The following is a 55932-nucleotide window of genomic DNA, read 5'->3' as shown; positions in this document are numbered from 1 at the left end:
GGTGTCGTACCCCTCGAAGGCGACGAACGAGGGCGCCCGGCCCAGTCGTTCGCGCAGCGCGGCCTCGACGCGTGCCCCAATTGGGCCGAGACGCTCGGGCAGGTAGCGCAGGAACGGGATCCCGGCACCGTCCTCGCCCAGTAGCGCCGCCCATTCGGCGAACTCCGGCTGCCCGGCCGGAGCACCCATCATGATGTCGCCGAGGCGCTCGTCGCCGCGGACGGACTTGACGATCGACACGGCCGGCTCGGGGAGGCCGGTCAGCAGCAGGAGGGCCGTCGCGCGATGGTCGACGAGTGCGTCGCACACGGCCGACGGGGTGAGCGCGCCCATGTCGAAATCGATGACGGTGCCGCCGCGCGGGGCAAGGTGGTCCCGCAGAATGCGGGCCCCGGATTCCCAGTAGACACTCGGCTGTGCCGCCACGGCGATCCGGCGGTGGCCTGCGTCGAGCAGGAACTCCCCATAGACCCGCCAGCCGTGGGACTGCGCCGGAGCCACACGCGCGACCCACTCCGTCGGCTGGTCGGTGAGCGCGTCGAGCACCGCCGAGGAACAGAGGAACGGCAGCCCGAGGGCATCAGCCTTGGTGGCAGCGGCGCGAGCGACGACGCTGTGATACTCCCCGGCCAAGGCGGCCACACCCAGACCGGCCAGCTCCTCCACGGCCGCGACGGCCCGCTGCGGATCAGCCGCCGTGTCCCGCACCACCAGCTCGAGCGGCCGCCCGAGCACCCCGCCGGATTCATTGACATCAAGAACACCCGACTCCAGCCCGGCGAGCAGCTGTTGGCCCGCCTCCACCCAGCCTGGCCGGGTCAGCGGAACAAGGGTGCCGATGGGAACGGACCAGCTGTCGGTCCGCTGAGGAACAGGGTGCGATGCCGGCGTATTGACCATGGCGGACATTGCATCCATGGCCATGGCCGACAGGCAACCCATTACCGGGACATCGATGTCAGTGGCTCTTGTTATAAACGGGGGTGCAGGCACTCAGTGGGAGTGTCCTGCACCGAGGAGGGGAATGTGACAGTGCACAGACGCGCAGGTTCACTGCGGTCGCTGCTGGGCGCGTTATTGGGCCTCGCGGTGGCGGCCGGTCTCAGTGTCGGTGTGGCCGGGACGGCATCGGCTGCCACCGGCGCACCGGCGGCCGTGACCAAATACAGCTTCACCAGCCAGGCCGGTGACTACATCGGCCAAGGCGGCAGCGCCGCGTACACGCCGTCCACGGCGACCGTCAGCGTCGGCGGTGACGCGGGGTACGTGCGGTTCAGAGTGAGCACCGCCGACGAGTGGTGGGACGTCGACCTCGCGGCGCCCAGCGGCGAGCAACTCCGGCCGGGCATCTACCGCAACGCTGAGCGCGCCGCGTTCCGGACCGGGCGGTCACCCGGACTCGACGTCTCGGGAGACGGACGCGGCTGCAACGAGGTCTACGGGCAGTTCTCGGTCAACCAGATCGAGACCGACGCGTCCGGAGCGATCACGGTCCTGGACGCCACCTACACCCAGCACTGCGAGAACGCCGACGCCCCCGCCCTCAAGGGTGTCCTCAAGTACCGCGCCTACCCTCTGTCCTACGCCTACACGAGCGACCCCGGGGACTACATAGGCCAGGGAACGTCCCAGACGCATCAGGGCGCCACCAGCACCTTCTCGCTCAGGCCGTACGGCCAAGGCGTCCAGTACGACGTTTCCGGCAAGCGGGAGTACTGGACCGCGATACTCACCCCGCCCGACGGCGAACAGTTCGCGGCCGGGCACACCTACCAGGCCCAGCGCAGCCAGAGTGCCGGAGTTGCGGGACTGGACGTGTTCGGCGACGGACGCGGCTGCAACACCGTGACGGGAGAGCTCACGGTGACCAAGCTGGCCCGCGGTGACGACGGCGCCATCAAGGCGTTCGCCGCCACCTTCGTGCAGCATTGCGAGGGCGGCGGACCCGCTCTGCACGGCACGATCCACTACTACGCCTGACACCTTGGCGGCCTCGACCCCCTGAACCAGGTCGAACCCCTGCCGGGACCCGAGATGTGGGGCCCGGCAGGGGTCAGCTGTTCACGACCTGGTCCGTCCCGTCGGTCACGGGAACGACGTCAGTTTCGACGGCACGGTGTCCGTTCCCGATGTCGGTGCACCGGTGCTGTTGACCACGTGGGCGTACTGGCCCTTGCCGCCGAGAGAGATCACCAGGACGTCGTGCAGCTTCACCCCGGCGGTGACCGGGACCTGGAAGCCGTGTGCCTGGACGATCGTCGGATCGGAGGTGTAGTTGCAGTAACTGCCCAGCCCCCACGCCTCGTGCTGGGTCACGGTGTCGGCGACCTTGTAGGCGGCGTAGCCGACGATGCCGTCATGGGTGATGGCGGCCGCGTTCGGGGCGTCGTAGGCCTTCTCGTTCTGGAAGAAGATCGTGCGGCCGCGCTCGCCGCTCCACAGGACGTCGTACTTGTTGAAGTGCTCCACGAACAGCCCGGTGGCCAGGACGTCGTCGCCGTTGACGCGCAGACCGTAGTCGGCCCGGTTGGAGTCCCAGCCGACGCCGTCGCCGTGGTCGGCGCGCCAGAGCCAGGTGTGGTCGATGACGACGTCGTCGCTGTTGACGACGACGGAGTTGGTGGCGAGTCCGGGGCCCGCACCGCCGATTCGGACGAACACGTCCTGCATGGTGGTCGGGTCGGCCGAGTGGTCGGCGCTCGCGCCGGGCTGCCCGATCCGCAGCAGCGTGTCGGAGTTGGCGGCGCCCGCGTCGATGAGGAAGCCGGCGAGCCGCACGCCGTCGACATCGGCCACGTGCATGGCGTCGATGCCGTTCTCGGGCACGATCGTGGCGAGGCCCAGTCCGAGCACCACGGTGTCGGGGCGCGTCACGTCGATGGTCTGGTCGAGGTGGTAGACCCCGGGCGTGAACAGCAGGTTGAGCCCCTGGGCGAGCGCCTGGTTGATCGTGGCGGCGGTGGCGCCCGGCTTGACGACGTAGAACTGGTCCAGGGGGAGCGAGGTGCCCGCGTTCGCCGGCCAGGACACGCCGCGCGCGTTGGTGCGCTTGGCGGGCACGAACACCTTGTAGGTGCTGCCGTCAAGGTAGAGGAAGGGCTTCTCGCGCGAGACGGGCGTCGTGTCGAGCGTGGTGTACGGGCCCGAGTCGAAGTTGGTGGCCGGGGCGCCCTGCACACCGGTGAACGTCATGTTCCACACGCCGTTGGTCCAGCCGCCGACCGAACTGTCGCGGGTGTACCACTGCTGCTGGGAGTAGGGGCCGACGGTGCCGTCGATCTTCGAGTCCGCGATGTAGCCGCCGGAGGCCCAACCGTAGCCGTTCGGGGCCAGGTTGAGGCCGCCCTTGACGTGGATACGGCGGAAGGGTGCCGCCTGCGCCACGGCCCAGCGGTCGGTGCCGTTCGAGGGCGTGATGGCGAGGTTCTCCGCCGAACGCCAGAAGTTCTGCGTCGCGTTGCCGTTGAACCAGCCCGCGTCGACGGTGACGTCACCGTTGATCTGGGTGTCGTCGGGGTTGAGGCCGAGCCCGGAGATCGAGGTGTAGAAGCCGATCTGGGCGTTGATTCCGTTGTAGGTGCCAGGCTTGAGCAGGAACTGGTAGCGGCCGGTGCCGAACTGGGCCGACTCCTGCTTGGCGAAGACGTCGTCGAACTTCTGCTGCAGGTTGGCAGTGCTGGGGTCGACGACGATGACGTTCGGCCCGAGGTCGCCGCCGCCCTGGACCGGCGGAGTGCTGCCGCCCGAGCCGGTGTGCACGGCCGCCTCCCACAGCGAGTAGCCGTAACCCGTCGCGCGGACCGTGCCGTTGATGCGGACGTACCGTCCTGAGCCGCTGACGTCGTAGGAGGCCGTGCCCCCGCTCGCGCCCGTGACGCTCTTGAGGGTGGTCCAGCTCTGGCCGTCGGAGGACGCCTGGATCTGGAACTCCTTGGCGTAGGCCGCCTCCCAGGTCAGGTCGACCTTGCACAGGTTCTTGGCCGAGCCGAGGTCCACCTGCACCCACTGCGGGTCGGCGGCCTGGCTGGACCAGCGGGTGCCGGCGTCGCCGTCGAAGGCCGTGGAGGCGGGGGTGCCGGCGTTCTCCGTGGAGGAGGCCGAGGCGGGCCTGCCCTGCGCGGCGTTCGCCGAGTCGCAGGAGGACGTACCGGTGCCGGAGGTGCCGAAGACCTGGAACTCCCAGAGGGAGTAGCCCCATTGGGTGGCGCGGTGGATTCCGTACATCCTGACGTAGCGGCCCTGTCCCGAGACGTCGAGGGTGTCGGTGCCGCCGTCGCCGCCGGTGACGGAGGTGAGGTCGGTCCAGGTGCTGCCGTCGGCGGAGGACTGGATCTTGTAGTCCTTGCCGTAGGCGGTCTCCCAGTTGAGCACGACCTTCGAGATCGAGGCCGTGGCGCCGAGGTCGACCTGGAGCCACTGCGCGTCGCTCGCGGCGGAGGACCAGCGGGTGCCGGTGTCTCCGTCGACCGCGGCGGCGGCCGGTGTACCGGCGTTCTCGTCGGAGGAGGACGTCGCCGTTCTGCCCTGGGACAGCGGGAGTTCGGCCGCGGCGGCCGGTCTGGGAACGGGTAGGGCGAGCAGCGCCGCCATGGCGGCGAGCGCGACGCCCACGGATCTGAGTCTCATGGAGGTCCCTGCGGGTGCGATGGGAAAGAGCAGGAGAAGGCTTCGTGCGCAGACGGGAATGGCGCCAAGGCGACCGCCACGGCGCTTAGTTCACGCCTTGATTTAACTGATGACGTCCAAGTCTCGGCAAGTCTTCGGAAGTTGAAATCTTTCCCGGTCCACTTCTGCGGGATCCCTTGACATCTTGATGACATGCCCTCAACACTCCTCGGCGGGAGAGCGCTCTCCCACGCTCCCCCGGCACCTCATGACGTGGCCTCACCTGACGCCTTGTCATGCCGCGGCCGGGCGCGGCCTCTCACACCCCCACCGTTCAGGAGGAGGTCTCCATGTCACGGAGATCGAAAGGCCTGTCAGCGTCGCTGATCACCGGCGCGCTCCTGCTGACCTCGATCGGCCTGGGCGGCGTCGCCCTCAGCGCCGGGCCGCCCACCCCGCACAGCTCCGCGGCGCGGGCGTTCGCGGCCACCCACTCCGGTCACACGATGGCGGCGTCCGTCGCCAACTCTCCGGAGGACCCGGACGGCGACGGCTACGTCCCCGCCGTCCCGCCGGTGACCGGCGTGACCCCGTCCACGCAGGACCCGCCCCACCGCTACTTCCACGAGTTCCAGGCCAACTGCTCGGTCACCCACACCAGGCCGGACGACCCCATCGTCTATCCGCAGCAGCCCGGCAAATCCCACGACCACACGTTCATGGGCAACACGTCGACCGACGCCTACAGCACGACGGCCTCGCTGGCGGCCGGCGGCACCACCTGCAAGGCACCCGGCGACCTGTCCGGCTACTGGATGCCCACCCTCTACAACGGCGACCGGCAGATCCTGCCCGTGGGCCCGCAGGTCATCTACTACAAGGCGGGCGTCACCGACTACACCAGCGTCCGGCCGTTCCCCAAGGGGCTGCGGTTCGTCGTCGGCAGTCCGATGCAGAGCGCCGACGAGTTCCGCCACCACCCCGGCTTCGTCGAGGGCTGGGAGTGCGGGGACAGCTACTTCAACACCGAGTTCCCCGCGACCTGCCCCGACCGCGCCGACGTCCAGCTCAACATCCGCTTCCAGGCGCCCAGTTGCTGGGACGGCAAGTACCTCGACACCCCCGACCACAAGAGCCACATGGCCTACCCCGTGGTCAAGCCCGGCACGAACGACAACATCTGCCCGGCCGACCACCCGGTCGCGCTGCCGATGATCGAGTTCAAGATGGCCTTCCCCGTCCACGGCGACATGTCGAAGGTGCGGCTCGCCAGCGGCACGGGCCACAGCTTCCACTACGACTTCTTCAACGCCTGGGACGACCCCACGCTCAAGGCGCTGGTCGACCACTGCATCGTCGGCGGGCTGCAGTGCGACGCGCGCGGCTACGACGAGACCCACCCCGAGGCGGGCGCGGCACTGGACGAGAACTATGAACTCCCCTGAGGAGCAGCAGCGATGACCCCACGACCCGCTACCCGCACCCGCACTCGCCGCGTCGCGGCACCCCTCACTGCCGGTGTGCTGGCCGCCGGCGCCCTCATCGCCCTGCCGGCCGTCCAGGCGCACGCGGCCGGCAGCGTCGTCAAGGTCACCGGCAGTCAGGGCTCCTGGCAGCTGACGGTGGACGGGCGTCCGTACCAGATGAAGGGCCTGACCTGGGGCCCGAGCGTCGCGGACGCCGAGAAGTACATGCCGGACCTGCAGTCCATGGGCGTCAACACGATCCGCACCTGGGGCACCGACGCCACCAGCAAGCCGCTGTTCGACTCCGCGGCCGCGCACGGCATCAAGGTCGTCGCCGGCTTCTGGCTCCAGCCCGGCGGCGGTCCCGGCAGCGGCGGCTGCGTCAACTACGTGACCGACACCGCGTACAAGAACCAAATGCTCGACGAGTTCCCCAAGTGGGTCCAGACGTACAAGGACAACCCCGGCGTGCTCATGTGGGACGTCGGCAACGAGTCGGTCCTCGGCCTGCAGAACTGCTACAGCGGCGACGAGTTGGAGAGGCAGCGCGACGCCTACACCACCCTGGTGAACGACATCACCAAGAAGATCCACGCCGTCGACCCCGACCACCCGGTCACCTCCACCGACGCCTGGGTCGGGGCCTGGCCGTACTACAAGAAGAACGCGCCGGATCTCGACCTGTACGCGGTGAATTCCTACAACGCGGTCTGCGACATCAAGTCCGCCTGGGAGAAGGGCGGTTACACCAAGCCGTACATCGTGACCGAGACCGGCCCGGCCGGCGAGTGGGAGGTTCCCGACGACGCCGACGGCGTACCGCTCGAACCCTCCGACCAGGCCAAGGCCGACGGCTACACGCGCGCGTGGGGCTGCGTCACCGGCCACAAGGGCGTCGCGCTCGGCGCCACGATGTTCCACTACGGCACCGAGTACGACTTCGGCGGCATCTGGTTCAACCTGCTGCCCGCGGGCCAGAAACGCCTGTCCTACTACGCCGTGAAGAAGGCCTACGGCGGCGACACCGCGCACGACAACACCCCGCCCGTCATCTCCGGCCTGAGCGTGGAGGGCGACGCGGGCAAGGTGCAGGCGGGACGTGACCTCGTCCTGGACGTCAAGGCCAACGACCCCGACGGCGACCGGATCTCGTACGAGATACTCGACAACAGCATGTACATCGACCAGAGCAAGAACCTGAACACGCAGCCCTTCACCGACCTCGGCGGCGGCCGTCTGAAGGTCACCGCACCCGACCGCCCGGGCGTCTGGAAGGTCTACGTCAAGGCGGCCGACGGCCGGGGCAACGTCGGCGTCGAGTCCCGCTCGATCCGCGTCGTCCCACCCGTGCCGTCCGGCACGAACCTGGCACGGGGCAAACCCGCCACCGCCTCGTCCTACCAGGCGAGTTACGGCGATTGCCCCTGCACCGCCGCCAACGCGGTCGACGGAAATCCCGCGACCCGCTGGGCCAGTGACTGGAGCGACCCCCAGTGGCTCCAGGTCGACCTCGGCACCCGCACCACGTTCCGGCACGTCCAGCTGTTCTGGGAGGCCTCGTACGCGAAGGCGTACACCATCCAGACCTCCGACGACGGCCAGAACTGGCAGACCGCGCACACCGTCTCCGACGGCAACGGCGGCATCGACGACTTCGACGTCACCGGATCAGGCCGCTACGTGCGGGTCAACGGCACGGCGCGGGGGACCGGTTGGGGGTATTCGCTGTACGAGTTCGGCGTCTACTCCTGACGCGCATGACGACCGCTCCGCCGCCGGAGAGCGCTCTACTGCGTGATCCGCAGGTCCGTTAGGGTGCCTGCATGCGCAGACGGGCCCCGACGCTTGAGGACGTCGCCCGGGAGGCCGGTGTCTCCCGGGCGACCGTGTCCCGGGTCGTCAACGGCATCCGCAACGTGGATCCGGAGATACAGGAACTGGTCCGCCGCGCCATCGAGCGGACGGGCTACGCGCCCAACCGGGCCGCCCGTTCCCTGGTGACCCGGCGGGCCGAGACCGTCGCCCTGGTGGTGTCCGGCGCGGGTGACACCACCGACGCCGGGCAGAACGCCTTCGCCACAAGGGTGTTCGCGGACCCCTTCTTCGGACGCGTGGTCGGCGGCATCGTCGGCTTCCTGCGCCCACGCTCCATGCACCCGGTGCTGATGTTCGCCGAGTCCGCCGAGGCCCGGGAAGAGGTGCTGACCTACCTGCGGCAGGGACGAGCCGACGGAGCCCTCGTCGTGTCCACCCATGCCGACGACCCGCTGCCCGCCCTCCTCGCCGACGCCCGGCTCCCCGCGGTGCTCTTCGCCCGGCCCTCGCGTCCGGTCCCGCTCAGCTACGTCGACCTGGCCCACCGGGACGGAGCGCGCCTGGCCGCCGAGCACCTGCTCGCCCGGGGGTGCCGCCGACTCGCCACCGTCTGCGGCCCCTTGGGCGTCGCGGCGAGCCAGGAGCGCCTGGCCGGCTTCCGCGACACGCTCGCCCGCCACGGCCACCCCTACGTCCCGGTCGCCGAGGGCGGCTTCACGCTCGACAGCGGCGTCGCGGCCATGGCGGACCTGCTGGAGCGCCACCCCGACACGGACGGTGTGTTCGCGGCGAACGACCTCATGGCCCAGGGCGCCTGCCAGGTACTGCGCGAGCGCGGCCGGCGGGTGCCCGAGGACGTCGCGGTCGTCGGCTTCGACGACTCCAGCATCGCCGTCACCTGCCACCCCCGGCTCACCACCGTGCGCCAGCCGGTCGAGGAGATGGCGGCGGAGATGGCCCGCCTCCTCGACGAGCACATCCACGGTGCACGCACGGACGCGACGTCGGTCGTCTTCGACCCGGAACTCGTGGTGCGCGAGTCGGCGTGACGGCGCGGGCAGGTCCGTACCGGATGCGTCAAAGGATGTAGGAACAGGACGCAACCCGTTTGGTTTCGGCTTCAGTTGTTGACGCCGGACGCCGGCGGGACTACAACCCCAGAGAGCGCTCTCTCGTCTGCTGTTGCTCCACCCCCACGCACGCCGAACCGGCTTGAGGAGACCTCGCATGCAGAGTTCCGTCAGCGCCCCACCCACCCGCAGACCACCGGCCGGCGTCGCACGCTCACGTGCGGCCCTCGGCCTGGTCGTCGTCCTGATCGCCGCCTTCTTCGCGGCCCTGGCGCCGTCTCCCGCGCACGCGGCCGACACGTTGCTGTCCCAGGGCAGGCCCGCCACCGCTTCCTCGACCGAGAACGGAACCTTCCCCGCGAGCGCGGCAGTTGACGGCAACACCGGCACCCGCTGGTCCTCGGCCTTCGCCGACCCGCAGTGGATACGGGTCGACCTCGGGTCCGTCCAGCAGCTCAGCCGCGTCACGCTCAACTGGGAGGCCGCCTATGCGACCGCCTTCCAGATCCAGACCTCCACCGACGCCAACGCCTGGACCACCGTCTACTCCACGACCACCGCCATCGGCGGAACCCAGAACCTGACCATCTCCGGCAGCGGCCGCTACGTCCGTCTCTACGGCACCGCGCGGGCCACGCCGTACGGTTACTCCCTGTGGGAGTTCCAGGTCTACGGCCCCGGCGGCACCACGACCCCGCCGGACGACTTCTGGGGCAGCACCGGCGACATCCCCCCGGCGAGCAACGCCGTCGAAGTGAAGATCCTCAACCGCACCAACGGCAAGTACCCCGACAGCCAGGTGTACTGGACCTTCAACGGCCAGACGCACTCCATCGCCGAGCAGCCCTACCTCGACATGCCAGCCAACTCCGCGGGCCGCATGTACTTCTACCTGGGCTCACCGAACGGTCCCTACTACGACTTCATCGAGTTCACGGTCGGCAACAACGTCTTCAACGGCAACACCACCCGGGTCGACGCCTTCGGCCTGAAGCTGGCCATGCGCCTGCACTCCAAGGACGGCTACGACGTCGAGGTCGGCGAGAACCGGCAGACCTTCGCCGAGGACCGCGCCACCACCTTCCAGCGCTTCACCGCGGCCGTTCCGGACCAGTTCAAGGTGCTGGCCCAGACGCAGGCGCCGTACCGGATCATCGCGCCCGGCAGCGACCCGAGCTTCCGCGCGGGCGGCGCCAACGCGAACTACTTCACCGCGTACGCCCAGTCCGTCGGCGTGAACGCGGCCACCTCCGACATCTTCGGCTGCGCCGCCTCCCTGGCGGGCAACCCCGACATGTGCGCGGCCCTCAACCGTCACGTCGCCACGCTGCCGTCCTCGCAGCAGTCCGACCCGGCCCAGTTCTACAAGGCGGCACCGGCGAACTACTACGCCAAGTTCTGGCACGACAACGCCATCAACCAACTCGCCTACGGGTTCCCGTACGACGATGTGGCGGGGCAGTCGTCGTTCATCTCGCATGCCGGTCCGCAGTGGCTGCTGGTGGCTGTCGGCTGGTAGCCCATACGGCGCAGTCGACGTCGAACGTACGCCGACTGCGCGACTGGCGGGTCCGGCCGGTTCGCACCACACGGTCGGACCCGCCGGACGCCCGCAATGGGCCTTGGCATGACCGAGGTCAGGAAAGCCAGTCGGTGTACCGGGTGGGCGCGAGGTGGGCGTCCTTGTCGGTGAGGACGTCGCCGCTGACGGCGGCGAACATGCCGGCGGTGGGGTCGGTGACGACCGTGCGGTTGTCGCCCTTGTGGGACAGGGTGATGCGGCCCAGCTCGTCCAGCGTGAAGATCTCGGGGCCGGCGATGTTGCGGATGCCGTTGAGCGGGGCCCCGGCGGCGACCTGTGCCACCGCGTCCGCCACGTCCTTGGCGGCGATGGGCTGAATCGGTGTGGCGGGCAGCCGGACGGTGTCGCCGTCGGCGGTCCAGGACAGGACGGCGTCCATGAACTCCATGAACTGGGTGGCCCGCACGATCGAATAGGGGACCGGTCCGCCCATGAGCAGCTTCTCCTGGAGGACCTTGGCCTGGTAGTAGTCCAGCGCCGGCACCTTTTCCGCGCCGACGATGGAAAGGATGACGAAGTGTCCGACGCCGGCCTTGTGGGCGGCGGTCAGCAGGTTGTCCATCGAGGTCTGGAAGAAGGCCGGGGAGGCTTCGTCGAAGGTGGGGGAGTTGGTCAGGTTGACGACGACGTCGGCTCCAGCGACCGCCGTGTCCAGCCCCTCGCCGCTGATGACGTCGATGCCGGTGGACTTCGCGTGGGGTACCGCCTGGTGCCCGGCGGCGTTGAGGTTCTTGACGACCTGCGATCCGATGAGTCCGGTACCGCCGATGACTGCGATCTTCATGACATGCCTTTCGTCGTTTTTTGCGCAATATGGCACAGGAACCGCTGGGTGGCGCGGCAAGGAGCGGCCGTCCTGACCCGTCGGGTGACGGGCTGCGTCAGCAACGGTCGAGGAACGTGACCGTCTCCTGGAGCGGCGCCCTGCCTGTGCGGGCGGGGTCGACCGTGGTGTCCTCGAATCCGATCGACATGCCGCAGAAGAGCATGAGCTCGTCCGGGGGTGACAGGACACCCGCGACGCTGCCGTGAAACTTCGCCCATGCCATCTGGGGGCAGCTGTGCAAGCCCTCGGCGCGCAGCAGGAGCATCACGCTCTGCAGGTACATGCCGACGTCCGCCCACTGGGGCATGCCCATGTCACGGTCGATGTAGCAGAACAGCGCGGCGGGCGCGCCGAAGCAGTCCCAGTTGGCGGAGGCGGCCCGCTGGCGAGCCTCCAGATCCTCGCGCGGAATGCCGAGAGCGCCGTAGCGCTGCTCGCCGAAGGCGGATCGGCGTTCGCGGTAGGGGGACTTGAGTACGGGCGGGTACTGCTCGTATTCGGCCTCGTCCCACGGGTCACCCGCGGCCAGGCGCTCCCCGGCGCGCTTCTTGACCTCGGCGAGCGCCTCGCCGGTCACCACGTAGGCCTGCCACGGCTGGATGTTCGATCCGGACGGCGACCAGACCGCGGCGGACATGACGCGCTCCAGGGTCTCTGTCGGGACCGGCCGGTCGCTGAACCCTCGCACGGCCCGGCGGCTGGTGACCGCCTCATAGACGTCCAAGATCACTCACCTTCACTGTGCTCGACGCACTCGTCTCCGTCACAGCCGAGATAGTATCACGTGATACCTTCTCGTGCTTAACTGATGCGGAGAACGAAACCTCAGCCCCCGGCTTCCGCCTCGGGCACTGCACTTGGGAGAACGGCCATGGCCACACTGCTGCACATCGACTCGTCGGTATTTCCGGGCGAGGCTTCCTCGTCCAGGTCGGTCACGGCCGCCTTCCGCGCGGCCTGGGAGGAGCAGCACTCCGAGGGCACGGTGCTCTACCGCGACCTGGCCGCCGACCCCGTCCCGCACATCACCGCCGACGCCTGGTCGGCCGGCTACGCCGAACCGTCCGAACGCACTCCGCAGCAGGCCGCCGCGTTCGCCGCGCGCGTACGGCTCATGGAGGAGCTGGAGCAGGCGGACGCCGTCCTCATCGGCGCGCCCATGTACAACTTCTCCATCCCCTCGACCCTGAAGGCCTGGCTGGACAACGTGCTGCTGCTGGGCCGCACGGCGGGCGAGGAGCCCTCCGCCCAGGGCACTCCGACGATCGTGGTCGCCAGCCGAGGCGGCTCGTACGCGCCCGGCACCCCGCGTGAGGGCTTCGAGTACGTGCAGAACTATCTGGAGGCCGTCCTCGTGCGCACCCTGGGGCTGGACGTCGACTTCATCGTCCCTGAACTCACCATGGCCCTGCGCAACCCGGCCATGGCTCAACTGGTGCCGCTCTACGAGGCCTCCCGCGCGCGTGCCTTCGAGGATGCGACCGCCAAGGCCAAGGAACTCGCGGGGCGTTTCGCCGCGTAACTGCCGGGGTGCAGGACGGGGAGTCGTGCGGCGCCGGGGAGCGGAACGTTGCGTGGCGCTCCCCCGCGCGTGCCGGCCGGGCGCCCCGTGTGAGAGGCGGCCGGTGCGCAGGTGTGTCTACGCCTTGTCGTCCGTGGGATGGGCGAACCGGGTCAGTAGATTCGTCAGCGACTCCGCCTCGCCGGGGCTCAGTTCGCCGACCAGGCTTCCCGCCAGCGGTTCGGCCGCCGCATGCGCGGCATCGTAGAGCTCGAGCCCCTTGGGCGTGATCTCCACCGCCCGTGCCCGTCGGTCTCCCGGAACCGCCTTGCGTACGGCCAGCCCCTTGCGTTCCAGGTCGTCCACGACCCGCATGATTCCCGCCTTGTCGGTGCCGGTCGCCTCCGCCAGGTCCCGCTGCACCGTGGGTCCTTGGTTGACCAGCACGATCAGCACGGCGAAGTGCCGCAATTCGATGCCGAGCGGTCGGAGGGCCTCACTCATCACCGCGGCGGCGCGCCAGTGCGCCCGGCGCAGCAGCAGGCCGAGCGCGAAAGGCGACTCGTCCCCGGGGCGGTCGGTCGCGCGCGGGGAGGTGGCGGGGTCGGGGACGTCGGCAGCCATGTGCCCAGCTTACAGCCGTCCGCTCATTCGATATCGTTTCATCTGAAACCATGCAGATGGTGTCAATCGTGGGTTCGGTGCTGGGTGAGTTTGCCCAGTGCGCTGTTGATACGGCTGATTTCCCAGAGCAGGTAAACGCTGGCTGCGGCAAATGCGATCCAAGTTCCCCAATCGAAGATGCGCACCACGAGGTACAGCAGGCCGGCCAGGACAAGGAACTTGACGACAATCTCGCTTGTTTCGTCGCGCTCGAGGACAACACGCTGTCCGTGATCGTGTATCCGCTGCAGGCGCGCGTTCATGAGATCCCCCTTGTGCTCTGACTGGGCATCATGCCTCCTCCGGTATTCAGTGTCCCTCCCGCTCACGCCGAACAGCTCACCTACGGTCGAACGTCCTGGTAGGAAGATCCTGTGGAAGATGTCTACGCCGCGGCGATCCGGCGGTTTCGGTTACGTGCGGGGCTGACCCAGGAAGCCCTGGCCGAGCGTTCCGGTGTTTCGGTCAGCACGATCCGCGGCATGGAGACCGGCAAACGGCGCAACCCGCAGCTTGCGTCGGTGCGCCGGCTGGCTGCCGCTCTCGACCTGGGACCGACCGAGCTGGATGGACTGCTGGCTGCGGCGACTGGCGCGGCCGCGCCTTCGGCGGCACCGGTCCCTCGCCAACTGCCCGCTCCACCCGCGCCGTTCGTTGGCCGCCACCATGAACTCGACCGGCTGGACGCCGCGTTGCGCTCCGGTTCGGGCGCCGCGAGCACAGTCGTCATCTCCGCGATCGCCGGCGCCGGCGGGGTCGGCAAGTCGTGGCTGGCGTTGCACTGGGCCCACCGCAACGCCGACCGGTTCCCGGACGGGCAACTCTTCGTGGACCTGAGGGGATTCAGCCCCGACAGCGATCCGATGGACCCGGCCGTGGCGGTGCGCGGATTCCTCGACGCGCTGGGTGTCGAGCCCGGCCGTATCCCGGTCGCCCCGCACGCGCAGGCGGCCCTGTTCCGCAGCCTGGTCGCGGACAAGCGAATGCTGCTGGTCCTCGACAACGCTGTCGACACCGCTCAGGTCGCCTCCCTGCTGCCGGGCGGCGACACCTGCACCGTGGCCGTCACCAGCCGCAACCGGCTGCCGGGTCTGATCACCGGCCACGGCGCCCACCACCTGTCCGTCGACAGGCTCACCGACACCGAGGCCCGCGGACTGCTCGTCGCCCGGCTCGGTCCCGCACGCATCGACGCCGAAGCCGCGGCGGCGGACGAACTCGTCAGGCTGTGCGGCGGGTTCCCGCTGGCGCTGAGCATCATCGCCAGCCGCGCCCACACCCACCCGCATCTGCCCTTGGCCGATCTCGCCGACGAACTGCGCGACGGCGCACTCGACGTCCTCGACGACGCCGACCCCGCCGCGAGCCTGCCCGCGGTGCTCTCGCTGTCCCACCATGCTTTGACCGACGAAGAAGCCGAGGTGTTCGGGCTGCTCGCGATCGCGCCCGGCCCCGACATCGGTTCCGCCGCGGCCGCCAGCCTCACCGGCCGCGGCCGAAGCCGGACCAGGGCGCTGCTGCGCAGGCTGGAACAAGCTTCGCTCATCGGCCAGGACGCCGCCGGCCGCTACCGCATGCACGACCTGATCCGCCGTTACGCCTCCACCGCCCACAACCTGACCGACGACACTCGGCGGGCCGCCCTGCAACGGGTGCTCGACTTCTACACGCACACGGCCAGCGCCGGCGCCCGTCTTCTGGACACCCACCGCGAGTCCATCGAGCTCGCCCCGCCGGCGCCTGCCTGCCACCCGCAGAACCTGCCGGACATCCCTGCGGCGATGGAGTGGTTCGCCTCCGAGCATCAGAACCTGCTCGCCGCTCAGTGCACCGCCGTCGCACACGCCTTGCACCGCACGGCCTGGCAACTGGCCTGGACGCTGAACGACTTCCACTACCGGCGCGGACACCGTCATGATCAGCTCGCCGTGTGGCGGATCGCGGTCGACGCAGCGAGCCGACTGCCCGACCCTGACGCCCAGATCCTCAGTTACCGGCTCCTCGGCCGCGCCCACGTGGTGCTCGGACATCATGAGGAAGCCATCGAAGCCCTGAACCAGGCACTCGCCCTGAGCGAGCAGCAGAACGACCGCGCGCTCCAGGCCCACGCGCACTACACGCTCGCGTCCATCTGGCCGGACGGCCGGCGGGCGCTGGAGCACGCCAGACTCGCACTCGACCTGTACCGCGGCCTCGATCAGCCGATCCGGGAAGGCAACGCGCTCAACGCCGTGGGCTGGTACGCCGCGCGCCTCGGCGAGTACGACTCCGCCCGCGAGCACTGCCAGGCCGCCCTCGCCCTCTACCGGCTCCACCAGGACGTGAACGGCCAGGCGCAGACCCTGGACAGCCTCGGCTACATCGACCACCACAGCGGCCACCACCACGACGCCGTCCAGCACTACCGCCAGGCCATGAGCCTGTACCGCGACCTCGACAACACCTACGAGACCACCGAAACCCTCGAGCGGCTCGGCCACGCGCACGCCGCCCTGGGCCACCACGACCAGGCCCTCGCGGTGTGGCAGGAAGCCCGGGACCTGTTCCGGCAACAAGGACGCGACGAGGAAGCCGACCAGGTGGAGCGGCAGCTCGACGGCCTCGGTGCGGAGGACGGCCCGGACAGCGCGCATTGACCTCCCGAACCGGTCACAGGTGAGCGGTTGGTGAGCTGTTCCCCGGTCAGGGCACGCAAGCACGATGGTGCCCGTAGCAGCACGGCCCACGGTTCAAGGCGGGCCGCCACGGACCTCACCGGCGATGTGGCTCGGTGAGCTTCCACCGGGCCGAACAGGCGCTGCCGCAACCTGTCACGGGGAACGGAGATTTCACAGATGCGCACCACTGACGGACAAGCCTCTCCCGAGTCCGAAGTCCGCTGGATGCTGGCATTCGACGCGTCGTGCTCGACGTGCCGTGCCGTGTCCTCGATCGTGTTCAACGCCTGTGAAGCACGGCTGGAAGTGGTCGCGCTCGGCCGGGCCGATGTCCGCGCCTGGCGTTCGAGCGCACTGGGGCCCGACGCGCCCTGGGCACCGACTCTCATGAAGGTCACCACCGGTACAAAGGTGACCGCCGGTACAGGCGACGACGCTGCCGCAGCGAAGCGATCCGTATCCCGTCGTGAGTCCGTCCGCGCATGGACGGGCCCGGCGATGACGCTCCAGCTGCTGCGACGCCTGGGCCCGCGGGCCACGGTCCGCGTCCTGCGGGCGCTGGGGGAGGCGCGAGAGGAGAACCGCTCACAAGCCGGCGCGGGCTCCAGCCGCGCGCAGTTCCTCCGCGTCGCCGGAGGGCTCGCGGTCGCCTCGACCATCTTGTTCAAGGGCGGTGCGCCCGCGTTCGCCGAAGGCCAGGACGCCGTGGCGGCCAACGCATGGGTCGAAGCGAACGCCAAGCGTCTGCCCACCACGTACGCCGATGTCACCGCCCTGCCACTGGCCCACCGCCGCGCCGTGCATGCGGCGCTGCCCCCGGCTGCCCGCAGCCGCCTGTGGGTGGAGCACATCGACCGCTTCCGCGCCGCGCACACGCCTCTCACCCCGAGGCAGAGCACGGTAATCGCGCGGGCCCGCGACGCCGCCTCCGACCCGGCGACCTTCCATCGCCGCCCACTCGCACGCCCCCAGCACAGCGACCTGACCGAGTCCGCGATCGCCGCATTCGGCATGGAAGAGGCTGTACAACTGCTGGCCGCGCTCGGACCGTCGGAGACCCTGGCACAGGACTGCGCATGCAGCTCGTTCTCGGACGCGTGCCTCTTCAGCGACTGCATCGGAGGCGGATGCGCCATCTCCGACGGTGGCTGCGGCGAGTTCTGGATCTGGGACTGCGACGGGACGTGCCGCTGACCTGGAGTCCCAACCGGCCGCGAGGGCTTGGCGATTCACCGGGTCCGTACCGACTCCCGGGCCCGGTGCCCCTCATGGCTTCATCGTGAATTCAACCAATGGACGAAAGATGCGAAGTACAGTGCTACAGCGGCGCCTTGACCCCACTCTGCCCATTTAGGCAGGTTTCGGCCAGTTCAGGCCGTCAAGGTTCGCCGGGAAAGGGGCGGATTGTGGACGCCTATCTGTGTCCTCCCGCTGTAGTGCACGGTGAACATGCTGTGAAGACCGACGAGATCCTGGCCGAGGTGCGAAGCCGGCATCCGGAGGTGCCGTGGCTGCCGCGCATCGACGGCATCGCGGCGAGCACGGGGATCACGTCACGGGGGTGGATGCTGCCGCTGGAGACGGCCACCGCGCCCAGCAGCGGGAGCGGACTGCGAACTCCGGGCGCCGGTCCGGCCCGTGAAGCACTGACCCGTAGCGGGTTCGGCGACGCGGAGGTGGACCGGGCGATCGCCGCACTGGAGGCGATACCGGCGCCGCAGACCATCCAGGAGCGCACCGCCCCGGCCTGGGCTGCCGTGCAGACGTACGCGGAGCGCGCAGCGCGCGAGGCCCTTGAGATCGCCGGTCTGGGGACCGCCGACGTCGACTGCCTGATCACCAGTCACTCCACCACTCCGGCCCTGCCGGGACTGGACCTGTCGCTGCTCAACCGGCTCCCCCTGCGTAGCGACGTACTGCTGCTGCCGGCCAGCCAATGGGCGTGCATCGCCGGGACCCGATCGCTGGCGTTGGCGGCTGACCTGGTCGCGGCGGACCCCGACCGGGTCGTACTGGTAGTGATATCGGAGGCGTTGAGCACCACCTACCAGCCCACCGACGACACGCTGGAATCCCTCATCGTCCGCCTGCTGTTCGCGGACACCGCCGTCGCCGCGGTGATCACCGGCCGCCCCAGGACCGAGTCGGTCCTGCGGTTGGACGCCGCCTGGCACCACACCCTCGCCGGAACCTCGAACCTGCACTGGCTGGACACCCGGGCCGACGGCACACACTTCGTGATGGACCGCCGCGGACCGCGCGCCGTGCAGGAGACGGTCACCGAGATGTGGGAGTGGCTGCGCACGCGCCACGAGAACGACGAGCACCCGTGGCATCCTGATCTGCTGCTTGCCCATCCCGGCGGGACCCGGGTGATGGAGTACATGGAGCAGACGATGCCCGACGGGTGGCCGAAGGGGCTTCTGGACTACAGCCGGGACAGCTACACCACCGGCAACCGGGGCGGAGCGGCCGTACTGGACATCCTGCGGCGCGCGCACGACGCCGGCCAGAAGGCAGGCAGCCGCACAGTCCTGTACGCGGCCGCGCCCGGTCTGACGGCCACGGCCGTTGAGGGGGAGTGGCTCTGACGTCCGCCTCACCTTGAGGGGCGGTCACCACCGTCGGCGGGCCGGACGTCCAGTTCCGCCCACACCGCCTTGCCGGTGCTCGTCCAGCGCACACCCCAGCGCGTGGTGAGTTTGTGGATGACGTGCAGGCCACGCCCGCTGTCGTCGAGCACGTCACCGCGGTGCAGGCGCGGGCGGCCGTTGCCGGTGTCGCCGACCTCGCAGGTCAGCCGGCCTCCGGCTTTCACGAGCCGCACGGTCACGGGCTCGGCGCCGAACAGGACGGCGTTGGTGACCAGTTCGCTGATCACCAGGAGTGCGCTGTCGTGGGCCTGGTCTCCGGCGTGCCATTGCCGTAGGAGAGCAGAGGCCAGGGTGCGGGCGCGGGCGGCGGTGTCGTCGCGGGCGGGCAGATGCCAGGTCGCGGTGTCCCTGTTGCGGCGGCCGGTCATCCGGGCGAGCAGCAGGGTCACGTCGTCGCGCAGGCGGCCCTGCGGGGCGAGATCGGCGACCACGCGGCGCGCGGTCTGCTGCAGATCGTCCCAGGGATGGATCCGACGCACCTCGTGCCTGAGCCGGGCGATGCCGTCGTCGATGGAGGCCGCCGGATCCTCCACCAGGCCGTCGGTGTACAGGGCGAGGAGCGAGCCGGGCGGCGCGGCGTACTCCTGCACGTCGAAGGGTTCCCGTACGGCGAACTCGGCTCCCAGGCCCGGGTGCGGTTGCGCGGCGACCGTCGTGGCGGACCCGTCGGGGTGGACGAGGATCGGGGGCAGGTGGCCCGCGTTGGACATCACGACCCGGTGGTCGACCGGGTCGTAGACCGCGATGCAGCAGGTCGAACCGAGCGCGCTGTAGCCGGCCGCCAGGCCCGCGTCCGTGTCGTCCAGGAGCGTCACCGTCTCGTCGAGGCGCTCCAGCACCTCCCCGGGACCCAGCCCCGCCGACAGCAGGGCGCGGGCCTCCATGCTGAGCTGGCCCATGGCCGCCGCGGCTCCCAGGCCATGGCCTACGACGTCGCCGACCACCAGCGCGGTCCGGTCACCCGGCAGCGGAAAGCTGTTCACCCAGTCACCGCCGACGCCCGCACTGTCCGGGGTGGTGGGCAGGTAGACGCTGGCGACCTCGATGGTGTCGCTGCCGGCCCGCGGCAGCAGCCGGCGCTGCAACGCCAGGACCTGGGCGTGCTCACGCTGATGCTGGCGGGCCAGATCCACATGACGGGCGGTCTTGGCCACGAGTTCCTGCAGGTCGAGCAGTTCGCTGTCGCGGAAGGGGCGCTCCGGCCGCCGCCAGACTTCCGTCACGCCGAGCACGATGGGTCCCGGCGCGCCTTCCGGTCCTTCCACGACGAGCGGTACGCAGGCCACGGTCGCCGGCAGGTTGCCGGGCACGAGAGCGCGCACCAGCCGCGGATCGCTGAGGACCCGCTCGATCGCGTCACGGTCGGGAATGACGGTGGCACGCGGCATGTCGTCGCGCGTGACCGCTCCGACCAGCAGCCGGCTCGCCTCGCGGGGAAGGTTGTCCCCGCACGTCAGATACCCCTCGGGCCAGGCCCGGTCCGGCACCAGGGCCGCCCGCCGCAGCCGGATCCGCTCATGCGTCTGCTCGGTGACGGCTTCCCCCGTCCACACGGCGAAATCGAGGTCTACGGCGGCCACGTCTCCCCAGGCCAGCAGGGACTGGGCCAGGGACTGCGCGGTCTCGCCGATGTCCAGCGACGTCCCGATCGCGGCGGCGGACGCATAGAGGTGCAGCCTTTTGGCCATGGCGATCAGGGAGACCGTCAGGCCTCCCGAAGGCGCTGTGGCGGGCAGGATGCTCATGGAGACCACCAGCTCGGTCCCGTCGTCCCGCTGCAGGCGCTGAACCCGGGCGACGTGCGCCTCCCGCGTCTCGAGGACGTTGCGCAGACGCTGGGTGACCGTCGGTACGTCCCCGGGTGGCAGCAGCTCGGCGAAAGCGGCCCCCGGCGTGGCACGCACCCCCGCGAAGGGGGCGGCATCCAGATTGCAGCTGGTGATCCGCAGATCCGCGTCGAGAGTGACGACCCCGAGGATCTGTTCCTGCCCTCCGGCCTCCCGGCGGTCCCCTGCGGGCCTGCGGGCACGGCTCTCGCTCCGTGCGGCGGCAGGACCTGTTGCCTGCGCGGTTCCACCCCGGGGGATGTAGTCCGACAGGGCACCGCTGACCATGTCGAACGGGGAAGGAGACGATGAGGAGGGCGTGGGATCCATGCTGCTCACCCAGCTCGCTGACTCCGGCGCACGCCGAAGAGACATTCCCGAGTCCGTGCGGTCGAGCCCCGAGATCCCGGACCGCACACCTCCTGGATAACACAAACGCCGTCTTCACCGTAGGTGCAAAGGGTGAGTAAAGCCAGAAGGTGTGCCCGGCCATGGGCGAGGCCGTGATCCGCCGGCCCGGATCATGTGGCGACAGCCCCCTAGGGTGGTGACTCTCCGGACCGGCCGGACCGGCGGGTGAAACGCCGCAGTCCGCGCCGGGTGGGCCTGAGCGGCTTGTCCTCGGGGGCGACCGGCCCCTCGCCCGCGCTCAAAGCCGGCGCCTCGGCCGGGGGCGCCACGGACTCGCCGCCCCGGTCGAGGCGGCTTCGTACGGCACGGGCCATGGCCTGGTGGGCGGGTTCCAGGAGCAGGCCCTCCGCGGACAGGCGCTCCCACATGTGCAGCAGCTCCTGTCCACGGTTGGCCACCTGGCGATCATCGAGCAGCCGCTGCCACGCCGCGGTGGCGCGGGCCACCTCGGGTGCAGCCCGGTCCAGGTCGGTCCGGCACCGGATGCGCGCCACGGTCAGAGCGAGGACGGTGGAGAGCATGTAGTCGCCACGCAGATACGCCAGGTACGCCTCGATGGCCCGTGCCTCCATCGACAGCTCGTCCTCCGCGCCCCTGCGCAGCGTGAGGTGCTCCCGCAGCGCGCTGGCGAGGACGAACGCGGCATGCAGCTCCTCGCGCTGCGCATGCTGGATGATGCGCTCCACGCGGGCGAGCGGCGGGAACGCCGCCTCCTCCGCGGCGGTGCGCTCCCGCCCGGGCGGCAGGTCCTCCTCGTCGGCGATGGTGCGGCTCGAGCCGTCGGGGTACACCCGCAGGCGTGCCACCTGCATCACGCTGCGGTCGATGACGGTGGCCGCCACCGGCGCCCCCAGGGTGCGGGCGAACATGGCGATGGCGTCGAGGATCGCCTCGTTGGGCTGGCGTACTCCGCCCATGTCCAGCAGATGGCCGTTGACCACCGTCGACCCGTCCTCGGCCACGTACGCGTCGAGACGGATCAGGGGCGGTGCGGCGAGCGCGGGCAGGTTCTGCCCGTCACGGGGTGTCAGTGAGTTGGTCATCAGCTCAGGCTCCGGGCCGGACGACACCGAGGATGGGCATGGACGCGGCCGGCGCGATCGTGACCGTTCGTCCCGGCCGTGGCGCGTGGACGATCTGTCCGCCCCCTATGTACATGCCCACATGCGTGGCGTCGCCGAAGTAGATGATCAGGTCCCCCGGCCGCGCTGACGCCAGAGCGACCCGGGTCAGTCCCTGCCACTGCGCCTGCGAGGTGCGGGGTATGGGGTGCCCGGCCGCCGCCCATGCCGTGGAGGTGAGTCCGGAGCAGTCGTACGACGAGGGGCCAACGGCGCCCCACACATACGGTTTGCCTATCTGGGCCATGGCGAAGTCGACGGCCTTCGCGGCCGCTCCCGTCGCCTTCGTCCCGCCGCCGCCCGCATCGGGGCCCGTCCACCTGGACTTGGCCTTCTCCGTGTCCTGCTTCTCCAACTGGGCCAGTTTGCGGGTCTGTTGAGTCTGGAGCCCGGCCTCGATCTGCTCGGCCTCGGCGATCTTCGCCTCGATCTTCTTCTTAGCCGCCGCCTTGTCCGCGCGGGTGCTTTTCAGCTCCCGCAGCTTCTTCGAGGCGGCGTCGGTCTGCCGGCTCACCTCCGCGCGGACGGACTTCTGGGTCTCGGAGACGTTGACCAGGCTCCGCAGTGCCTGGCGGGCCTGCGACGCCTCGTCCAGGGCCTGGTCGGGGTGATCGCCGAGCAGCAACTGGATGCCCGTGGAGGCGAGATTGCCGCCGCGGTACTGCGTCCGGGCGGCCGCACCCGCCAGGTCGTGCAGATCGTTCACCCGGCCCTCGGTGCGGGCCAGGTCCTTGCGGAGCGACGTCAGCCGCTTCTCCTGTGCGGCCGCCTTCTCGTTCGCCGTGTTGTACGCCTCGGTGGCCACCTCCGCCGCGCGGTAGAGGCCGTCCAGTTCGGCACGGATGGTCTCGATCGATTTGTCATCCTGTGGGTCGGGTTTGCTGGGGACCGCGTAACTCGGGCTGGGCAACAGGGCGATCGCACAGACGAGTGCCGCTAAGTTGGCCCGACTCCGCAGCGGTCTGCCGCCGGTCGACACGTTCATCAACTCCACTTTCAGAGGTTGCGTGCAGGCGGCTCAGACGGACGACATGCCCATCGCATTCGCCAATACTGGCGACACGATGGACCGTTCAAGCCTCGAACACATTACCGTCCGCTGAACGTTCGACCGCCCCAACCCCGGGCGTGTCAACCTGCTTGCACGCAAAAACCTCTGCCGTGCCCCGCCGCGCACCCCAGCCGGATCACGGTTCAGTGCCGGGGTGCCAGGTCGCGCTGATACCACGTACCCGTCTTACCGCCGAGGTCCGACGGCTTGGCCGGACCGACCGGGACGAAGCCGGCCTTGACCAACACCCGCTGGGACGCGGTGTTTTCATGGGCGGTGGCCGCCCTGAGGGTGTGCAGCTTGTGCCGTTCCGCCGCCAGCCGGCACACCTCCCGTACGGTCGCGGTCGCCACGCCGCGACCGGCGACATCCTGCGCGACCCGGTAACCGAGTTCGGCGGCTCCGTCGGCCAGGTCGTACAGGTTGAACCGGCCCAGTACGGAGCCGTCCTCGTCGACGAGCACGTAGAAGGCGCAGATGCCGGCCTCCTGCTCGGCCAGCAAGGCACTGAACCGCTTGGTGAACTGATCGAAGTACTCGTCGCCGCGGTCGGTGACGGAAGCGGCGAAGTAGGCGCGGTTAGCCGCCTCGAAGGCCAGGACCGCCGGGGCATGGTCTGCATCCAGTTGCTTCAGCTCGGGCACGGGCCCACCCTAGTCACATCAGTAGGCGAGTCTGATGCTCACATCGATCGTGCCCGAGTGCGGGACCTTCAGGATGTGCATCCTCCGGGTTCCGCCGAGGTAGGTGACGGAGGCCGCCGCGATGGAGGCCGGGTGCGGCTCGCCCCAGCGGATGTGTACGACGCCGGGGCCGCGGTGCAGGTCGATGCCCGTCGCGGTGGCGGAGGCCGAACCGCCCCACGGCACGGTGGTGCCGTTGGAGAAGATCACTCGGTCGGACGCCTTGAGGATCAGCGGCATCGTCTCGGTCGCGGACGAGGCGGCCCGTACCGAGCGCTCCACCAGGCCGTTGCCGACCCTCACGTCGGTGACGACCGATCCGCCGGGGGTGGAGAAGCGGAAGGAGTACGGCTTGCCGCCGAAGAACTGGCCGGTCTGGGGACCGTCGGAGTCCGGTATCTGACCGGGCAGCACGGTCGACCACAGGCCGTAGTCGTTGTTGTTCAGGGACTGGATGAGCGTGCCCGCCACCGGGTGCCAGAGGAAGGCAAGGCCCGTGCGCGCGAGGGTGGTCGGCCTGGCGCCGAGGTAGGCGCCCAGGTACACGTTGGGGCGGCGGACGTAGAGGAAGTCCTGGCCGCGGTCCGTGCGGTGCTCGGTGAAGTTCTCGGAGGCCAAGTACGCACCGCCGCGACGGCCGCGCTCTTCGCCTGCCTGGTCGGATACCGCTCGCCGTAGATCGAGTGGCTGAGTATCCGCGGGGAGGTGTCCTGCTTGACCAGGCCCTGCACGGGTGAGGTGTCCGCGGCCCAGGCGGCGCGGGCGGCGGCGAGGTCCTCGCGTGCGGACAGGAACGCTCCCAGCGCCGGCACCGCGGGGACGAACTGGGCGTTGAGAGCGGTGCGTTCGGGGTCGGGCCGGGTGTCGGCGTAGACGAGGGTGCTGGTCCGCGTGGACGGTGCGACGTTGCTGAACCAGCCGGAGCCGTCGGGTTCGCGCAGCAGGTTGTAGCCGAGCCAGTCCGTGTACTTCCCGGCCATGGCGACCAGGTGGCTGTTGTCCGACTGGCGCCAGGCGTCCGCCAGTTCCGGCAGCATCACCTCGAAGTTGTAGTTCATGTCCATGCCGCCCTTCTCGTAGAAGAAGCCGGCCGGGCTCTGCCCGTTGCCCGCCAGCCGGGCGAAGGCACTGTCCAGCTGCGCGCTCAGGTCCGCGTCCGGGTTGGTCCTGAGCGCCAGGGCCGATCCCGCGAGACCCGCGGTGACCTGGTTCGAGTAGTGGATCGGGGTCTGCCACACGCCGTCGTTGGACGGGTTGAGAAGCCAGGTCATCGCGGAGTGCAGCGCCTGGGCGATCTGGGTGCGCCGGGCCGGCAGCAGGTTCGCTTCCTTCAGCAGGACGTGGGTCTTGCTGAGGTACCCGAGCGCGAAGCCGGTGGCGGGCAGGGAGTGCTCACCTGCGCTGTACTCCGACCACGAGCCGTCGCTGTGCTGGAGGCCCAGATAGTGGCCGAGCGCCGCGTCCAGGGCTGCCAGCAGCGCCGCGTCGCCGGCGTACGGGTTCCAGGAGCGGGCGTGGGTGAGGAACCAGGCCAGCGTGTACACGTGCTCCTGCACCCGGGCGTTGTACGGCGCCGACGGCGTGCGCCACCATCCACCGCCCATGAAACCGAAGGTCGAGGAGTCGCTGCCCTCGATGTCGTCGACCATCGGGGCGAGGCTCACGAGGTAGGGGGCGAAGCGCTGTTCCTCGGCGGCGAAGTCACGCCGGTGGGGTGCGCCGGCGGGCAGGGGCGCGAGGTTCGGGAGGCTGCCCGCGGCCAGCGCGCGGGGCGCGGGCAGGGCGGCCGCGAGGCCCGCGGCCCCGGCGGCGGTCAGCAGGGCACGGCGCGAGAAGGAGGTTCCGTACTTCACAAGGCGGCTCCCGAGCGGTGAATGCATGAGCTGTGAGTGAAGGCGGCGGCGATGGCCGCCGACGGTGCGTGACCGGACGGAGCGTGTCCGTCGACTGATCGGCCACAGTCGCCTCATCAGGGGCCGTCGTCAAGGTGCTAATGCGAATTACTACAGGGATTTGTTGCCCCGGCTGAACCTCTTGACGGAGCTGCGCCACGCGCTCTACGGTCCGTTCACGAGGTAGGAAATGCGTATTAGCGCCATCGATGAGGGGCGATCACTCATGGGTCAGGCACCCGGAAGGCTCACCCAGCGTGACATCGCCCGGCTCGCGGGCGTCAGTCAGACCACGGTCTCGCTGGTGCTCAACAACCGCGGTGACGCCGGTGCCCGGATCGCTCCCGAGACCCGGGACCGGGTGCTGCAGGTGATCCGGGAGACCGGGTACGCGGCGGATCCGCTGGCCCGCCGGATGCTCCAGCAGCTCAACCAGATCCTGGGCGTCTTCACCTACGAGCCGGTCTTCCCCAGCACCAGCGCCGACTTCTACCACCCGTTCCTGCGGGGCATCGAGGAGAGCGCGGAGCGCAGCGGCTGCGATCTGCTGCTGTTCACCTCCGCACCGGTGCGCGACGGGCAGCGGCGGATCTTCCACGAGAACAACCGGCTGCGGGTCGCGGACGGCTGTGTCCTGCTCGGACGCGAGATCCCGTCGGTCGAGCTCAGCAAACTGGTGGCGGAAGGCTATCCGTTCGTCTGCGTGGGCCGCAGGGACGACGCAGACGGCCGGCCGGTGCCGTACGTGGGCGCCGACTACGTGAACGCGACCGCCCAACTCGTCGAGCGGGCACGCGACTTCGGCCATCGGCGTTTCGCCTTCGTGGGACCCGGCACGGGCGCGGAGTCCTCGGCGGACCGGCTCACGGGCTTCCACCGGGCGGCCGGGACCGAGGCGCCGTTCCTCTCGGTCGACACACCGGACCCGGCCGAACGGCTGGCCCGGCTGCTGGAGGCGGGCGTCACCGCGGTGTTCGTCGAGGTGGAGGCCGAGGCGGTGGCCCTGGCGGCGGCCGCGGCGGCACAAGGCCTGTCGGTGCCGCGCGACTTGTCGATGGTCACCCTGGGCGATCCGACCATCCCGGTCGACTCGTCCCTGGACTTCACCGGATTCCACATCCCCCGGCCGCAGATGGGGCAGCAGGCGGTGGAGCTGCTGATCGACGTCCTGCACGGGCTGACGTCCGTCACCCAGCGACTGCTCGGCTGCGAGCTGACGCACGGGGAGACCCTCGGCCCGCCGCCGGCCTCCTGAGGCCCTCGGGGGCCGGAGAGCGGCTTGCGGCGGTCGGGAGGACGCGGGCGGTCGGGAGTGCGCGGGCGGGTAGAGGGTCGCCGCGGGTTGACGGTCGCCGGGGTTCGAGGGTCGCCGCGGTCCGAGGGGCCCGCCCCGGGGCGGGGGAGCCGCAACAACCGAGCCCGCTCTGAGCAACGCCCCTTCGCCCAAGTCCCCTTCGACCGTCCCTCCTCGGCCAACCTCCTTCGACCGGCCCTCCTCGGCCGACCCCCTTCGACCGGCCCTCCTCGGCCGACCCCCTTCGACCGGCCCTCCTCGGCCAACCTCCTTCGACCGGCCCTCCTCGGCCGACCCCCTTCGACCGGCCCTCCTCGGCCGACCCCCTTCGACCGTCCCTCCTCGGCCGACCCCCTTCGACCGTCCCTCCTCGGCCAACCCCCTTCGACCGGCCCTCCTCGGCCAACCCCCTTCGACCGGCCCTCCTCGACCAACCCCCTTCGACCGGCCCTCCTCGACCAACCCCCTTCGACCAACCCCCTTCGACCGGCCCCCTCGACCAACCCCCTTCGACCGGCCCCCTCGACCAAGTCCCCTTCGACCGGCCCCCTCGACCAACCCCCTTTGAACAACCCCCCGTTGAGCAAGGAGACCCATGCACGCGGACGTCCTCGTGGTCGGTGGTGGCATCGGCGGTGTCGCGGCAGCGCTCGGTGCGCTGCGCGCCGGCCGGAGCGTGATCCTCACGGAGGAGTACGACTGGCTGGGTGGTCAGCTCACCAGCCAGGCGGTGCCACCGGACGAGCACACCTGGATCGAGCAGTTCGGCGCCACCGCCTCCTACCGGGCGCTGCGCGACGGGATCCGCGACTACTACCGGCGTCACTACCCCCTCACATCCAGGGCCCGCGCCCGACGTGAGCTCAACCCCGGCGCGGGCTGGGTGAGCCGCCTGTGCCACGAACCGCGCGTGGGTGTCGCCGTGATCGACGCGATGCTCGCCCCCTACCGAGGCAGCGGCCGGCTCACCGTCCTGCAGCCCTACCGACCCGTCGCCGCGGCCACCGACGGCGACCGGGTGACCGCAGTGACCCTCGCCCACCGGGACAGCGGCGAGCAGCTCACCGCCACCGCCGCCTACGTACTCGACGCCACCGAGACCGGCGAACTGCTCCCGCTCACCGGCACGGAATACGTCACCGGATTCGAGGCGCAGAGCGACACCGGCGAGCCCTCCGCCCCGGAGTCCGCCCAGCCGCTGAACATGCAGGCCGTCTCCTACTGTTTCGCCCTCGACCACATCGACGGCGACCACACCATCGACCGCCCCGCCTCCTACGACTTCTGGCGCTCCTACCGCCCCTCGTTCTGGGGCGCCCCGCTGCTGTCCTGGTCAGCCCCGCACCCGCGCACCCTGGAAGTCGTCGAACGCGGCTTCACCCCCAACCCCGGCGACGACCCCGCCGACGTCGTCGCCGACCAGAGGGTCGGCGGCGGCGACATGAACCTCTGGACCTTCCGCCGCATCGCCGCCCGCGACAACTTCGTCCCCGGCGCGTACGCCAGCGACATCACCCTCGTCAACTGGCCGATGATCGACTACTGGGAAGGCCCGGTCATCGACGTCCCGGAGGCCGAGGCACATCTGGCCGGCGCCAAGGAACTGTCGTACTCCCTCCTGTACTGGATGCAGACCGAGGCCCCGCGCGCCGACGGCGGCACCGGCTTCCCCGGGCTGCGGCTGCGCGGCGACATCACCGGGGGAGCGGACGGCCTGGCCCAGGCGCCCTACATCCGCGAATCCCGCCGTATCCGCGCCGAGTACACCGTCGTCGAGCAGGATCTCTCCCTCGACATACGCGGGGGCAAGGGCGCGGTGAACTACCCCGACTCGGCCGGCATCGGCATGTACCGCCTCGACCTGCACCCCTCCACCGGCGGCGACACCTACATCGACGTCCCCTCCAGCCCGTTCGAGGTACCCCTCGGCGCGCTGATACCGACGCGGATGGAGAACCTGCTGCCCGCCGGCAAGAACCTCGGCACCACCCACATCACCAACGGCTGCTACCGCCTGCACCCCGTCGAGTGGAACATCGGCGAGGTCGCCGGACTGCTCGCGGCCCACTGCGTCGAACACAAGCTCACCCCCCGCGCCGTACGCAACACCCCCGACCGGCTCGAGACCTTCCAGCACCTGCTCCGCGCCCACGGCGTCGAGCTGCGCTGGCCCGACATCAGTGGCTACTGACCAGGAGAGACACCGGCATGAAGTCCCAACGACAGCAGCGCACAACGAAGTTGACCGCCCTGGCCGCCACCGGACTCCTCGCCCTCACCGCCTGCGGTGGCGGCGACAGCGGTGACTCCGACGGCGGGCCCGTGAGTCTCCGTATGACGGTCTGGTCCGGAGCCCCGGAGCATCTCAAGCTCCTCAACGGCATCGCCGGCGCGTACCGCAAGACCCACCCCGAGGTGAAGTCGATCAAGTTCGACGTCCTCCCGGTCGAGAACTACACCGAGACCCTCACCACCCAGATGGCCGGCGGCAAGGCCCCCGACCTGGCGTGGATATTCGAGAACTCCGCCCTGGACTTCGTCTCCTCGGGCGCCCTGAAGGAGGTCAAGGACGACCCCGACGTACTGCCCGCCGCCAAGAAGATCTGGCAGCAGGACGGCAAGCTCTACGCCTACCCCTTCTCCACCTCGCCCTTCGGCGTCTTCGTCAACCTGGACATGCTGAAGAAGGCCGGTCAGCCGAGCCCCACCGAACTGATCAAGCAGGGCAGGTGGAACTGGGACGAGGTCGACAAGATGGGCGCCGCCGTCCACACCAGGACCGGCAAGACCGGCATGGTCATCCGCGACTTCGACTACAAGGCATGGGACAACCTCGCGACCTACTGGGACGGTTGGGGCGCCCAGGCCTGGTCCGCCGACGGCAAGACCTGCGGCTTCGACAAGCCCGAGATGGTCGCGGCGATGACCAGCCTGCACAAGGCGATCTTCGACGACGAGGCGATGCTCGCGCCCGGCACCACCGCCGACTTCTTCGCCGGTGAATCCGCCATGACCGTCACGCAGATGAGCCGCGCCTCCCTCCTCACCGACAGGTTCAAGTGGGACTTCGTGCCGCTGCCCCAAGGGCCCAAGGGCAAGTACGCCGTGATCGGCCAGGCCGGGATCGCGGTGCTCGCCAAGAGCAAGCACGCCGACGCCGCAGCCGACTTCCAGGCGTTCATGACCAACAAGGAGAACTCCGCGAAGCTCGGCGCCTACTTCCCGCAGGCCCGCACCTCTCAGCTGAACGCCGCCACGCTCGCCAAGAGCAACGCCAAGCTCAGCGAGAAGCAACTGGCCGACGTCGTCATCGACGGCATCAAGAACGGCAAGGTCAAGCCCGTCCACATCGGCCAGGCCGAGATCTACGCCGCCGTACGCTCCGGCCTCGACGCGCTGTGGAAGCCGAACGCGGACGTACAGAAGGTGCTGACGGGGTCTGCAACTCCATCAAGCCGCAGCTGGAGCAGTGACGGCGCCATGAAGACACTCGAACGTCCCCGCACCAAGGCCCCCGGCCCGCCTGGCGACAACACCCGTACCGGAAAGCCCTTCTGGACCTCCCGGCGCCGGGACCAGCTGGCCGGCTACCTGTTCATCGCCCCGCAGTTGATCGGCACCGTCGTCTTCGTCCTGATCCCTCTGGGCCTGGTCGTCTGGTACAGCTTCCACGAGTGGAACGTGCTGGCCGGCACCTTCCACTCGGTGGGCACCGACAACTACCGCAAGCTGCTCGACGACCCGAAGCTGCCGGGCGTGCTGCGGGCCACCGCCTACTTCTCCGTCGGCCTGGTGGTCCTCAACCTCTCCCTCGCGCTGGCGCTGGCCGTGCTGCTCAACCAGAGGCTGCGCGGCAGCGTCGTCTTCCGCACCCTGTTCTTCTCACCGGTCGTCGTCTCGCTCGTCGCCTGGACCATCGTGTGGGGCTTCCTCCTCCAGAAGAACGGCGGCATCAACGCCGGCCTGGACGTGATCGGGGTCAGCGGGCCCAACTGGCTGCGCAGCGAGGGTACTTCGATGCTTTCGGCGATCGTCGTGCAGTGCTTCAAGAACGTCGGCCTGAACATGGTGCTGTTCCTGGCCGCCCTCCAGGGAGTGCCGCGCGAGCTGTACGAGGCGGCGACCGTGGACGGCGCCGGACGGTGGCGGCAGTTCTGGCGCATCACGGTGCCGCTGATCAGTCCCACCATCCTGCTGGCCTCGATCATCACGGTCGTCGGCTCGCTTCAGGTCTTCGCGCAGATCGCGGTCCTCACCCAGGGCGGTCCGTCCGGATCCACCACCGTGCTCGTCTACTACCTCTACCAACAGGCCTTCAACTTCCACCACTTCGGCTACGGGGCGACGCTCTCGGTCCTGTTGTTCCTGATCGTGCTCGTGCTGACCGTCATCCAGTGGCAGATGCGCAAGAAGTGGGTGTTCCATGAGTCATAAGCTGTCCACCCGCGCCAAGCTGCTGCTCTACGGCGTCCTGATCGTGCTGTGCGTGCCGTTCGTCTTCCCCACCTGGTGGATGGCGACGTCCTCGCTGAAGCCGGCCGGTGACATCTTCGCCTTCCCGCCGAAGCTGTTCCCCGGCAACCCCCAACTCGACGCGTACCACAAGGTGTTCGAGATCCAGCCGTTCGGCCGGCAGTACTTCAACAGCATGTACATCGCCATCGTGGTGACCCTGGGCACGCTCGCGGTCTCGTCGCTGGCCGGGTACGCCTTCGCCCGTATCCGCTTCCCCGGGCAGAACGTCCTGTTCCTCGTGGTGCTGACCGGGCTGCTGATCCCCAGCGAGGTCACCATCGTCCCGCTGTTCCAGATGTTCCACGACTGGGGGATGATCGACACCCACTGGCCACTGATCCTGGTCCCCGTCCTCGGCGCACCGAGCGTCCTGGCGACCTTCATCATGCGGCAGTTCTTCATCGCCCTGCCCCACGAGCTGGAGGAGGCCGCGCGCATGGACGGCCTGGGCCGCTTCGCCATCTATTGGCGGATCGCCCTGCCCCTGGCCCGCCCCGCGCTGTCCGCGGTCGCCATCTTCACCTTCCTGCACAGCTGGAACCTCTACCTGGAACCGATCGTCTACCTCTCCACCCCGGACATGTTCACCCTCCCACAGTCCCTCACCCAGTACGTCGACGCCTACGGCGGCCCCATGTGGAACGTCCAACTGGCCGCGGCGTCCCTGACGGCGCTACCGGTGGTCGCGGTCTTCGTCTTCGCCCAGAGGCAGTTCGTGGAGGGGCTGGCGCATACGGGGTTGAAGTGAGAGCAGGCGCCGTACGGGTGGTGGATCACGTCCCCTCCGGCATGCTCGGCTTCGCCTGCTCGGCCGTCCAGGAAGTGAGGATGCTCAGAGCGTCGTGCGACGGGCTGCCGGGCTCCGCGGTCAGGACCATCAGGCGCTGGCCCGAGCCGTCAGGGCTGGCCCAGGTGTCGCAGTCGAGTGTGAGGTCGCCGACCAGTCGATGCCGGTAGTGCTTGGTGCCGTAGCTCGCGGTGTTGACGCGGTGTTCGGCCCACCAGGTGCGGAAGTCGGCGTCCTGGACGGACAGTTCACCGACGAGGCGGGCGAGCTCGGGGTCGTCGGGATCGGCGGCTGCCTCCATGCGCAGCGCGGCGACGGCATCGCGGGCGTCGTGCTCCCACTGCTGGTGCATACCTCGCATCACCGGGTCCGTGAACAGCAGGCTCACGTAGTTGCGCCGGTCCGCCGGCAGCTGCGAGAAGTCGATGTACAGGGCCGCGGCCGCGGAGTTCCACTCCAGGACGTCCATGCGCTTGCCCAGAACGAGCGCCGGGGTCTGCGTCAGCTGGTCGAGCAGGCGCTTCATGGCGGGGCGTACGCGCTGCGCGGACCGCCGTCGACGTGGCCGGGCGTCGGTCTTGCCGGCGAGCTCGTACAGGTACCGCTGCTGGTCCTCATCCAGGCGCAGCGCACGCGCGAGGGTGGCGAGCACCGACGCGGATGCCCGTACGCGGCCCTGCTCCAGCCGTGTGTAGTAGTCGACGCTGATCGCCGCGAGCTGAGCGACCTCCTCACGGCGCAGACCCGCCACCTTGCGGCGCGTACCCGGGTCGGGCAGGCCGACCTCGGCCGGGTCCAGCTGGGCCCGGCGCGCCTTGAGGAAGGCGGCCAGCTCGTTGCGATCAGGTGCGGGAGTCATGCGGTCCATTGTCGCTTCGGATGTCTCCTCGAACCCGGCGTGGTGAGGGGGCAGATTCCTTCCCAGGCAAAAACGTGCTGCTTCTGCCCGCCTGGGACCTGGGCGAACGTGGAGAACAGCCCGGCACCGTGCCGGGCCCGAGGCCCACCGCATCGGTGCGGCCCGACCGATGGAGCACATGCGGGAGCAGCACATGAGCAGGACCGACGTCACCTTCGACAGCGCAGGCATCTCCCTCGCCGGCCACCTCTACCTCCCCGACGGGCCGTCCGACGGCCCCCACCCGGCCGTCGTCGTCGGCCACCCCGGTACGAGCGTCAAGGAGCAGACCGCCGGACTGTACGCGCAGCGCCTGGCGGAACGCGGCTTCGTGGCGCTGGCCTTCGACGCGGCCTACCAGGGCGAGAGCGGCGGCCTGCCGCGCGGCCTGGAGGATCCCGCCCAGCGCGTCGAAGACCTCAAGGCCGCGGTCTCCCTGCTGACCACTCGCAGCGAGGTCGACGCCGAGCGCATCGGAGCACTCGGCATCTGCGCGTCCGGCGGCTACGTACTCCCCGCCACCGCGAGCGACCACCGCATCAAGGCCGTCGGTACGGTCAGTGCCGTGGACATCGCGCGCCAGTTCCGCCTCGGCGCCGACGGCACGCAGGACCCGGCCGTGTTCCAGACCTTGCTGGACGCCGCGGCCCAGGCACGCACGGCAGAGGCCCGCGGGGAGGAGCCGCCGGTGCTCACTCTCTTCCCCGACACCGCCGAGCAGACCCGCGCGCTCGGCGGCGAGCACGCCGTCGAAGGGTTCGACTACTACCGCACACCGCGCGCCCAACACCCCCGCGCGGCAAGCTCGTTCACCTGGAGCAGCGTCGACAGAATGGCGACCTTCGACGCCTTCGCCGCCGTACCGCTGATCGGGCCTCGGCCCCTGCTCATGCTCGTGGGCACCCGTGCCGTCACCTCCTGGATGAGCGTCGAGGCGTTCCAGCGGGCCACCGGGCCCAAGCAGCTCCGCTGGATCGAAGGCGCGAGCCATGTCGACCTCTACGACAAGAAGCAGTACGTGGACCCCGCCGTCGAGTCGCTCGCGGACTTCTTCAGCGAACACCTGGGGCAGGCGGCCTAGTTCGGATTGCTCGCCACACCGTCCCGGGTCGGGCGTGCCAGGTGCAGCCTCAAGCACCGATCATGTTGTAGCCGCCGTCCGCGATCAGGAACCCGCCCGTGATGTGGTGGGCGTCCTCGGTGGCCAGGAACAGGGCGGCGCCGGCCAGTTCCTCCGGGCCCGGGATGCGGCCCATGGGCGTCATCTCGCGCAACTGGTCGCCGCGCCCGCTCTGCCAGTCCTCACGGCCCAGCGTGGCCGGCGTCTCGATGAACCCGGGTGCGAAGACGTTCACGCGCACCGCCGGGGCGAAGGCGTGGGCGTAGGACTTGGTGAGGCCGATGATCCCGTACTTGGCGGCGGCGTACTGCGGCGCTCGCGCACTGCCCCGGGCCACCACGGTGGAGCCGATGTTGACGATGGAGCCGCCGCCCTCCTGCTCCAGCATCCGCGCGCCGAACTCGTGCGTGCACAGCAGCGTGCCCTTCACGTCGACCGCCAGCACATGGTCGATGGACTCCTCCGTGATATCCCGCCAGGACATCTGCTCCCGGGCCACGTCGCCGACGTTGTTGATCGCGACGTCGAGCCGGCCGAAGTGGCTCCACGTCTCGTCGGCCATGCGCTTGATCTGCTCGTGCTCGGCGATGTCGGCCTGGATCACGAAGGCCTTGCGGCCGAGGGCGGTGACGCGCTCGGCGGTCGCGTCGGCGCCCGCGCGGGAGCTGCGGTAGTGCACGGCGACGTCGGCACCCTCCTGCGCGGCGCGCACCGCGATTTCGGCGCCGAATCCGGTGCCCGCGCCGGTCACGAGCACGGTCTTGCCGGCGAATCGCCGGGACGTGATGGTCATGTGAACTCCGTTCGGCAGGGCGGTCGTTGGGCGGTGCGAGACTCCATACAAGGGTGCGGCCGCCGCCCGCGCAGGGCACCTGCCCGGACATGGACGCGGCTTCGTGGCATCGCGGGCCGGTTTGTCCAAGTGGGCGGTGTCCCGGTCCCGTACGACCCTGCAGGCTGACTGTCGACAGGCGAGGTGGCCACGGAGCTACGGAGGACTCGATGAGACTGGTGACGTTCGACGCGGGCCCGGACGCCGGACTCGTGGGCCGTCTGGACGGCGACGCAGTGGCCGGACTCGACGTCCCGACCACCCGGCACTTCTTCGAGCGTGCGGGCCAGGTCTCCGAGACGGGGCGGACGTACCCCCTGGCCGGCGTGCGGCTGCGCGCGCCGATCGTGCCGAAGAAGTTCTTCCACACGGCCGGCAACTTCCGGGAGCACCACGAGGATCTGGAGCGCGTCGACTGGTCCCACCCGGTCAACAAGGGCATCGTGTTCTTCCAGAACGTCGACGCGATCGTCGGCCCCGAGGACGACATCGTGTACCCGGCGAACCTGACCCGGGAGATGGACTACGAGCTGGAACTCGCGGTGGTCATCGGCAGGCCCGGCAAGTTCTTCACCGGCGATGAGTCCGCCGAGCACATCGCCGGATATACCTGGTCTTCAACGACATCACCGCGCGCGACATCCAGCGCAAGGAGATGGAGTCCGGCGTCTTCTCCTTCTCCAAGGCCATCGGCGCCTTCTGCCCGATCGGCCCGTGCATCGTCACCGCCGACGAGGTCGGCGACCCGCACGACCTGGACATGCGACCGGCACGATCGCGGGCGTCGCCGCCGGTACCGCGGACCCGTTCGCCAACTACCTCAAGCCCGGCGACGTGGTCGAGGCCGAGATCGAGAAGCTGGGCGTGCTGCGCAATCGGGTCGTGTCCTGGCAGGACGCCTACGGCACTCCCGAGCCGCCGGCCGGACAGTGGACGGTCTTTTTACGGTTCCGACCCTTGGTCGTGGCCCGTGTTTCTCGCCGAACGTGTTTGGCGTGGACGCGAGCGGCAACGCGAAGTTCATGAGTCAATCGAACAACGGCACGAACCAAGATTCTGCATCCAAGCGGAGCGCGTCTTCCAAGGCCCGGCGGGCCACGGCGAAGGCGACGGCTCCCGCATCACAGGCGGCGAACAAGGCAGCTGAGAAGTCCGATGACGTGGCGTCAGCGGCCGTGGACTCGGCCGGGCGTGCGGCGGAGACGACCACCGCGGTCGTGCACGGCGCGGCCGAGCGTGTGCAAGCCGGCCGCGAGGCCGTCGTCGCCGCCTCGGGTCAGGCCGCGGCCATGGCCAAGACGGCATGGACGTTGCTCGCCAATCGAAAGCTCCTCGTCGCCGGCGTGGGCGCCGGTGTGTCGGCGCTGGGTGCGACGTCGTACCTGGCGGGTCGCCGGGCGGGGCGCCGTACACTCGGCCCGATCACGCGTATGACCGGCGGACGGTTCTGAGGCCGGAGGCGGGCCCCGCCATCCGCCCATGGCGGGGCCGCTGAGGCGGACCGGCACCGAACTGCCCGCAGGGCGTGGAGCAGTGCGGGTGAAGCTACGCTGCTCTGTCATGCAGGAGACGCGCCTCGACAGTGCTCGGATCCGGGCGGCTCGCCAGGTGATCGACCCGATGTTCCTGGACACTCCGCTGTACCGGTGCGATGCCCTGGAGGCCGACCTCGGGTGCGCGGTGAGCATCAAGCTCGAAACGGCGAACCCGGTCCGCAGCTTCAAGGCCCGCGGCACCGAGGTGGTCGCGAGCCTGCTCGCCGACAACGGCTCGCGAGCCGTCGTATGTGCCAGCGCGGGCAACCTCGGCCAGGCTCTCGCCTGGTCCGGTCGCGGCCGGGGGATCGACGTCACCGTCGTGGCATCCCGCCATGCGACGGCGGCAAAACTCGATCGCATCCGTGCGCTGGGCGCCACGCTGGAACTGGTCGACGGCGACCACGAGCCGGCCCGCGAGCGGGCGGCGGCCATCGCGCGGCACGACGGCATCCGATTGGTCGAGGACAGCCTGGACATCGAGACCTGTGAGGGTGCGGCGACGATCGGCCTGGAACTGGCGGACGCCCTGCCGTCGTTCGACACCGTCCTGATCGCCCTCGGCGGCGGGGCGCTGGCCACCGGTGTGGGGCATGTCCTGAAGGCCCTGGCGCCCGAGGTCGAAGTGATCTGCGTCCAGCCGCTGGGCGCGCCGGCGATGACGTATTCGTGGCGCGAACGACGTGTCGTGGTGACCGAGTTCGCCAACACCATCGCTGACGGCGTCGCCGGGCGGCGCCCCATCCCGGCCGTCCTGGACGATCTCCTCCTGGTCGCCGACGATACGATTCTGGTGCAGGAGTCGTCGATCGTCGCGGGCATGAGGATGCTCCTCCATCGCGCCGGCCTCGTGGTCGAACCGTCGGCCGCGCTCGGTATCGCGGCGCTCCTCGAAGACCGTGAGCGCTTCTCCGGCCGGCACGTCGTCACCATCGTGTGCGGCAGCAACGTCGACGTGGACGCCTATCACCGCTGGGTCGGAGCTGAAGGCGGCGGCGCTCCTCGCAGCAGTCCGTGACCATTGCAAGAGTGCGTCGATCACGAGCCGCAGGTCTGCGAAGGGCGGCTGCCGAGCCGGAGTTGCAAACCGCTACACGGGCGTGTGGCCCTCCAGGTAGACGCGCACGGATTCCGGGACCCCGGCGTCGACGGCTTCTGCGATAGGCGCCCAGTGGAGCTCGTCCGGGCCGAGCCGCGCGTCGTCCGAGGGGGTCTCGCTCAGGAGTTGGCACACCACGGCCGGGCGTGCGTGTGCCGCGGCTGTCCCATCCGGTGTCAGAAGCGTCGTGCCGTCGACGAGGTAGCCGGTGAGCTCGTACATCACGCGGGCCGCAGTGGCCGACGCCGATTCGGCGCGTTCTGGATCGCCCGAGGGGAGCTCCCAGTCGTCCCCTGCCTTCACCAGCAGGACGCGGCCGGCGTACTCGACGACGGCATCCACCGGACCTTCGGCAGCCTGTTCCATGGTCATGGCCCAGTCGTCCCTTCCCAGTTCGTCCGCCTCGACCTGCCCCGTCGTTCCGAGCCCCCGTTTCCTACCCGGCACACATCGGTTCACGCGGTGTCCAACGGGGGGTGACGACCGTGGTCGTGGCGAACACTGCCTACGCGGAGTCCGACCAGGGTCCTGTCTTCCGGCCGGGTTCACCGCCGGCTCCGCCCATGGCGCTTCGGCGTCGCTCCGCTGCCGACGCGCGCGGCTTCTGTACACCCCGTTCCGCGGCCATCGTGCTCAAGTGCCGCTCGGCGCTGTCCAGTAGCGCGAGGTCGGCCTTGGTGTGCGCGACGGCGGCGTCGATCAGGAGGGCCACCAGTGGTTCGGCGGCGTGCGCCCTGCGCTGCTGGGCGAGGCCCGCGAGCTCCGAAAGATACGTCTGCCGCTGGGTGTCGATGAGAGCGGCCAGCGCTTGCGTGCCCAGGGCGGCGGCTCCGAGGAGTTTCAGGAAGACCTCGTCGCGGAAGCCGCCGGTGCGGATCCAGGCCGTGGTCGCCCAGGCGTGCATCTCGGCCTCGCCGGCAGGAGTCAGCGTGTACAGGTTCTTGTCGGGCCGGTCGGTCTGCGCGACTTGTGAACGCGTGACGTATCCGTCCCGGACGAGGCGTTCGAGGATCTGGTAGAGGTGGCCGATGTTGAGGCCACCCCACTGTGGCCCGATGGTCTCCTCGAACTGGGCCTTGAGCTCGTAGCCGTGGCTCGGTCGCTGCTTCAGGAGCGCGAGCACGGCATGTTGAAGTGGCATGGACCTCCCTCCTGCATTGTGACAATGTACCGTTTGCATTGCGGCAATGCAGGGGAGTGGGGGCTGCTTCGATGGCTGTGAGCGTGGCGTTGCGAGGGGTGAGCCGGCGCTACCCCGGGCTGATCGCCCTGGACGAAGTCGACCTGGAGGTCGCGGCCGGGGAGGCGGTGATGCTGACCGGGCCGTCCGGGGCCGGCAAGTCCACGGTGCTGCACGTGACCGGTGGGATGGACAAGCCGGACGAAGGCAGCGTCGAGATCGAGGGCAAGAAGCTGCTGCCTCGGGACCTGGACGCCCACCGGCGGCGCATCGGGTTCGTCTTCCAGCGCTTTCATCTCCTGCCCGCGCTCACCGTGTTGGACAACGTGCTGGCGCCCGTGCTCCCTCGTAAGGTCGACTTCGACCGCCGCGAGCGCGGCATGGAACTGCTGGAGGCGGTAGGCCTGGGCGGGCGGGCCGACGCTCTGCCCTCGGAGTTGTCGGGCGGTCAGCAGCAACGCGTCGCCGTGGCAAGGGCGTTGATCAACCGGCCGGGACTGCTGCTGGCCGACGAGCCGACCGGCAACCTGGACAGCGTCATCGGCCGGGACATCATGGACCTGCTGATGTCGCTGCGTGAGCGCTACGGGATGACGATGCTCGTCGCCACCCACGACCCGGAAGTCGCCGCGAACGGCGACCGCGTGGTGCGCCTGCAGGACGGCAGGATCACCTCGGACAGGCGGATCACCGCGTCCGGTGACGTACTCGACCGGCTGGGGGGCCTGCGCCCGTGATTGCGATGATCATCGGGCAGCTCCGGCGTCGACGCGGACGCGCGATGGCGCTGGCCGCCGGGATCCTGGTGGCGGCGACCAGTTTCACCCTGCTGACCTCGACCGTGCACACGAGCCAGGCGACCACGGTGGGCACCGTACGGAAGAACGCCCGCTCCGCCTACGACGTCCTGGTGCGGCCGCCCAACTCGCAGACGGACGTGGAACGGCAGAGCGGTCTGGTCGCGCCGAACTTCCTGTCCGGCACGTTCGGCGGCATCACCATGGAGCAGTACCGGCGCATCCAGCGCATGAGCGGCGTCGAGGTGGCGGCGCCCGTCGCCAACATCGGCTATCTGATGGTCTACAACACGGTCTCCGTCGACGTGTCCCGGTTCCTCGACAGCGGGGCGTCCCGGCAGATCCTGCGGATCGTCCCGAAGCTCACCGCGGGCCTGGGCACCTATCGTGCCGCCGATCAGTACGTCTACCTCACCCGCAGCCCCCTCACCTCGGGGAAGGCGCACGGCGTGTTCGAGTCCGACACCCTGGAGAAGGGCGCGATCGACAAGAGCACGCGGCAGTACGTGATGAACGGGAAGTACAACGTGTGCTTCTACTACAACGGGGACAAGACCGAGAGGACCAGGTGGAACCTCGAACTGCCGATGATGGAGAGCATCATCGGCGAGGACCTCAGCGACAAGTCCGCGTTCGACCCCGACCTGCACTCGCGGCTGAACTGCCAGACGGGACAGGGCAAGGCCACCGTCGACATCCCGGTCGCCTACCCGGTCCTGCTGTCCGCCGTCGACCCGAGGGCCGAGGACCGGTTGGTGGGCCTGGGCCGCACCGTCACCTCGGGCCGCATGCTCACCGAACAGGACAAGCCGCGCACGGTGCCGCCCTCGAAGAATCCCGACGGCCAGAAGGAGACATTCGTACCGGTGGTGCTCAGCAGCCGCCCACTGACCGCCGGGAAGATCAGCGCCACCGTTGAACAACTCGACACCGGGGACCCGGCCAAGCTGCCCGCACGGCTGGGCAATCCGGCCGCCAGCAGTTTCGTGAAGCACCTGCACGGCACACCCGTGGGCCATGTCGGCGTCGACCTGAGCCAGGGTTACCGGAAGGCGGTGCCCACGTACGGGGTCGACGCCACCAACTACTGGACGGTCGGCCCGGTGACCTACCGTCGGACCTCCGGCGGCGACCTCGCCGTACAGCCGCAACCGCCGCAGAAATCCGGCCTGTGGGTGACCAACCTGAACCGGCAACCGGTGGCGGACGTCCCCGAGGAGAACACGGGCCCGCAGTACCGGAAGGTGATCAGTCACCCCTCCACCTTCTGCAGCGGCCTGGGCGTGTGCGAGAACCAGGACTACGGCCGCCTGCCGAACCCGATCATCCACGTCGTCGGACGCTACGACACGGGCAGACTGCCCGGCTTCTCGCCGCTGTCCGAGGCCCCGTTGGAGACCTATCAGCCACCTCAGGTCACCGGCGCGGACAAGACCACCCGTACGACACTGAATAGCAGGCCGCTCCAACCCGACCGCAACCTGGGCGGTTACCTCACCCCACCTCCCACCATGCTCACGACGATGGACTCCGTCACCGCGCTCATCAAGAGCCGCCGGACCCCGGGCCTCCAGGACGCGGCTCCGGTCAGCGCGATCAGGCTCCGGGTGGCCGGCGTCACCGGCGTCGACGCCGCCTCCCGCGCGCGGGTGAACGCGGTGGCCGGCAAGATCCGTGCGGCCTTTCCCAAGCTTCAGGTCGACGTGACCGTAGGCAGCTCGCCAAGACCCCAGAAGGTCGCGCTCAGCGCCACGGCGAAGGTGACGGAGCGCTGGGTGGACAAAGGCGTGGCGCTGCGGATCCTGAAGGCGGTCGACACCAAGAGCGCCATCCTCTTCACACTGGTCCTCGTGGTCTGTGCGCTGTTCCTCGGCCAGGCGGCGCTGGCCTCGGTGCGCTCCCGCCGCACGGAGATCGGCACGCTGCGCTGCGTGGGCTGGAGCGGTACGGAAGTGCTCCGACTGGTCCTCGGTGAACTGGCCGCGATCGGACTCGCGGCAGGAGCCGTGGGGGCGCTGCTCGCGTACGGCCTCGGCAGGCTGCTGGGCCAGCCGGACGCCGGCGCCAGATCGCTCCTGGTGCTGCCGGTGGCACTCCTGCTGGCCGTGGCCGCAGGCCTGATCCCGGCCTGGCTCGCCACCCGGCTGGGACCCATGCAGGCTGTCCGGCCCCCGGTGACGGCGGCCCGCCGGGCCCGTCCGGTGCGCTCGGTGGCCGGGCTGGCCGTGCTCAACCTCCTGCGGGTACGCGGCCGCACCGTGCTCGGCGCGGCGGGCCTTGCCCTCGGAGTGGCCGCCTTCACGGTGCTCCTCGCCCTGACGCTGGCCTTCCAGGGCGAGGTGGCCGGGTCGTTGCTCGGCAACGCCGTCGTGGCACAAGCACGGACCGCCGACTACCTCAGCGTCGCCCTGTCCCTGGCGCTGGGCGCCGCGGGAGCCGTCGACGTACTCGTGCTCTCGCAGCGCGAACGCGCAGCCGACCTCGCGGTACTGCGCGCGACCGGCTGGACCAACCGCGAACTCGCGCTGCTGACCCTCTACGAGGGGATCGGCCTGGCCCTGCTGGGCGGACTGGCGGGTGCCGTGGCCGGCCTGGTGGCGGTCGTGGTGCTCGGGCAGGGCGTCCTGCACGGACATCTCGTCGCCATCACCGGCGCCGCGCTGCTGGCCACCCTGGCCGCCACCGCACTGGTCAGCGCCGCGCTGACGGTGCCCATCCGGAGACTCTCGCAGATCGCCCCCGCGCACCTGCTGGCCGCAGACTGAACTTCGGAACTCAGGTAAGCGGATCACGGCGCCGAGGCGTAGAGAGGGTGTGAAGCAGCTGGAGTTCAAGGACTTCTACCGAGCCAGCCGGGACGCATGCCTGCGGGCGGTCCTGGCGAGCGTGGGTGATCGGCAGCTGGCCGAGGATCTGGTCGCCGAGGCGTTCACCCGGGCCTGGACGGCATGGCCGAAGGTCAGCCGCCATCCCGCGCCGCGTGCGTGGATCGTGCGTACGGCGCTCAACACCAGGGTCTCGTGGTGGCGTCGGCGGCGCCGGGAAGTGACGCTGGGCGGCGTTCCCGACGTCGCGGCCAGCACGGTCGGTGACCTCGGCCTGGACCCCGCGCTGCTGGCCGTGCTGCGTCAACTGCCGCAGCGGCAGCGGGAAGTGATCGCGTACCGGGTCTTCCTCGATCTGGACACCTTGGCCACCGCGAAGGTGCTCGGGATCGCGCCGGGAACCGTCACCGCCCATCTGTCGCGGGCCGTCGCCACACTGCGCGGCCACCTGGTCACCGTAGACAAGCCGGAGGTTGGGCAATGAGCCACCACGACACGGACGTACTGGACGCACTGAGGGATTCGCTGGACGGCATCACCATGGACACCCCCGTGGAGCAGATCGAGGCCGCGGGCCGGGCGCGCCGGCGTCGGCGCCGCATCGTGGGCATGACGGCGGGAGTCGCGGCCGCCGCGGGTCTTGCGCTCGGCGTGCCCACGTACGGCAACCCGTCAACCGCCCCGCCCACGGCGGGCGGCAGCACCGGTGCGGGTGACAGCACCGGTGCCGGCGCCGTGCACATCCGCACGGCGGCGTACACCGTGGACACCAAGAAGGACGGCACGGTCCATGCGACCTTCGACAAGCAGCGGTACTTCTCGGACCACGCGGGCCTGGAGGCCGCGCTGCGCAGGGCAGGCTTCCCCGTGCTCATCAAGGAAGGCCAGTTCTGCAAGGGTCCCCACGACAACGGAACGCTCGACCCCAGCGGCGTGGGACCCGGCGTCAACGACGTCATGAAGGGCGTACGGGGAGACGACGGCAAGGTCACCTTCGTCTTCACCCCCTCCGCGATGCCCGCCGGGACGCAGCTGTTCATCGGCTTCCTGAACGAGGCCCAACTGGCCTCCGTCCACGGCAATCCGGGCTCCGTCGAACGCCTCGTACCCACGGGAGTCCCGCTCACGTGCACCACACAAGCGCCGCCCGCGGACCCGCGCTCGTAGCGGAACACCGCGCCCGGCCGAAGGGGAGGGACAGGCGAGGGGCAGCCGGCTGCGGCCGCTGCCCCTCGCCGACCTTCAGTAGAGTTGGGCCGATGACGGCTGAGACACGGGGGCAGTGATGACTGGTCAGTGGGAGACACTCGGCGAGGCGGGCGGCATCGAGGCGTACGTGCACCGCCCGAGCGGTGAGGTGCGGGGCGCCGTGGTGGTCTGTTCCGAGCTGTACGGAGTCAACGCATACGTCCGCGAGACCTGCGCGGAGTTGGCGGCGGCCGGGTATGTCGCCCTGGCCCCCGACTACTACTGGCGCAACGCGCGCCGCACCGAACTCGGTTACTCCGCCGAGGAGCGCGAGAACGGCCTGGTGCTGATGCGCGCGCTGGACCGGGACGAGCTGGTTGCCGACGCTTCCGCCGCGCTGGCGGCAGCACGTACCGAAGCGGGGGAGCGGGGTGTGGCGTTCCTGGGCCTGAGCATGGGCGGCCATGTCGCGGTCCGTGCGGCGACCGAGCTGAGCTTCGAGTTGGCCGCGGTCTTCTACCCGGGGTGGCTGCTGAACAGCGGCTTCCCGCTGGTCGGTCCCGTGCCCCCGCTGGAGAGCAGCGAGCGGATCGCCGCGGGCGGCGCGTTCGTGCTGGGCTTCCGCGGTGAACTGGACCACATCATTCCGGCCGAGGAGTGGGAGCAGGCCGACCAGCGGCTCACCAAAGCCGAGGTGCCGCACGAGCTGGTGACCTACCCGGGTGCCCGCCACGGCTTCGCCTGCGTCGACCGCCCGGCCGACTACGATCCGCAGGCCGGCGCCGACGCCTGGCGCAGGGTGTACGCCGCTTTGGCGTCACACCTGTAGGCCTTCACGAGGCCGACGTCCGCCGGCTCGAGGACACCGACAACGCAGCCGGCGGCGAGAATGGACAGATTGTCCAGGATTCCCGAACGGTACGTTCATGATCGGCACGTGGACACGAACAATGCCGTGCGCCTCTACTGGGGGCCATGAGTCCGCAGAAGTCGCTCCGCACCCCGCGCCGTGCCGCCGAGGCCGGGTTCCTCATGGCGCTCGCCAGCATGTCCACCGTGCAGCTCGGCTCCGCCCTGACCGTTCCGCTGTTCGGCGAGCTCACCGCTGTGGGCGCCGCCGGTCTTCGCCTGGGCTGGGCCGGGCTGCTCCTGCTGGTTCTCGTACGGCCCCGCCGCCGCGACTTCGCCCGCCCCGATCTGCTCGCCTGCACCGCTCTGGGTGTCGCGACCGCCGGCATGATGCTCTTCTTCATGCTCGCCATCGCCCGACTGCCGATGGGCACCGCGAGCGCCCTGGAGTTCCTCGGCCCGCTGGCCGTGTCCCTGTACGGGCCCGGCGCGGGTCGCAAGACATGGACTGCCGCGGCCGCCACGGGAGTTGCTCTGCTGACCGAACCCTGGCGCGGCAGCCTTGACCTGATCGGCGTCGGATACGCACTGGCCGCCGCAGCTTGTTGGGCCGCCTACATCCTGCTGACCCAGCGCATCGGCGACCGCGTCACCGGTCTGAAAGGGCTGGCCGTTTCCATGCCGGTCGCGGGCGCACTGAGCATGCTCATCGCCGCGCCCACCCTCTCGACCCACCTCACCTGGCCCGCAGCCTGGACCATGCTGGGGCTGGCCGTCCTGAGCCCCTTGGTGCCCTTCGCGCTCGAATTCCTCGCCCTGCGCCGCCTGACGAGTTCCGCCTTCGGCACCCTGATGAGCCTGGAACCCGCCATCGCCCTGCTGATCGGACTGGCCGTGCTCGGCCAGACTCCCGGGCTGGCATCCGCCCTCGGCATCGCCTTCGTCGTCACCGCCGGCGTGGGCGCGACCCGCGCCGGAGCCCGCCCGGCCACCGAACACGCCCTCGGCGAATCAGGTGTCGGCGTTGGACGCGTCGTAGCCGTAGAAGCGACGACGATGCCGGCCACGCGTGCGGAACCGCAGGCGCGAGGTACGACCTGAAGTCGAGCCGTACGCCGTCGTCGGCGGTCACGGGCGCTGTCACTCCCCGTGCGGGAATGCCTTGCCTGGATTGAGGATGCCCTGCGGGTCGAGTGCGCTTTTCACGGCGCGGTGCATGGCGAGCACTGCGGGCGAGAGCTCGCGCTTGAGGCCGTCGGCCTTGAGGATGCCGACGCCGTGTTCGCCGGTGACCGTTCCGCCGAAGGTGAGCGCGGCGTCGAGGATCTCTTCGAAGGCGAGTTGGGCCCGTTCGCGAGCCGCCTCGTCCCCGGGATCGGTGATGAGCAGCGGGTGCAGATTGCCGTCGCCGGCGTGGGCGATGTTGGCGATGGTGATGTCATGGCGGCGGCCGATCTCCTCGATACGGCCGAGCATGGCCGGGACATGTTCGCGCGGGACGCACACGTCTTCCGTGAGCACCGGCCCGAGCCGTTCGAGGGCCGGGTAGGCCAACTGCCGTGCGGTGAACAGTGCTTCGGCCTCCTCGGGGTCGGTGGAGCGTTCGGCCCAGGTCGCGCCCGCGCCGCGGAAGCAGCCCACCACCTCGTCGGCCAGACCCTCGCCCCGCTCACCCGGTTCGTCGACCCGGGCCAGCAGGACGACGTCCGCTTCCAGGGAGAGGCCCATGTTCTTCCAGGCATCGACGGCCCGCAGGCAGTGCCGGTCGACCAGTTCGAGCGCCGACGGGGTGATTCCCGCGGCCGCGACGGCGCGGACGGCCTCGCCCGCGGTGACCACGTCGGAGAAGTAACCGGCCACGGTGATCGCCGGCGCGGGCAGCGGACGGAGCCGGACGGTCACCTCGGTGACGATGCCGAGCGTTCCCTCCGAGCCCACGACGAGCCCGGCCAGGTCGTAGCCCGCCACGCCCTTGGCGGTACGGCGGCCGAGGCGCACCACCTCGGCGGTACCGGTGACCACCTCCAGTTCGAGGACGTAGTCGCGTGTGACGCCGTACTTCACGCAGCACAGACCGCCGGCGTTGGTGGCCACGTTGCCGCCGATGGTCGACCATGGCGAGCTGGCCGGGTCCGGCGGATACCACAGTCCGTGCTCGGCGACGGCCGCGCGGAGGTCGTCGTTGACGACGCCGGGCTGAACGACGGCCAGCCGCTCGAGCGGATTGATGTCCAGGATCGACGTCATCCGGTCGAGGGTCACCACCACGCAGCCGTCCACCGCGTTGGCGCCGCCCGAGAGCCCGGTGCCGGCGCCCCGCGCGACGACGGGGGCGCCGTGGCGGAGGCAGATCTCGACGGTACGGCGCACGTCCTCGGTGCTGTTCGCACGGACCACGGCGGCTGCGCGGCCGACCGGCGCCCACTCGGCCTCGTCGTGGCTGAGACCGGCGACGATGTCCGCGTCCAGCAGGACGCGGCCCTGCGGCAGTGCGGCGCACAGGTCCTCGACCAGCGGGACGGTCAAGGGGGGAGGCACGGGCACGCTCAACGGTTCTTGGGTCATGCTCTCAGTGGATCATTCCCAGGGCGCTGAACACAGTGGAGATGCCCTCCAGGTTCGGGCTTGATCGGGGAGGACCTTAATCCACCGTGAGCACGATCTTGCCCTGGACGTGTCCACGTGCGGCGCGTTCGTGTGCTGCGCGGGCGTCCGAAAGGGCAAACGTGCTGTCGATCGCGACGCGCACTGCGCCCGCATCGAGCAGGCGTCCCAGTGCGGCGAGCTGCACACCGCTCGAGCGGACCTGTGCGGTCGAGACCGTGACACCCAGCTTCGCGGTTTCCTCTTCGTCGAACACCCCGGGCATTACGGCGAATTGGGCGCCGCCGCGCTTGAGTGTGTGCAGGAAGCGGCGGCTCTCGGGGCCGCCGACGGTGTCGACGACGACGTCGACGTCGCGCACGAGTTCCTCGGCGCGATGCTTGGTGTAGTCGATGAACTGGTCGGCGCCGAGCTCGCGCAGGAAGGATTCGTGCGCGCCCGACGCCACCGCGATGACGCGCGCGCCCCTCCACTTCGCCAGCTGCAGCGCGAAGTGCCCCACGCCGCCTGCGGCTCCGTTGACGAGCACCGTCGTGCCGGCGTCGAGTGACACCGGGCGATGCGGTGCCTCCTGGAAGGGCGAAGGGTGATCGTGTCCGACCTCGATCAGGAACTGCCAGGCCGTCAGCCCGGCCATGGGCGCCCCGGCGGCATGCACGTGATCGATGCCGGCGGGCTTGCGTGCGAGGTCCGACGCGGGTGCGGCCACGTACTCGGCGTATGCGCTGCCGTGGAAGCTGGGAAAACGTAGAAGGCCGAAGACCTCATCACCGACGGAGAGGCCGGCCACGTCCGCGGCGACGGCCTCGACGACGCCCGACACGTCCGTTCCCGGGATCAGAGGCAGGCTGACCGTCGATTCCTCCTCCCCAGGCATGGTGGTCATTCCGCCGCGCAGGTACCAGTCCGGAGGGTTGATGCCGATCGCGTGTACGCGAACGAGCGCCTCACCCGGCCCCGGCCTGGGGATCGGAACCTCGTCGTAACACAGAACTTCCGGACCGCCGTGCTCATGGAGGCGGACCGCTCCCATCGTGTGGGTCGACATCGTTTTCTCCTGCCCGCATCTACGGGATAGTCTTATTCGGATCAGTGCTCCACATAAGTGAACCACTGATCCGAATATATGGACCACTGATCCGGATAGTCAAGGGGGGCATATGCGGGCCGACGCCAGGAAGAACCGAGACCACCTGCTCGACGTATCGGGCACCGCCATCGCCGAGCAGGGCGTGGACGTGTCGCTGCGCGACATCGCGCGCAGGGCCGATGTCGGGCTCGCCACGCTCCTGCGGCACTTCCCGACGCGCGAGGCGCTGCTCGATGCCCTGCTTCGCACGAGCTTCGACGAACTGACGGCACGCGCCGACGAGTTGGCGGCCTCGACGTCGGCCTCTCCCGAAGATGCACTCGTCTCGTGGCTACGCGAATGCGTCGCGTGGACGACCGAGTATCGAGGCGTGACCGTACTCATGGCGGCCGCCATCGAGGACACGGAGTCCGCACTCCACGCGTCGTGTGTCACCTTGCGTGCGGCCGGTGCGCGGCTGCTCTCCCGCGCTCAGGCCGCCGGGGGAGCGCGGAGCGACCTTGACGGCACCGAACTGTTCGCGCTGGTGGCGATGCTCGCCTGGCTCGGCGACCAGCCCTCGCTCGCACCGCGCGCCGATCACCTCTTCGATGTGGTGGCGAGCGCGATTCTGACGAGTGAAGGGAAGGGCCGGACCCGGCCTGCTTGACGCATGGGCGGAAGCGAGGCGAGGGCCTTGAGCGAGCTCACGATCCCTTGTCCAGGTCCTCCGCATCGTTCGTCCCCCCGCGTCGTCCACGTACATTCCGTTCGACGACCCTGGACAATAGAGGGATGGAGACACGGCGTCTGCGGCTACTGGTGGAACTGTCCCGGCTCGGATCGATGCGCGCCGCAGCGGACGCCGTGGACACCACCACCTCGACCGTATCGCAGCAACTCACGGTTCTCGCACGGGAGATGGGCACCGCCCTGATCGAACCGGACGGCCGGCGGGTGAGGCTCACTCCGGCCGGCCGGCGCCTGGCCGAGCACGCCACGGTGATCCTCGCCGCCGTCGAGACCGCACGCCTCGACCTCGCCCCCGACACCGAACCCAATGGAACGCTGCGGGTCGCCGGATTCTCCACCGCCATCCGCACTCACCTGCTGCCCCTCATCTCCGACCTGACCGTCAGCCACCCCCGGCTGCGCGTCCTCATCCGCGAACACGAACCTGCCGAGGCCCTGGAACTGCTCGCCGCGGACGAGACCGACCTCGCGCTCACCTACGACTACAACCTGGCGCCCGCCGACTCCGATCCCGCACTGCACACCACTGCCCTGTGGACTGCCTTCTGGGGCCTCGGCGTCCCCGTCGACGCGGATGTGGATGTGCCCGGCACGGCTGACACCCGGGACGTCTTCGCCCGCTTCCGCGCGCAGGACTGGATCGTCAACTCCCGTAGCACCGCCGACGAAACAGTCATCCGCACTCTGGCCTCCATGGCGGGATTCACCCCTCGCATCACCCATCAGGTCGACAGCCTCGACCTGGTCCAGGGCATGATCACCACCGGGCTCGGTGTGGGCCTGCTGCCCCTGGGCATCCCCACCTTTCCCGGCGTGCGCCTCATTCCGCTCATCGACCCACGGGTGACGCTGCGCGCCTACGCCGTCGCGCGCCACGGGCGCCTGGCCTGGCCCCCGCTCACGCTGGTCACCAACCTCCTGGCCCAGCGGGCGGCGGCCACAGCCGCGCATTCACCCCGCCCCGACACTGCCGGGCCCATCGACCCGCCACGAATGCAAGGAGAGCGACCATGACCACCACGGCCCGCGCGAGTGTGCAGCACGAGGACGAACGCGTACGCGTCACGCGCTGGGACTTCGAGGCCGGGCAGAGCACCGGCCGACATGTCCACGAGTACGACTACGTCGTCGTCCCGGTCACCGACGGGCGAACCGACGTGATCAGCCCCGACGGCTCGGTCACCCCTTCGCAGCTCACGGCCGGCGAGTCCTACGCCCGTCCGGCAGGCGGCGAGCACGAGGTCGTCAATGCCGGCGCCTTCCCGCTGGTATTCGTCGAGATCGAGCTGAAGTAGCCGAGAAGGACAACGGAATCCGTCGAGTGCAAGGTGCGCCAGGACGGATATCGTAGAAGGGTGACCCGCACCTACCGGCCCGTCTCCGCCCGGCCAGCCACCCCGGCGGACACCGACGCCATCGTCGACACCCTGACCACCGCCTTCTTCCGCGACCCGCTGTGGGGGCCGGCCTTCCCCGACGAACAGCGGCGCGCCGCGCAGGCGGCCGCCATGTGGCGCCTGTACGTCACCTCCGCACTGCGCTACCCCTGGACGCTCGTGACGCCGGGGGCGGAAGCGGCGGCCGTATGGATCCCGCCGGGCGGCACCGAACTCACCCCGCAGGAGGAAGGCGGCCTGGAGCCCCTGCTGACCCAGGCGGCGGGCCTCGAGGTCACCAAGGCCATCCTGGCGATCTACGACCAGCTGGAGGCCGCCCATCCCGACGAGCCCTGCTTCTACCTCTCCCTGCTAGGTGTCCACGACGACCACCGCGGCAACGGGCTGGGCATGGGCCTGCTGGCCGAGAGCCTCACCCGCATCGACGCACTCGGCGCACCCGCCTACCTTGAATCGTCCAACCCGGCGAACCTCGCCCGCTACCGAAGCGTCGGCTTCACAGCCCGCGACACGATCACCATCGCCACGGGCCACATCGTCACCACGATGTGGCGCCCGGCGCGCTGATCGGAGTCAGGCCGAAGGCTCGGCGGCCGGCTCGTCCTGCGTGGCGGATCCGGCGGTTTCCGGGGCGGTGTAGAAGACGGACGTGCCCTGCTTGGTGCGCTGGGCCTGGCTCTTGGCCACGAGCCCTTCGAGTGTGGTGCGCACGACGGTGGTCTTGGCGTTGCGCTCGGGATGCTGCTGTCCCAGGGCAGTGGTGATCTCGGCTGCGGAGCGGGGTTCGTTCTGGCCCGCCAGGTGCTCGCGTACGAGGTCGACGAGCGTGGGTGCGGCGGACGAGGTGGCCGGCGTCTTGGCGGCCGTCTTCTTGCCGGTCCGCCTGCGGGCCGGGGCGGGGGCCTTCTCGGCCTTCGTCCGCTTGCCTGCGCCCTGGTCTGCTGCCTTGCCTGGGGCCTTGGCGGCGGGCTGCCGCCGCTTGCGAGGAGCAGGCACGGTCGCGACGGGTTCGGTTGCCGGTGGGGTGGAGACGCCGAGGGCCTGCTGGATGCTCACCAGCACGGTGTTGTCGTGCCGCACGGCCGCCAACTGCTCCTGCAGCGCCTCGATTTCACCGCTGAGGCGTGCTTGTTCCTTGAGGTTGCGCTCAAGGTCGTCGGCAACCTGCGTGCTGTACTGCGAGGTCAACTCGGTGGTCGTCGTCGGGGTTTCGGACATCGTGCTCACACCCTTCCTGGGTGCTACGGCCGGTGGGCGGCGAGCCCGCGGCGTATGCGAAATCAAACGTGTGTGTTCTTCTGCCAGGTGCTGTGTGGGCCTTGGCAGTTACTGCCGCACAGTCATGTCTGAGCGATGGTACGGAAAACCTGAGCAATCTTCTCAGCAAACTGGCTGAAACCACCGGTCTGCTCACCGTTGCCGCCGCCTTCGGGCGTCCCGTTGACCTCGCAACTCGCGCGCAGCATGCGCCTGGTACCGGAAATGACTCAGGCCCAGCGGAAGGAGCCTCCTCCCGCTGGGCCTGAGCATGTGGACCTACGAAGGCTTCACCGCCGTTACCGCGGTGACCGTCGCCGCGTTGTCGCACTCGGCGAACTGACCGTCGGCCAGGGCGACTTGGTGCAGGCCGGAGCCAGGCAGACCGACCACCATCGTCGGATAGACGACGGGTTGCGCACCGGACTTGCAGTAGCCGTCACCCTCGCCCTGGACCTGGACGAACGTCAGCTTCACCCACGCCTTGCCGCCGGGGGTGACGCGCACCGCCGACGACGAGCCCGTGCGGGTCACCGCGAGAGGCGTGTTGTGCTGCGGAGAGCCGTTGGCCGCCCCCGCGACCGTCGGATAGCCCTTGAGGAGGCATGTCTGAGCGGAGGTATTGGTGAACTCGACGATCGCCGCTCCGGTCCCGGTGCCCGCGGGGCGCACGTCGGCCTGGTACGCGGTCGCACTCAGGGCCTTCGCCGCACATGTGCCGACGGGCGCACCCGAAGGCCGGGACACCGGGGACGCGCCGGCGGTCGGCGCCGTCGACGTCTTCGCACCGGAAGGCGTCAAGGCCGTGGCGGAGGGCGTCGCGGACGAGGACGCCGTGGTAGCCGGCGCCGTCGCCCCGGACGGCGAGGGGCCCGCGCCCGCCGTGTCGCCCCCCGGCTGACAGGCGGTCACCGCCACCGCGGCCGAGACTGCGGCCACCACCATGGCGGATCTGCGGATGCCTTTTCCGTACTGCATGTCGCCCCCGATATCGGATTGCACTGGGCCGGCTCCTTGCCGGCACTCGTCGAGGGAGAGGGCGGCACGGATCGCGGGGTTCCCTGGTCGGAAGGCTGTGACCCGGCGGTGACAAGATCAGGCCGGGTTCGGCACATCACGGTGGCGGAACAGTCCAAGAGCGTTAAGGAGCAGACCTACGGGGGTACGCGTCGTCGGGTGGAAGGGACCATCGGGTGGAAGGGACCAGTCGAAGGGACCATGAGGGAGAGCGCCGACGAAGGCGTAGGAAATGAACTCTCGGCGTATCTGGACGATCGGGCACTCCACGCGTGACTTCGGCGACGTGTTGCAGATGCTGCGCGACCACGACATCACCTGCCTGGTCGATGTCCGGTCGTATCCTTCGTCGAGGAAGTTTCCGCAGTGGAATCAAGCAGCGATCATCGAGGCGCTTCCGCCCGATATCGCGTACCGCTGGATTCACCGGTTGGGCGGCCGACGGCACACTCCGAAGGGAGTGCCGACAGCGAACGGAGCCTGGCGGGTCAAGGCGTTCCGCGACTACGCCGACTACATGGGCACCGATGAATTCGCCGAAGGTCTGGGGGAGTTGCTCGAGCTGGCCGAGCTCGGGCGGCCGGTCATCATGTGCAGTGAGGCGGTGCCCTGGCGGTGCCACCGCAGGTTGATCACCGACGCTCTGCTCGTCGAGGGTGCGCAGGTCGTGCACATCATGTCGGGCACGTCGGCGAAGCCGGCCGTCTTGAACGAGCACGCGCAGGTCCATGACGGGCACTTGACCTACCCACCACCAAGCCTGACGCCGCCATGACCGATGTCGACGACGACCTCAGGAAGGGGTCCTCAAGGGCGCCCGCCGCGCCGCCGAGACGGTCGTCGCCGACGCAACTACTGTGCAGGTCCATGAAGATCTCGTTGCCCGTGGATGCCATGCCCCGACTGTCCGGTGCCGTAGCCATAGGTGCCGTGGTCGGTGCCGCTGTGGGACTTGGGGTGGGCGCCGTGCGCGGGGCGCTGGCCGGGATCGTCGTGACCCAACTCGCCTTCGTCGCGGCGGGATGGGCCGTGCTGTGGCCGATGGATGCCGCCGCCACCAGGCGAAACGCCAGGCGTGAGGATTTCCGGCCCGTCATCGAGGAGCTCGTCGTCGTGGCGGTCGCGTCGTGCGGCTTGTTGGCCATCGTGCTGTTGCTCCTGGTCGGACCGTCAGACAAAGGGCACGTCGGCGCCGCACTCGCGGTCTTCGGCGTGGCCCTGGCCTGGGCCGCCCTGCACCTGATGTACGCCGCCCGCTACGCCTACGTCTACTACGAGTCCTCGGGCGGGATCGACTTCAACTCGGACGACCCGCCCGCGTACCGGGACTTCTTCTACTTCAGCTACAACCTCGGCATGACGTACCAGGTGTCCGACACCAACGTCTCCAGCTCGCTGATCCGTGCCATCGTGCTGCGCCACTGCCTGCTGTCCTACGTCTTCGGCACCGGCATTCTCGCGACCGCCATCAATCTTGTCGTAGGGCTCGTCGCGGGCTGAGGCAGGTGCCTCGTAACCCGTACAGCTTCACCAAGATCGGCGTCAGGCGGGGTCGGGTGTCCGGCGCAGGACCAGCGAGAGGAAGCCCCACGTGGCCCGGTACACGCGCAGCCATTCGGTGCGCCGGAGCGTGGCCGTCTCGAGCACCTGCTCGCTGTCCGGGTGATCGGGGTGGTCCAGGGCCCATGAGGACAGGGAACCCCAGCACGACCATTCGTAGTCGTCCAGCTCCTGACGCGAGCTGACGTGCCCGTCGACGGGCACCCAGCCCTCGGCCTCGACACGCTCCACGGTGGTCGCCAGGTCGGCGAAGTCCCCGAGCATCTCGACGGCCTCCGGCGACGGAGAGTGCTCCCAGAACCCGTCACCGACCAGGACACGACCGCCGGGAGCCAGATGGGTCCTGGCTGCCGCGAGGGTCGGCAGCAGGCCGCCGAAGGCATGCGCGGCCCCGAAGCTGAGAACCACGTCGAACGGCTTCTCGGACACGAAGTCCTCGGCCTTTCGGCGATGGAGGACGAGGCGGTCCTCCACGCCGAGATCGCGTGCCGCGGCGGCCGCCTGGGCCAGCGCGTCCTCGGAGATGTCCACGCCCTCGGCGTGCACACCCGGCCGTGCTGCCAGGGCGCGCAGGAGCCATTCCCCTCCGCCGCAGCCGAGGTCGAGCACCCGCTCCTCGCCGGTCGGCAGACCGCGATCGAGGAGGCGGCGGACCGAGTCGTCTTCGAGCGGGGACTTGATCGGGTGCTCGGCGTGAGCGATGTGGGAGATCTGTTCGCGATTCACCGGGGCAGCCTGCCAATGGCAGAGGGTTCGCGCATCTCAATTACGTGGGACGACATGCGCGTACGCCTGCCGGCGTGTTGTGGCCGCCCCCCGGGTGCGGCGGGCCAGGCCGCTACCGGCCGGGCCCGCCGTCACGCGTTGACCCCGAGAGGTCAGCCGATCGTCCACTTCTGGTTGGCTCCTCCCGAGCAGGTCCAGATCTGCAGCCGGGTGCCGTTGGCCGAGTTGTTGCCCGTCACGTCGAGGCACTTGTCGGCCTGCGGGTTGACGATGTCGTTCGCCCCGCTGACGGCCCACTTCTGGTTGGGGCCGCCGGTGCAGTCCCAGAGCTGGACGGTGGAGCCGTCGGCGGTGCCGTTGCCGGTCACGTCCAGGCACTTGCCGAGCGCGCGGATCGTGCCGTCGGAGCCCACGGTCCACTGCTGGGCGGCGGTGCCGTTGCAGTCGTAGAGCTGTACGGGCGTCCCGTTGGCGGAGTTCGCCCCGGCGACGTCCACGCACTTGCCCGCAAGACCCCTGAGCGCCGCGCCGGTGGAGGTGCTGCCGGTCGTGACGGAGACGGAGTCGACGATGAGTTGTTGGGGGAGGGGGGTGGTGTTGTCGGGGTCGCCGGGCCAGTAGCCGCCGACGGCGAGGTTGAGGATGAGGAAGAAGGGTTTGTTGAAGACCCAGGTTTTGCCGGCGAGGTCGGCGGGGGTGCGTTTTTGGTAGGCGGTGCCGTCGACGGTCCAGGTGATGGAGTCGGGGGCCCAGTCGACGGCGAAGGTGTGGAAGGCGTCGGCGAAGGCCTGGCCGCCGGGGAGGGTG

General features: G+C 69.7%; 51 protein-coding genes and 3 pseudogenes (1 of these 54 only partly in view). 32 read left to right on the top strand and 22 right to left on the bottom strand.

Annotated features, from left to right (window positions below):
• A protein-coding gene (locus ACGFYN_RS18605; protein WP_393867123.1) for an ABC transporter substrate-binding protein crosses the window boundary here: on the bottom strand, positions 1–909 show its 5' portion. 216 nt of this gene lie to the left of the window's left edge; only the first 909 of its 1125 coding nucleotides appear in the window; its start codon is at positions 907–909; the stop codon falls past the left edge of the window.
• Positions 910–1026: 117 nt separating this feature from the next.
• Here ACGFYN_RS18605 and ACGFYN_RS18600 point away from each other — a divergent pair, with 117 nt between their 5' ends.
• A complete protein-coding gene (locus ACGFYN_RS18600) occupies positions 1027–1980 on the top strand; it encodes a hypothetical protein (RefSeq protein WP_393866895.1) in 954 nt (317 codons plus the stop codon).
• A 105-nt stretch (positions 1981–2085) separates the two neighbouring features.
• Here the strand turns inward: ACGFYN_RS18600 and ACGFYN_RS18595 are convergent, their stop codons facing one another.
• Positions 2086–4626 carry a discoidin domain-containing protein gene (locus tag ACGFYN_RS18595; protein ID WP_393866894.1) on the bottom strand — a complete coding sequence of 847 codons (2541 nt, stop codon included), beginning with the start codon at positions 4624–4626 and terminating at the stop codon, positions 2086–2088.
• Between the two features lie 329 nt (positions 4627–4955).
• On the opposite strand from ACGFYN_RS18595, the gene ACGFYN_RS18590 reads away from it, so the two are divergent.
• The 4 genes from ACGFYN_RS18590 to ACGFYN_RS18575 all read left to right on the top strand — a co-directional run bounded on the left by ACGFYN_RS18590 (position 4956) and on the right by ACGFYN_RS18575 (position 10475).
• The gene (locus tag ACGFYN_RS18590) at positions 4956–6050 is read left to right on the top strand and encodes a DUF1996 domain-containing protein (protein WP_393866893.1); all 1095 of its coding nucleotides are present in this window, start codon (positions 4956–4958) and stop codon (positions 6048–6050) included.
• A 12-nt stretch (positions 6051–6062) separates the two neighbouring features.
• Complete coding sequence (locus ACGFYN_RS18585; protein ID WP_393866892.1) at positions 6063–7823, top strand: discoidin domain-containing protein; 1761 nt, start codon at positions 6063–6065, stop codon at positions 7821–7823.
• A gap of 71 nt (positions 7824–7894) precedes the next feature.
• Positions 7895–8935 carry a LacI family DNA-binding transcriptional regulator gene (locus ACGFYN_RS18580; protein ID WP_393866891.1) on the top strand — a complete coding sequence of 347 codons (1041 nt, stop codon included), beginning with the start codon at positions 7895–7897 and terminating at the stop codon, positions 8933–8935.
• A gap of 178 nt (positions 8936–9113) precedes the next feature.
• Positions 9114–10475: a beta-1,3-glucanase family protein gene (locus ACGFYN_RS18575; protein WP_393866890.1), complete on the top strand. Its 1362-nt coding sequence runs from the start codon at positions 9114–9116 to the stop codon at positions 10473–10475.
• Positions 10476–10593: 118 nt separating this feature from the next.
• Here the strand turns inward: ACGFYN_RS18575 and ACGFYN_RS18570 are convergent, their stop codons facing one another.
• Both ACGFYN_RS18570 and ACGFYN_RS18565 read right to left on the bottom strand, forming a co-directional pair.
• Positions 10594–11322: an SDR family oxidoreductase gene (locus tag ACGFYN_RS18570; protein ID WP_393866889.1), complete on the bottom strand. Its 729-nt coding sequence runs from the start codon at positions 11320–11322 to the stop codon at positions 10594–10596.
• A 97-nt stretch (positions 11323–11419) separates the two neighbouring features.
• On the bottom strand, positions 11420–12088 hold the full coding sequence (locus tag ACGFYN_RS18565; RefSeq protein WP_393866888.1) for a nitroreductase: 669 nt from the start codon (positions 12086–12088) through the stop codon (positions 11420–11422).
• Positions 12089–12235: 147 nt separating this feature from the next.
• On the opposite strand from ACGFYN_RS18565, the gene ACGFYN_RS18560 reads away from it, so the two are divergent.
• Positions 12236–12886 carry an FMN-dependent NADH-azoreductase gene (locus tag ACGFYN_RS18560; RefSeq protein ID WP_393866887.1) on the top strand — a complete coding sequence of 217 codons (651 nt, stop codon included), beginning with the start codon at positions 12236–12238 and terminating at the stop codon, positions 12884–12886.
• A 117-nt stretch (positions 12887–13003) separates the two neighbouring features.
• Here the strand turns inward: ACGFYN_RS18560 and ACGFYN_RS18555 are convergent, their stop codons facing one another.
• Together ACGFYN_RS18555 and ACGFYN_RS18550 are read right to left on the bottom strand one after the other, a co-directional pair.
• Positions 13004–13489, bottom strand: coding sequence for a MarR family winged helix-turn-helix transcriptional regulator (locus ACGFYN_RS18555; RefSeq protein ID WP_393866886.1), 486 nt, complete (start codon positions 13487–13489; stop codon positions 13004–13006).
• 62 nt (positions 13490–13551) lie between these two features.
• A complete protein-coding gene (locus ACGFYN_RS18550) occupies positions 13552–13791 on the bottom strand; it encodes a hypothetical protein (RefSeq protein WP_393866885.1) in 240 nt (79 codons plus the stop codon).
• 111 nt (positions 13792–13902) lie between these two features.
• On the opposite strand from ACGFYN_RS18550, the gene ACGFYN_RS18545 reads away from it, so the two are divergent.
• The 3 genes from ACGFYN_RS18545 (at position 13903) to ACGFYN_RS18535 (ending at position 18776) form a co-directional block, all read left to right on the top strand.
• A complete protein-coding gene (locus tag ACGFYN_RS18545) occupies positions 13903–16164 on the top strand; it encodes an ATP-binding protein (RefSeq protein ID WP_393866884.1) in 2262 nt (753 codons plus the stop codon).
• A gap of 198 nt (positions 16165–16362) precedes the next feature.
• Positions 16363–17379 carry a bacteriocin fulvocin C-related protein gene (locus ACGFYN_RS18540; RefSeq protein ID WP_393866883.1) on the top strand — a complete coding sequence of 339 codons (1017 nt, stop codon included), beginning with the start codon at positions 16363–16365 and terminating at the stop codon, positions 17377–17379.
• 212 nt (positions 17380–17591) lie between these two features.
• Complete coding sequence (locus ACGFYN_RS18535; RefSeq protein ID WP_393866882.1) at positions 17592–18776, top strand: type III polyketide synthase; 1185 nt, start codon at positions 17592–17594, stop codon at positions 18774–18776.
• 8 nt (positions 18777–18784) lie between these two features.
• Here the strand turns inward: ACGFYN_RS18535 and ACGFYN_RS18530 are convergent, their stop codons facing one another.
• The 6 genes from ACGFYN_RS18530 to ACGFYN_RS18505 all read right to left on the bottom strand — a co-directional run bounded on the left by ACGFYN_RS18530 (position 18785) and on the right by ACGFYN_RS18505 (position 25784).
• Positions 18785–20995 (bottom strand): SpoIIE family protein phosphatase, encoded by a 2211-nt coding sequence (locus ACGFYN_RS18530; protein ID WP_393866881.1) that lies wholly within the window; start codon positions 20993–20995, stop codon positions 18785–18787.
• Between the two features lie 209 nt (positions 20996–21204).
• Positions 21205–22119 carry a hypothetical protein gene (locus tag ACGFYN_RS18525; RefSeq protein ID WP_393866880.1) on the bottom strand — a complete coding sequence of 305 codons (915 nt, stop codon included), beginning with the start codon at positions 22117–22119 and terminating at the stop codon, positions 21205–21207.
• 4 nt (positions 22120–22123) lie between these two features.
• Positions 22124–23107, bottom strand: coding sequence for an NlpC/P60 family protein (locus tag ACGFYN_RS18520; RefSeq protein WP_393866879.1), 984 nt, complete (start codon positions 23105–23107; stop codon positions 22124–22126).
• Between the two features lie 284 nt (positions 23108–23391).
• Complete coding sequence (locus tag ACGFYN_RS18515) at positions 23392–23892, bottom strand: GNAT family N-acetyltransferase (RefSeq protein ID WP_393866878.1); 501 nt, start codon at positions 23890–23892, stop codon at positions 23392–23394.
• Positions 23893–23910: 18 nt separating this feature from the next.
• Positions 23911–24402 (bottom strand): hypothetical protein, encoded by a 492-nt coding sequence (locus ACGFYN_RS18510; protein ID WP_393866877.1) that lies wholly within the window; start codon positions 24400–24402, stop codon positions 23911–23913.
• On the bottom strand, positions 24375–25784 hold the full coding sequence (locus ACGFYN_RS18505) for a hypothetical protein (protein ID WP_393866876.1): 1410 nt from the start codon (positions 25782–25784) through the stop codon (positions 24375–24377). The genes ACGFYN_RS18510 and ACGFYN_RS18505 overlap by 28 nt, the downstream gene beginning before the upstream one ends.
• 265 nt (positions 25785–26049) lie before the next feature.
• Here ACGFYN_RS18505 and ACGFYN_RS18500 point away from each other — a divergent pair, with 265 nt between their 5' ends.
• From ACGFYN_RS18500 to ACGFYN_RS18480, 5 genes and pseudogenes are all read left to right on the top strand, one after another.
• The gene (locus ACGFYN_RS18500; protein ID WP_393866875.1) at positions 26050–27078 is read left to right on the top strand and encodes a LacI family DNA-binding transcriptional regulator; all 1029 of its coding nucleotides are present in this window, start codon (positions 26050–26052) and stop codon (positions 27076–27078) included.
• 634 nt (positions 27079–27712) lie between these two features.
• Positions 27713–29308: an FAD-dependent oxidoreductase gene (locus ACGFYN_RS18495; RefSeq protein WP_393866874.1), complete on the top strand. Its 1596-nt coding sequence runs from the start codon at positions 27713–27715 to the stop codon at positions 29306–29308.
• A gap of 17 nt (positions 29309–29325) precedes the next feature.
• Positions 29326–30590, top strand: a pseudogene (locus ACGFYN_RS18490) (extracellular solute-binding protein).
• Between the two features lie 7 nt (positions 30591–30597).
• Positions 30598–31551 carry a carbohydrate ABC transporter permease gene (locus ACGFYN_RS18485; protein ID WP_393866873.1) on the top strand — a complete coding sequence of 318 codons (954 nt, stop codon included), beginning with the start codon at positions 30598–30600 and terminating at the stop codon, positions 31549–31551.
• Entirely contained in the window at positions 31541–32380 is an 840-nt protein-coding gene (locus ACGFYN_RS18480) for a carbohydrate ABC transporter permease (protein WP_393866872.1), read from the top strand. The genes ACGFYN_RS18485 and ACGFYN_RS18480 overlap by 11 nt, the downstream gene beginning before the upstream one ends.
• 25 nt (positions 32381–32405) lie before the next feature.
• Here ACGFYN_RS18480 and ACGFYN_RS18475 read toward each other — a convergent pair whose 3' ends face one another.
• On the bottom strand, positions 32406–33278 hold the full coding sequence (locus ACGFYN_RS18475; protein ID WP_393866871.1) for a helix-turn-helix domain-containing protein: 873 nt from the start codon (positions 33276–33278) through the stop codon (positions 32406–32408).
• A gap of 193 nt (positions 33279–33471) precedes the next feature.
• On the opposite strand from ACGFYN_RS18475, the gene ACGFYN_RS18470 reads away from it, so the two are divergent.
• Positions 33472–34398, top strand: coding sequence for an alpha/beta hydrolase (locus ACGFYN_RS18470; RefSeq protein ID WP_393866870.1), 927 nt, complete (start codon positions 33472–33474; stop codon positions 34396–34398).
• A 49-nt stretch (positions 34399–34447) separates the two neighbouring features.
• On the opposite strand, the gene ACGFYN_RS18465 is transcribed toward ACGFYN_RS18470, so the two are convergent.
• Positions 34448–35230 carry an SDR family NAD(P)-dependent oxidoreductase gene (locus ACGFYN_RS18465; protein ID WP_393866869.1) on the bottom strand — a complete coding sequence of 261 codons (783 nt, stop codon included), beginning with the start codon at positions 35228–35230 and terminating at the stop codon, positions 34448–34450.
• A gap of 89 nt (positions 35231–35319) precedes the next feature.
• Between ACGFYN_RS18465 and ACGFYN_RS18460 the strand changes: the two are divergent.
• The 4 genes and pseudogenes from ACGFYN_RS18460 to ACGFYN_RS18445 all read left to right on the top strand — a co-directional run.
• A pseudogene (locus ACGFYN_RS18460) lies at positions 35320–35865 on the top strand (fumarylacetoacetate hydrolase family protein); the annotation flags it as partial.
• A gap of 59 nt (positions 35866–35924) precedes the next feature.
• A pseudogene (locus tag ACGFYN_RS18455) lies at positions 35925–36295 on the top strand (fumarylacetoacetate hydrolase family protein).
• Entirely contained in the window at positions 36292–36720 is a 429-nt protein-coding gene (locus ACGFYN_RS18450) for a hypothetical protein (RefSeq protein WP_393867122.1), read from the top strand. Before ACGFYN_RS18455 ends, ACGFYN_RS18450 begins: the two are co-directional and overlap by 4 nt.
• Positions 36721–36829: 109 nt before the next feature.
• Positions 36830–37822: a threonine/serine dehydratase gene (locus ACGFYN_RS18445; protein ID WP_393866868.1), complete on the top strand. Its 993-nt coding sequence runs from the start codon at positions 36830–36832 to the stop codon at positions 37820–37822.
• A 72-nt stretch (positions 37823–37894) separates the two neighbouring features.
• Here ACGFYN_RS18445 and ACGFYN_RS18440 read toward each other — a convergent pair whose 3' ends face one another.
• Positions 37895–38275 carry an NUDIX hydrolase gene (locus ACGFYN_RS18440; protein WP_393866867.1) on the bottom strand — a complete coding sequence of 127 codons (381 nt, stop codon included), beginning with the start codon at positions 38273–38275 and terminating at the stop codon, positions 37895–37897.
• Between the two features lie 133 nt (positions 38276–38408).
• Positions 38409–39044 (bottom strand): PadR family transcriptional regulator, encoded by a 636-nt coding sequence (locus ACGFYN_RS18435; RefSeq protein WP_393866866.1) that lies wholly within the window; start codon positions 39042–39044, stop codon positions 38409–38411.
• A 71-nt stretch (positions 39045–39115) separates the two neighbouring features.
• On the opposite strand from ACGFYN_RS18435, the gene ACGFYN_RS18430 reads away from it, so the two are divergent.
• The 6 genes from ACGFYN_RS18430 to ACGFYN_RS18405 all read left to right on the top strand — a co-directional run bounded on the left by ACGFYN_RS18430 (position 39116) and on the right by ACGFYN_RS18405 (position 45843).
• Entirely contained in the window at positions 39116–39820 is a 705-nt protein-coding gene (locus ACGFYN_RS18430) for an ABC transporter ATP-binding protein (protein WP_393866865.1), read from the top strand.
• 5 nt (positions 39821–39825) lie between these two features.
• A complete protein-coding gene (locus ACGFYN_RS18425) occupies positions 39826–42645 on the top strand; it encodes an FtsX-like permease family protein (protein WP_393867121.1) in 2820 nt (939 codons plus the stop codon).
• Between the two features lie 49 nt (positions 42646–42694).
• Positions 42695–43189, top strand: coding sequence for an RNA polymerase sigma factor (locus ACGFYN_RS18420; RefSeq protein ID WP_393866864.1), 495 nt, complete (start codon positions 42695–42697; stop codon positions 43187–43189).
• A complete protein-coding gene (locus tag ACGFYN_RS18415) occupies positions 43186–43872 on the top strand; it encodes a hypothetical protein (protein ID WP_393866863.1) in 687 nt (228 codons plus the stop codon). Before ACGFYN_RS18420 ends, ACGFYN_RS18415 begins: the two co-directional genes overlap by 4 nt.
• 118 nt (positions 43873–43990) lie before the next feature.
• Complete coding sequence (locus ACGFYN_RS18410; protein ID WP_393866862.1) at positions 43991–44722, top strand: dienelactone hydrolase family protein; 732 nt, start codon at positions 43991–43993, stop codon at positions 44720–44722.
• A 146-nt stretch (positions 44723–44868) separates the two neighbouring features.
• Positions 44869–45843, top strand: coding sequence for a DMT family transporter (locus ACGFYN_RS18405; RefSeq protein ID WP_393866861.1), 975 nt, complete (start codon positions 44869–44871; stop codon positions 45841–45843).
• Positions 45844–45882: 39 nt separating this feature from the next.
• Here the strand turns inward: ACGFYN_RS18405 and ACGFYN_RS18400 are convergent, their stop codons facing one another.
• On the bottom strand, positions 45883–47307 hold the full coding sequence (locus tag ACGFYN_RS18400) for an FAD-binding oxidoreductase (RefSeq protein ID WP_393866860.1): 1425 nt from the start codon (positions 47305–47307) through the stop codon (positions 45883–45885).
• A gap of 76 nt (positions 47308–47383) precedes the next feature.
• Positions 47384–48394 carry an NADP-dependent oxidoreductase gene (locus ACGFYN_RS18395; RefSeq protein ID WP_393866859.1) on the bottom strand — a complete coding sequence of 337 codons (1011 nt, stop codon included), beginning with the start codon at positions 48392–48394 and terminating at the stop codon, positions 47384–47386.
• A gap of 112 nt (positions 48395–48506) precedes the next feature.
• On the opposite strand from ACGFYN_RS18395, the gene ACGFYN_RS18390 reads away from it, so the two are divergent.
• The 4 genes from ACGFYN_RS18390 to ACGFYN_RS18375 all read left to right on the top strand — a co-directional run bounded on the left by ACGFYN_RS18390 (position 48507) and on the right by ACGFYN_RS18375 (position 51132).
• Entirely contained in the window at positions 48507–49085 is a 579-nt protein-coding gene (locus ACGFYN_RS18390) for a TetR/AcrR family transcriptional regulator (protein ID WP_393866858.1), read from the top strand.
• Between the two features lie 125 nt (positions 49086–49210).
• Positions 49211–50182, top strand: a complete 972-nt coding sequence (locus tag ACGFYN_RS18385) for a LysR family transcriptional regulator (RefSeq protein ID WP_393866857.1) — start codon at positions 49211–49213, stop codon at positions 50180–50182.
• Positions 50179–50463, top strand: a complete 285-nt coding sequence (locus ACGFYN_RS18380) for a cupin domain-containing protein (RefSeq protein WP_393866856.1) — start codon at positions 50179–50181, stop codon at positions 50461–50463. The genes ACGFYN_RS18385 and ACGFYN_RS18380 overlap by 4 nt, the downstream gene beginning before the upstream one ends.
• A gap of 60 nt (positions 50464–50523) precedes the next feature.
• Positions 50524–51132, top strand: coding sequence for a GNAT family N-acetyltransferase (locus ACGFYN_RS18375; RefSeq protein ID WP_393866855.1), 609 nt, complete (start codon positions 50524–50526; stop codon positions 51130–51132).
• A gap of 6 nt (positions 51133–51138) precedes the next feature.
• Here the strand turns inward: ACGFYN_RS18375 and ACGFYN_RS18370 are convergent, their stop codons facing one another.
• Both ACGFYN_RS18370 and ACGFYN_RS18365 read right to left on the bottom strand, forming a co-directional pair.
• Entirely contained in the window at positions 51139–51783 is a 645-nt protein-coding gene (locus ACGFYN_RS18370) for a hypothetical protein (RefSeq protein WP_393866854.1), read from the bottom strand.
• A gap of 318 nt (positions 51784–52101) precedes the next feature.
• Positions 52102–52494 (bottom strand): DUF4232 domain-containing protein, encoded by a 393-nt coding sequence (locus tag ACGFYN_RS18365; RefSeq protein ID WP_393866853.1) that lies wholly within the window; start codon positions 52492–52494, stop codon positions 52102–52104.
• Between ACGFYN_RS18365 and ACGFYN_RS18360 the strand changes: the two genes are divergently transcribed.
• The 3 genes from ACGFYN_RS18360 to ACGFYN_RS18350 all read left to right on the top strand — a co-directional run bounded on the left by ACGFYN_RS18360 (position 52448) and on the right by ACGFYN_RS18350 (position 54339).
• On the top strand, positions 52448–52723 hold the full coding sequence (locus tag ACGFYN_RS18360) for a hypothetical protein (protein WP_393867137.1): 276 nt from the start codon (positions 52448–52450) through the stop codon (positions 52721–52723). The genes ACGFYN_RS18365 and ACGFYN_RS18360 overlap by 47 nt on opposite strands.
• Positions 52724–53071: 348 nt before the next feature.
• A complete protein-coding gene (locus ACGFYN_RS18355; RefSeq protein ID WP_393866852.1) occupies positions 53072–53614 on the top strand; it encodes a DUF488 family protein in 543 nt (180 codons plus the stop codon).
• 92 nt (positions 53615–53706) lie between these two features.
• On the top strand, positions 53707–54339 hold the full coding sequence (locus ACGFYN_RS18350) for a DUF1345 domain-containing protein (protein ID WP_393866851.1): 633 nt from the start codon (positions 53707–53709) through the stop codon (positions 54337–54339).
• Positions 54340–54381: 42 nt separating this feature from the next.
• On the opposite strand, the gene ACGFYN_RS18345 is transcribed toward ACGFYN_RS18350, so the two are convergent.
• Both ACGFYN_RS18345 and ACGFYN_RS18340 read right to left on the bottom strand, forming a co-directional pair.
• The gene (locus ACGFYN_RS18345) at positions 54382–55125 is read right to left on the bottom strand and encodes an SAM-dependent methyltransferase (protein ID WP_393866850.1); all 744 of its coding nucleotides are present in this window, start codon (positions 55123–55125) and stop codon (positions 54382–54384) included.
• 152 nt (positions 55126–55277) lie between these two features.
• The coding region (locus ACGFYN_RS18340) for a lectin (protein WP_393866849.1) at positions 55278–55932 on the bottom strand (655 nt) is incomplete at its 5' end.

Source organism: Streptomyces sp. NPDC048419, assembly GCF_043200415.1.
Classification (GTDB): Bacteria; Actinomycetota; Actinomycetes; order Streptomycetales; family Streptomycetaceae; genus Streptomyces.
Note: the sequence above shows the minus strand (reverse complement) of the source record. Positions and strands in the feature narration are given on the sequence as shown.

What these genes read in the sequence shown, in the direction of transcription:
- ACGFYN_RS18395 (WP_393866859.1), bottom strand. Translation starts at nt 48,394, where the DNA reads ATGTCGACCCACACGATGGGAGCGGTCCGCCTCCATGAGCACGGCGGT.
- ACGFYN_RS18435 (WP_393866866.1), bottom strand. Translation starts at nt 39,044, where the DNA reads ATGCCACTTCAACATGCCGTGCTCGCGCTCCTGAAGCAGCGACCGAGC.
- ACGFYN_RS18590 (WP_393866893.1), top strand. Translation starts at nt 4,956, where the DNA reads ATGTCACGGAGATCGAAAGGCCTGTCAGCGTCGCTGATCACCGGCGCG.
- ACGFYN_RS18385 (WP_393866857.1), top strand. Translation starts at nt 49,211, where the DNA reads ATGGAGACACGGCGTCTGCGGCTACTGGTGGAACTGTCCCGGCTCGGA.
- ACGFYN_RS18585 (WP_393866892.1), top strand. Translation starts at nt 6,063, where the DNA reads ATGACCCCACGACCCGCTACCCGCACCCGCACTCGCCGCGTCGCGGCA.
- ACGFYN_RS18425 (WP_393867121.1), top strand. Translation starts at nt 39,826, where the DNA reads ATGATCATCGGGCAGCTCCGGCGTCGACGCGGACGCGCGATGGCGCTG.
- ACGFYN_RS18580 (WP_393866891.1), top strand. Translation starts at nt 7,895, where the DNA reads ATGCGCAGACGGGCCCCGACGCTTGAGGACGTCGCCCGGGAGGCCGGT.
- ACGFYN_RS18470 (WP_393866870.1), top strand. Translation starts at nt 33,472, where the DNA reads ATGAGCAGGACCGACGTCACCTTCGACAGCGCAGGCATCTCCCTCGCC.
- ACGFYN_RS18570 (WP_393866889.1), bottom strand. Translation starts at nt 11,322, where the DNA reads ATGAAGATCGCAGTCATCGGCGGTACCGGACTCATCGGATCGCAGGTC.
- ACGFYN_RS18415 (WP_393866863.1), top strand. Translation starts at nt 43,186, where the DNA reads ATGAGCCACCACGACACGGACGTACTGGACGCACTGAGGGATTCGCTG.
- ACGFYN_RS18575 (WP_393866890.1), top strand. Translation starts at nt 9,114, where the DNA reads ATGCAGAGTTCCGTCAGCGCCCCACCCACCCGCAGACCACCGGCCGGC.
- ACGFYN_RS18430 (WP_393866865.1), top strand. Translation starts at nt 39,116, where the DNA reads ATGGCTGTGAGCGTGGCGTTGCGAGGGGTGAGCCGGCGCTACCCCGGG.
- ACGFYN_RS18450 (WP_393867122.1), top strand. Translation starts at nt 36,292, where the DNA reads ATGAGTCAATCGAACAACGGCACGAACCAAGATTCTGCATCCAAGCGG.
- ACGFYN_RS18560 (WP_393866887.1), top strand. Translation starts at nt 12,236, where the DNA reads ATGGCCACACTGCTGCACATCGACTCGTCGGTATTTCCGGGCGAGGCT.
- ACGFYN_RS18440 (WP_393866867.1), bottom strand. Translation starts at nt 38,275, where the DNA reads ATGACCATGGAACAGGCTGCCGAAGGTCCGGTGGATGCCGTCGTCGAG.
- ACGFYN_RS18555 (WP_393866886.1), bottom strand. Translation starts at nt 13,489, where the DNA reads ATGGCTGCCGACGTCCCCGACCCCGCCACCTCCCCGCGCGCGACCGAC.
- ACGFYN_RS18355 (WP_393866852.1), top strand. Translation starts at nt 53,072, where the DNA reads ATGAACTCTCGGCGTATCTGGACGATCGGGCACTCCACGCGTGACTTC.
- ACGFYN_RS18410 (WP_393866862.1), top strand. Translation starts at nt 43,991, where the DNA reads ATGACTGGTCAGTGGGAGACACTCGGCGAGGCGGGCGGCATCGAGGCG.
- ACGFYN_RS18405 (WP_393866861.1), top strand. Translation starts at nt 44,869, where the DNA reads ATGAGTCCGCAGAAGTCGCTCCGCACCCCGCGCCGTGCCGCCGAGGCC.
- ACGFYN_RS18550 (WP_393866885.1), bottom strand. Translation starts at nt 13,791, where the DNA reads ATGAACGCGCGCCTGCAGCGGATACACGATCACGGACAGCGTGTTGTC.
- ACGFYN_RS18475 (WP_393866871.1), bottom strand. Translation starts at nt 33,278, where the DNA reads ATGACTCCCGCACCTGATCGCAACGAGCTGGCCGCCTTCCTCAAGGCG.
- ACGFYN_RS18530 (WP_393866881.1), bottom strand. Translation starts at nt 20,995, where the DNA reads ATGGATCCCACGCCCTCCTCATCGTCTCCTTCCCCGTTCGACATGGTC.
- ACGFYN_RS18400 (WP_393866860.1), bottom strand. Translation starts at nt 47,307, where the DNA reads ATGACCCAAGAACCGTTGAGCGTGCCCGTGCCTCCCCCCTTGACCGTC.
- ACGFYN_RS18390 (WP_393866858.1), top strand. Translation starts at nt 48,507, where the DNA reads ATGCGGGCCGACGCCAGGAAGAACCGAGACCACCTGCTCGACGTATCG.
- ACGFYN_RS18540 (WP_393866883.1), top strand. Translation starts at nt 16,363, where the DNA reads ATGCGCACCACTGACGGACAAGCCTCTCCCGAGTCCGAAGTCCGCTGG.
- ACGFYN_RS18445 (WP_393866868.1), top strand. Translation starts at nt 36,830, where the DNA reads ATGCAGGAGACGCGCCTCGACAGTGCTCGGATCCGGGCGGCTCGCCAG.
- ACGFYN_RS18595 (WP_393866894.1), bottom strand. Translation starts at nt 4,626, where the DNA reads ATGAGACTCAGATCCGTGGGCGTCGCGCTCGCCGCCATGGCGGCGCTG.
- ACGFYN_RS18495 (WP_393866874.1), top strand. Translation starts at nt 27,713, where the DNA reads ATGCACGCGGACGTCCTCGTGGTCGGTGGTGGCATCGGCGGTGTCGCG.
- ACGFYN_RS18370 (WP_393866854.1), bottom strand. Translation starts at nt 51,783, where the DNA reads ATGTCCGAAACCCCGACGACGACCACCGAGTTGACCTCGCAGTACAGC.
- ACGFYN_RS18525 (WP_393866880.1), bottom strand. Translation starts at nt 22,119, where the DNA reads ATGACCAACTCACTGACACCCCGTGACGGGCAGAACCTGCCCGCGCTC.
- ACGFYN_RS18350 (WP_393866851.1), top strand. Translation starts at nt 53,707, where the DNA reads ATGAAGATCTCGTTGCCCGTGGATGCCATGCCCCGACTGTCCGGTGCC.
- ACGFYN_RS18500 (WP_393866875.1), top strand. Translation starts at nt 26,050, where the DNA reads ATGGGTCAGGCACCCGGAAGGCTCACCCAGCGTGACATCGCCCGGCTC.
- ACGFYN_RS18485 (WP_393866873.1), top strand. Translation starts at nt 30,598, where the DNA reads ATGAAGACACTCGAACGTCCCCGCACCAAGGCCCCCGGCCCGCCTGGC.
- ACGFYN_RS18480 (WP_393866872.1), top strand. Translation starts at nt 31,541, where the DNA reads ATGAGTCATAAGCTGTCCACCCGCGCCAAGCTGCTGCTCTACGGCGTC.
- ACGFYN_RS18465 (WP_393866869.1), bottom strand. Translation starts at nt 35,230, where the DNA reads ATGACCATCACGTCCCGGCGATTCGCCGGCAAGACCGTGCTCGTGACC.
- ACGFYN_RS18380 (WP_393866856.1), top strand. Translation starts at nt 50,179, where the DNA reads ATGACCACCACGGCCCGCGCGAGTGTGCAGCACGAGGACGAACGCGTA.